Annotated in this window: 55 protein-coding genes, 1 tRNA gene and 2 pseudogenes (1 of these 58 running past the window's edge); 16 read left to right on the forward strand and 42 right to left on the reverse strand. The window is 57.8% G+C overall.

What is annotated here, in order from left to right:
* Positions 1-41 precede the first annotated feature (41 nt).
* A tRNA-Pro gene (locus QRN50_RS19835) sits at positions 42-118 on the forward strand.
* Between the two features lie 307 nt (positions 119-425).
* On the opposite strand, the pseudogene QRN50_RS19840 reads toward QRN50_RS19835, so the two are convergent.
* Positions 426-803, reverse strand: a pseudogene (locus QRN50_RS19840) (hypothetical protein); the annotation flags it as partial.
* Positions 804-1,316: 513 nt separating this feature from the next.
* Between QRN50_RS19840 and QRN50_RS19845 the strand changes: the two are divergent.
* The gene (locus QRN50_RS19845) at positions 1,317-1,769 is read left to right on the forward strand and encodes a hypothetical protein (protein ID WP_003348905.1); all 453 of its coding nucleotides are present in this window, start codon (positions 1,317-1,319) and stop codon (positions 1,767-1,769) included.
* 215 nt (positions 1,770-1,984) lie between these two features.
* Here the strand turns inward: QRN50_RS19845 and QRN50_RS19850 are convergent, their stop codons facing one another.
* From QRN50_RS19850 to QRN50_RS19865, 4 genes are all read right to left on the reverse strand, one after another.
* Positions 1,985-3,166 (reverse strand): glycoside hydrolase family 10-like protein, encoded by a 1,182-nt coding sequence (locus tag QRN50_RS19850; RefSeq protein ID WP_096127342.1) that lies wholly within the window; start codon positions 3,164-3,166, stop codon positions 1,985-1,987.
* A gap of 219 nt (positions 3,167-3,385) precedes the next feature.
* Complete coding sequence (locus QRN50_RS19855) at positions 3,386-4,681, reverse strand: glycoside hydrolase family 68 protein (RefSeq protein ID WP_096127344.1); 1,296 nt, start codon at positions 4,679-4,681, stop codon at positions 3,386-3,388.
* 11 nt (positions 4,682-4,692) lie between these two features.
* The gene (locus QRN50_RS19860; protein ID WP_003403367.1) at positions 4,693-4,878 is read right to left on the reverse strand and encodes a Com family DNA-binding transcriptional regulator; all 186 of its coding nucleotides are present in this window, start codon (positions 4,876-4,878) and stop codon (positions 4,693-4,695) included.
* A gap of 510 nt (positions 4,879-5,388) precedes the next feature.
* On the reverse strand, positions 5,389-5,829 hold the full coding sequence (locus QRN50_RS19865; RefSeq protein ID WP_024641376.1) for an MEKHLA domain-containing protein: 441 nt from the start codon (positions 5,827-5,829) through the stop codon (positions 5,389-5,391).
* Between the two features lie 377 nt (positions 5,830-6,206).
* Here QRN50_RS19865 and trpC point away from each other — a divergent pair, with 377 nt between their 5' ends.
* Positions 6,207-7,007 carry an indole-3-glycerol phosphate synthase TrpC gene (gene trpC / locus QRN50_RS19870; protein WP_003423144.1) on the forward strand — a complete coding sequence of 267 codons (801 nt, stop codon included), beginning with the start codon at positions 6,207-6,209 and terminating at the stop codon, positions 7,005-7,007.
* Between the two features lie 292 nt (positions 7,008-7,299).
* Here trpC and QRN50_RS19875 read toward each other — a convergent pair whose 3' ends face one another.
* The 6 genes from QRN50_RS19875 to QRN50_RS19900 form a co-directional block, all read right to left on the reverse strand.
* A complete protein-coding gene (locus QRN50_RS19875) occupies positions 7,300-8,292 on the reverse strand; it encodes a LacI family DNA-binding transcriptional regulator (RefSeq protein WP_096127345.1) in 993 nt (330 codons plus the stop codon).
* An 80-nt stretch (positions 8,293-8,372) separates the two neighbouring features.
* Positions 8,373-9,875: a glycoside hydrolase family 32 protein gene (locus tag QRN50_RS19880; RefSeq protein WP_024651682.1), complete on the reverse strand. Its 1,503-nt coding sequence runs from the start codon at positions 9,873-9,875 to the stop codon at positions 8,373-8,375.
* On the reverse strand, positions 9,872-11,017 hold the full coding sequence (locus QRN50_RS19885; RefSeq protein ID WP_275086861.1) for an ABC transporter ATP-binding protein: 1,146 nt from the start codon (positions 11,015-11,017) through the stop codon (positions 9,872-9,874). Before QRN50_RS19885 ends, QRN50_RS19880 begins: the two co-directional genes overlap by 4 nt.
* 27 nt (positions 11,018-11,044) lie before the next feature.
* A complete protein-coding gene (locus QRN50_RS19890) occupies positions 11,045-11,887 on the reverse strand; it encodes a carbohydrate ABC transporter permease (RefSeq protein WP_058398838.1) in 843 nt (280 codons plus the stop codon).
* Complete coding sequence (locus QRN50_RS19895; protein ID WP_024659753.1) at positions 11,884-12,846, reverse strand: carbohydrate ABC transporter permease; 963 nt, start codon at positions 12,844-12,846, stop codon at positions 11,884-11,886. The genes QRN50_RS19890 and QRN50_RS19895 overlap by 4 nt, the downstream gene beginning before the upstream one ends.
* 21 nt (positions 12,847-12,867) lie before the next feature.
* Positions 12,868-14,142: an ABC transporter substrate-binding protein gene (locus QRN50_RS19900; protein ID WP_024641371.1), complete on the reverse strand. Its 1,275-nt coding sequence runs from the start codon at positions 14,140-14,142 to the stop codon at positions 12,868-12,870.
* A 167-nt stretch (positions 14,143-14,309) separates the two neighbouring features.
* On the opposite strand from QRN50_RS19900, the gene QRN50_RS19905 reads away from it, so the two are divergent.
* Positions 14,310-15,887 carry a carbohydrate porin gene (locus tag QRN50_RS19905; protein ID WP_032610889.1) on the forward strand — a complete coding sequence of 526 codons (1,578 nt, stop codon included), beginning with the start codon at positions 14,310-14,312 and terminating at the stop codon, positions 15,885-15,887.
* Positions 15,888-16,127: 240 nt separating this feature from the next.
* Here the strand turns inward: QRN50_RS19905 and QRN50_RS19910 are convergent, their stop codons facing one another.
* From QRN50_RS19910 to QRN50_RS19920, 3 genes are read right to left on the reverse strand one after another with little or no spacing between them, the layout of a single operon-like run.
* Positions 16,128-17,144 carry an SMP-30/gluconolactonase/LRE family protein gene (locus tag QRN50_RS19910; protein WP_096127216.1) on the reverse strand — a complete coding sequence of 339 codons (1,017 nt, stop codon included), beginning with the start codon at positions 17,142-17,144 and terminating at the stop codon, positions 16,128-16,130.
* A 20-nt stretch (positions 17,145-17,164) separates the two neighbouring features.
* Complete coding sequence (locus QRN50_RS19915; protein WP_003403348.1) at positions 17,165-17,734, reverse strand: cupin domain-containing protein; 570 nt, start codon at positions 17,732-17,734, stop codon at positions 17,165-17,167.
* Positions 17,735-17,790: 56 nt separating this feature from the next.
* Entirely contained in the window at positions 17,791-18,285 is a 495-nt protein-coding gene (locus QRN50_RS19920) for a YagU family protein (RefSeq protein ID WP_003403346.1), read from the reverse strand.
* 131 nt (positions 18,286-18,416) lie between these two features.
* Here QRN50_RS19920 and QRN50_RS19925 point away from each other — a divergent pair, with 131 nt between their 5' ends.
* Together QRN50_RS19925 and QRN50_RS19930 are read left to right on the forward strand one after the other, a co-directional pair.
* The gene (locus QRN50_RS19925; RefSeq protein WP_003403345.1) at positions 18,417-19,337 is read left to right on the forward strand and encodes a LysR family transcriptional regulator; all 921 of its coding nucleotides are present in this window, start codon (positions 18,417-18,419) and stop codon (positions 19,335-19,337) included.
* Between the two features lie 169 nt (positions 19,338-19,506).
* Positions 19,507-19,662, forward strand: a complete 156-nt coding sequence (locus tag QRN50_RS19930; RefSeq protein ID WP_003317799.1) for a hypothetical protein — start codon at positions 19,507-19,509, stop codon at positions 19,660-19,662.
* Between the two features lie 162 nt (positions 19,663-19,824).
* Here the strand turns inward: QRN50_RS19930 and QRN50_RS19935 are convergent, their stop codons facing one another.
* The 9 genes from QRN50_RS19935 to QRN50_RS19975 all read right to left on the reverse strand — a co-directional run bounded on the left by QRN50_RS19935 (position 19,825) and on the right by QRN50_RS19975 (position 28,061).
* Positions 19,825-20,268, reverse strand: coding sequence for a DUF421 domain-containing protein (locus QRN50_RS19935; RefSeq protein ID WP_003317797.1), 444 nt, complete (start codon positions 20,266-20,268; stop codon positions 19,825-19,827).
* Between the two features lie 14 nt (positions 20,269-20,282).
* Positions 20,283-20,810: a hypothetical protein gene (locus tag QRN50_RS19940; RefSeq protein ID WP_057457060.1), complete on the reverse strand. Its 528-nt coding sequence runs from the start codon at positions 20,808-20,810 to the stop codon at positions 20,283-20,285.
* Between the two features lie 195 nt (positions 20,811-21,005).
* Entirely contained in the window at positions 21,006-22,148 is a 1,143-nt protein-coding gene (locus tag QRN50_RS19945; protein ID WP_096127215.1) for a M20 family metallopeptidase, read from the reverse strand.
* Positions 22,149-22,160: 12 nt separating this feature from the next.
* Positions 22,161-22,916, reverse strand: coding sequence for a glutamine amidotransferase (locus QRN50_RS19950; protein ID WP_096127214.1), 756 nt, complete (start codon positions 22,914-22,916; stop codon positions 22,161-22,163).
* On the reverse strand, positions 22,913-24,028 hold the full coding sequence (locus QRN50_RS19955; protein WP_053275767.1) for a phosphotriesterase family protein: 1,116 nt from the start codon (positions 24,026-24,028) through the stop codon (positions 22,913-22,915). Before QRN50_RS19955 ends, QRN50_RS19950 begins: the two co-directional genes overlap by 4 nt.
* Positions 24,025-25,044: an ABC transporter permease gene (locus tag QRN50_RS19960; protein ID WP_003371220.1), complete on the reverse strand. Its 1,020-nt coding sequence runs from the start codon at positions 25,042-25,044 to the stop codon at positions 24,025-24,027. The genes QRN50_RS19955 and QRN50_RS19960 overlap by 4 nt, the downstream gene beginning before the upstream one ends.
* 14 nt (positions 25,045-25,058) lie before the next feature.
* Positions 25,059-25,835, reverse strand: coding sequence for an ATP-binding cassette domain-containing protein (locus QRN50_RS19965; protein WP_024638556.1), 777 nt, complete (start codon positions 25,833-25,835; stop codon positions 25,059-25,061).
* Between the two features lie 10 nt (positions 25,836-25,845).
* Positions 25,846-26,790: a substrate-binding domain-containing protein gene (locus tag QRN50_RS19970; protein WP_032654600.1), complete on the reverse strand. Its 945-nt coding sequence runs from the start codon at positions 26,788-26,790 to the stop codon at positions 25,846-25,848.
* Between the two features lie 257 nt (positions 26,791-27,047).
* Entirely contained in the window at positions 27,048-28,061 is a 1,014-nt protein-coding gene (locus QRN50_RS19975) for a LacI family DNA-binding transcriptional regulator (RefSeq protein ID WP_096127213.1), read from the reverse strand.
* A 709-nt stretch (positions 28,062-28,770) separates the two neighbouring features.
* Here QRN50_RS19975 and QRN50_RS19980 point away from each other — a divergent pair.
* From QRN50_RS19980 to ospF, 3 genes and pseudogenes are all read left to right on the forward strand, one after another.
* Positions 28,771-30,879, forward strand: a complete 2,109-nt coding sequence (locus tag QRN50_RS19980; protein WP_186828282.1) for an NUDIX hydrolase — start codon at positions 28,771-28,773, stop codon at positions 30,877-30,879.
* Between the two features lie 111 nt (positions 30,880-30,990).
* Entirely contained in the window at positions 30,991-32,268 is a 1,278-nt protein-coding gene (locus QRN50_RS25755; protein WP_410003786.1) for a cellulase family glycosylhydrolase, read from the forward strand.
* Between the two features lie 164 nt (positions 32,269-32,432).
* A pseudogene (gene ospF, locus QRN50_RS19990) lies at positions 32,433-33,235 on the forward strand (type III secretion system effector phosphothreonine lyase).
* Between the two features lie 94 nt (positions 33,236-33,329).
* Here the strand turns inward: ospF and QRN50_RS19995 are convergent.
* The 12 genes from QRN50_RS19995 to QRN50_RS20050 all read right to left on the reverse strand — a co-directional run bounded on the left by QRN50_RS19995 (position 33,330) and on the right by QRN50_RS20050 (position 45,272).
* Positions 33,330-34,406 (reverse strand): protein-glutamate methylesterase/protein-glutamine glutaminase, encoded by a 1,077-nt coding sequence (locus tag QRN50_RS19995; protein ID WP_032654594.1) that lies wholly within the window; start codon positions 34,404-34,406, stop codon positions 33,330-33,332.
* Positions 34,369-34,902, reverse strand: coding sequence for a chemoreceptor glutamine deamidase CheD (gene cheD, locus QRN50_RS20000; protein ID WP_003403301.1), 534 nt, complete (start codon positions 34,900-34,902; stop codon positions 34,369-34,371). The genes QRN50_RS19995 and cheD overlap by 38 nt, the downstream gene beginning before the upstream one ends.
* Positions 34,899-35,708, reverse strand: coding sequence for a CheR family methyltransferase (locus tag QRN50_RS20005; protein WP_003403300.1), 810 nt, complete (start codon positions 35,706-35,708; stop codon positions 34,899-34,901). The genes cheD and QRN50_RS20005 overlap by 4 nt, the downstream gene beginning before the upstream one ends.
* 9 nt (positions 35,709-35,717) lie before the next feature.
* Positions 35,718-36,257, reverse strand: a complete 540-nt coding sequence (locus tag QRN50_RS20010; protein ID WP_003403299.1) for a chemotaxis protein CheW — start codon at positions 36,255-36,257, stop codon at positions 35,718-35,720.
* 36 nt (positions 36,258-36,293) lie between these two features.
* The gene (locus QRN50_RS20015; protein WP_032654591.1) at positions 36,294-37,949 is read right to left on the reverse strand and encodes a methyl-accepting chemotaxis protein; all 1,656 of its coding nucleotides are present in this window, start codon (positions 37,947-37,949) and stop codon (positions 36,294-36,296) included.
* Between the two features lie 30 nt (positions 37,950-37,979).
* On the reverse strand, positions 37,980-40,091 hold the full coding sequence (locus QRN50_RS20020) for a chemotaxis protein CheA (protein ID WP_024651669.1): 2,112 nt from the start codon (positions 40,089-40,091) through the stop codon (positions 37,980-37,982).
* Positions 40,092-40,137: 46 nt separating this feature from the next.
* Entirely contained in the window at positions 40,138-40,428 is a 291-nt protein-coding gene (locus QRN50_RS20025) for an STAS domain-containing protein (RefSeq protein WP_003403294.1), read from the reverse strand.
* A 23-nt stretch (positions 40,429-40,451) separates the two neighbouring features.
* Positions 40,452-40,820 carry a response regulator gene (locus QRN50_RS20030; RefSeq protein WP_002553206.1) on the reverse strand — a complete coding sequence of 123 codons (369 nt, stop codon included), beginning with the start codon at positions 40,818-40,820 and terminating at the stop codon, positions 40,452-40,454.
* Between the two features lie 9 nt (positions 40,821-40,829).
* A complete protein-coding gene (locus tag QRN50_RS20035) occupies positions 40,830-42,047 on the reverse strand; it encodes a methyl-accepting chemotaxis protein (protein WP_080269144.1) in 1,218 nt (405 codons plus the stop codon).
* Between the two features lie 550 nt (positions 42,048-42,597).
* On the reverse strand, positions 42,598-43,896 hold the full coding sequence (locus QRN50_RS20040) for an NAD(P)/FAD-dependent oxidoreductase (RefSeq protein WP_003392712.1): 1,299 nt from the start codon (positions 43,894-43,896) through the stop codon (positions 42,598-42,600).
* Between the two features lie 216 nt (positions 43,897-44,112).
* Entirely contained in the window at positions 44,113-44,646 is a 534-nt protein-coding gene (locus QRN50_RS20045) for an MOSC domain-containing protein (RefSeq protein WP_003406554.1), read from the reverse strand.
* The gene (locus QRN50_RS20050) at positions 44,643-45,272 is read right to left on the reverse strand and encodes a DUF1780 domain-containing protein (RefSeq protein ID WP_024660291.1); all 630 of its coding nucleotides are present in this window, start codon (positions 45,270-45,272) and stop codon (positions 44,643-44,645) included. The genes QRN50_RS20045 and QRN50_RS20050 overlap by 4 nt, the downstream gene beginning before the upstream one ends.
* Positions 45,273-45,398: 126 nt before the next feature.
* Here QRN50_RS20050 and QRN50_RS20055 point away from each other — a divergent pair, with 126 nt between their 5' ends.
* Positions 45,399-45,860 carry a hypothetical protein gene (locus QRN50_RS20055; RefSeq protein ID WP_024652509.1) on the forward strand — a complete coding sequence of 154 codons (462 nt, stop codon included), beginning with the start codon at positions 45,399-45,401 and terminating at the stop codon, positions 45,858-45,860.
* 126 nt (positions 45,861-45,986) lie between these two features.
* On the opposite strand, the gene yacG is transcribed toward QRN50_RS20055, so the two are convergent.
* From yacG to pilB, 5 genes are read right to left on the reverse strand one after another with little or no spacing between them, the layout of a single operon-like run.
* Entirely contained in the window at positions 45,987-46,196 is a 210-nt protein-coding gene (yacG, locus tag QRN50_RS20060; protein WP_002552020.1) for a DNA gyrase inhibitor YacG, read from the reverse strand.
* On the reverse strand, positions 46,193-46,816 hold the full coding sequence (gene coaE, locus QRN50_RS20065; protein ID WP_011266633.1) for a dephospho-CoA kinase: 624 nt from the start codon (positions 46,814-46,816) through the stop codon (positions 46,193-46,195). Before coaE ends, yacG begins: the two co-directional genes overlap by 4 nt.
* Positions 46,813-47,685, reverse strand: a complete 873-nt coding sequence (locus QRN50_RS20070) for a prepilin peptidase (protein ID WP_096127209.1) — start codon at positions 47,683-47,685, stop codon at positions 46,813-46,815. The genes coaE and QRN50_RS20070 overlap by 4 nt, the downstream gene beginning before the upstream one ends.
* A 1-nt stretch (position 47,686) precedes the next feature.
* Positions 47,687-48,904: a type II secretion system F family protein gene (locus tag QRN50_RS20075; protein WP_096127208.1), complete on the reverse strand. Its 1,218-nt coding sequence runs from the start codon at positions 48,902-48,904 to the stop codon at positions 47,687-47,689.
* 2 nt (positions 48,905-48,906) lie between these two features.
* A complete protein-coding gene (gene pilB / locus QRN50_RS20080) occupies positions 48,907-50,601 on the reverse strand; it encodes a type IV-A pilus assembly ATPase PilB (RefSeq protein WP_096127207.1) in 1,695 nt (564 codons plus the stop codon).
* A 225-nt stretch (positions 50,602-50,826) separates the two neighbouring features.
* Between pilB and QRN50_RS20085 the strand changes: the two genes are divergently transcribed.
* Positions 50,827-51,231: a pilin gene (locus QRN50_RS20085; protein WP_096127206.1), complete on the forward strand. Its 405-nt coding sequence runs from the start codon at positions 50,827-50,829 to the stop codon at positions 51,229-51,231.
* Between the two features lie 196 nt (positions 51,232-51,427).
* On the opposite strand, the gene QRN50_RS20090 is transcribed toward QRN50_RS20085, so the two are convergent.
* Complete coding sequence (locus tag QRN50_RS20090; RefSeq protein ID WP_096127205.1) at positions 51,428-51,820, reverse strand: winged helix-turn-helix transcriptional regulator; 393 nt, start codon at positions 51,818-51,820, stop codon at positions 51,428-51,430.
* Between the two features lie 154 nt (positions 51,821-51,974).
* On the opposite strand from QRN50_RS20090, the gene gstA reads away from it, so the two are divergent.
* The 3 genes from gstA (at position 51,975) to QRN50_RS20105 (ending at position 53,933) form a co-directional block, all read left to right on the forward strand.
* The gene (gstA, locus tag QRN50_RS20095; protein ID WP_096127204.1) at positions 51,975-52,595 is read left to right on the forward strand and encodes a glutathione transferase GstA; all 621 of its coding nucleotides are present in this window, start codon (positions 51,975-51,977) and stop codon (positions 52,593-52,595) included.
* Positions 52,596-52,836: 241 nt separating this feature from the next.
* The gene (locus QRN50_RS20100; protein WP_096127203.1) at positions 52,837-53,529 is read left to right on the forward strand and encodes a DUF433 domain-containing protein; all 693 of its coding nucleotides are present in this window, start codon (positions 52,837-52,839) and stop codon (positions 53,527-53,529) included.
* Positions 53,526-53,933 carry a PIN-like domain-containing protein gene (locus QRN50_RS20105; RefSeq protein ID WP_024652517.1) on the forward strand — a complete coding sequence of 136 codons (408 nt, stop codon included), beginning with the start codon at positions 53,526-53,528 and terminating at the stop codon, positions 53,931-53,933. The genes QRN50_RS20100 and QRN50_RS20105 overlap by 4 nt, the downstream gene beginning before the upstream one ends.
* 44 nt (positions 53,934-53,977) lie before the next feature.
* Here QRN50_RS20105 and QRN50_RS20110 read toward each other — a convergent pair whose 3' ends face one another.
* A complete protein-coding gene (locus QRN50_RS20110; protein ID WP_003317774.1) occupies positions 53,978-54,523 on the reverse strand; it encodes a DUF1523 family protein in 546 nt (181 codons plus the stop codon).
* 119 nt (positions 54,524-54,642) lie between these two features.
* Here QRN50_RS20110 and QRN50_RS20115 point away from each other — a divergent pair, with 119 nt between their 5' ends.
* Both QRN50_RS20115 and QRN50_RS20120 read left to right on the forward strand, forming a co-directional pair.
* Positions 54,643-55,641 carry an ATP-grasp domain-containing protein gene (locus tag QRN50_RS20115; protein WP_096127202.1) on the forward strand — a complete coding sequence of 333 codons (999 nt, stop codon included), beginning with the start codon at positions 54,643-54,645 and terminating at the stop codon, positions 55,639-55,641.
* A 54-nt stretch (positions 55,642-55,695) separates the two neighbouring features.
* Positions 55,696-56,386: the 5' portion of a trypsin-like peptidase domain-containing protein gene (locus QRN50_RS20120; protein ID WP_096127201.1), read on the forward strand. The gene runs 449 nt beyond the window's last position; the window shows 691 of its 1,140 coding nt (coding positions 1-691); it begins with the start codon at positions 55,696-55,698; its stop codon lies beyond the right edge, outside the window.

Consider the following 56,386-nt stretch of genomic DNA (forward strand, 5'->3'; position numbering starts at 1 on the left):
CAAATAGAAAACGCCTCCTCGGAGGTGTTTTTTAGCATCATCGGGGTATAGCGCAGTCCGGTAGCGCGCCTGCTTTGGGAGCAGGATGTCAGGAGTTCGAATCCCCTTACCCCGACCATTTTCGCCCAGCTGTATCAGGGTTGAAGATCAGGACTCAAGAACAGTGGTTTTGAGTCCAACAGAAAAGGCGTCCTTCGGGACGCCTTTTTTGTTGCGTGCATTTTCAGGTGAGACCACGCTCAGCCGCCGCCTGATGCGAAATATGGGTAAGCGCTCCATAAACCCCATCTTTAGCCAAGTGGGGTCTATGGAGCGCTTACGATTGATTCAGGTTATTCGCTGAGGCATTGGGAAGCAGGGAGTGGGAGGAGTGCCGTCGCGACAACCCTCCTGATCAAGGCTCCACGCCGGCTAATAGGTGATCGCTAAACCGGATGACGATGAAGGCTGGCAAAGTCAGCCTCCTTGGTTGTTATAAAGAACGACAGTCTTTTTTTGAGGTTCCGCGGCCAGGCACCTATTTTTGTCGCTTTGTTCAATTTTGTTAACACGTAGATAGTTTCGGCAAGAGCCTTTTTGCTCGACGCCTCCGCCTCTGGATCAATGGGATCGCTGGCCAAAGCGCGATTGTCCATGAGCATCTGCCACAGCTGCTGGTCGACGGTGTCTTCAGCCAAGGGTTGACGCCGTGCGCCCGGTCTTGCGAATCGGTGCTGGTCGCTGCGCGTGATTTGATTGCTCTCCTCTTGTTCTGCCTGGCTGAATATCACCGGCACAGTCTGCCGCTGTTTACCCTTCAGGTTACCCCGACCATTTTCGCCCAGCTGTATCAGGGTTGAAGATCAGGACTCAAGAGCAGTCGCTTTGAGTCCAATAGAAAAGGTGTCCTTCGGCAGCGCTATACATCGGCCGATAATGGCAGATTGAGTATGTCTACAAAGCTCTAACGCAGTTGATTAGCCTCACCTGCCGACCCATCCGGCCAGTTCCAGCATTTCGGGGCGTATATGTCGCATACATTCATTCTCAGCGAAGTGAGCAATGAGGATAGGTGGGCTTTATGATGTATTGCAGTCGTCATATTAAAGCGCAGCTCTATGGTAGCTCTGATGGACCACGCGGTTTCCTGATGCTACGCGATGGGCAATTGGCAGCCGCAGGCTGACTAGTTCATAAATGGTATGCAGTACATACCCGAAAATTGTAACATTGCCAACGTAGGTAACAGTCTCAGTACGTTGACGCAACGTCATCCATAGAACCAGACGAGGAAAAGTGAAGTGAAATTAATCACAACGGTAACCACAAGTCTGCTAATGCTCATGAACGGTGCTCACGCCGAGGGACTGACCACCTCGGTGGATGGTAAAGAACTGACGGTTAGCTTCGGTCAGCCCACCATTAAGCAAGTGCTGCATTACCGTAAAATGTACGATAAAAAACCGTTCCCCGATGCCGAAATTTATTACTACGATAACGGCACCTACAAACTGATTTCGCAGGGTGAAAACCACTATGGCGTTTACTCCATAGAGGGCAATGTAGATGAGGAAACGTTCACTGTGCGTTTCATTTCTCTGCCTTCTAGCGACTGGGGGAATAAAACGGCCTTTCATCAGTTAACGTTCGTTCGTGGAGACAAGCAAAACATATTCATCCAGAACGCTATTGTTGATACCGGCGAGGCCCTTGCCCAGCAGAACGGCACCTATACCCAGGAAAAAAATACCGTCACGAATCCGGTGTCTACCACGTGGAAAAATAAATAATCTTCATGGAGCGTCTAGTCGTGGAGCTACGTCTATATCCAGCCGCCCGGAAAATTCACCATGACATCCGTTGCGCATCTCTCAGAAACGGAAACTTGAGCATGATTTCAACGAACGGTTGAGCCAATATTGCCTGTATTGAGCGGGCGAAATCCATTTTAAAAAAGCCCGCTTATTACAGGGGCTTCCCCATTGCGCAGAAGCCCAACAAAAAATTAGACGTCGGCCCAGCGACGCTTCAGGTAATCAACCACCTGCTGTGTCTGCGAAGCCCGCAGAAATATATGTCGAAAAAACATACACCCGAACACTTCAGCCAGAGAATCATTCAGGTCAAGCTGACGAGTCATTTCAGGCACGCCCCCCTCAACAGTCCAGTCGGGCTCGGCTGCTGATGCCGTTCCCACTTTATACAGAGCCATACCAATATATAGCGCTGTGCCGGTACCCCTGACGGTATCCGCCCACCACTGGGTGATGACGTCATAGCGGGCAACCTCCCGGGCAAACGGCCAGTAGACCTGCGGGGCGATATAATCAATGATGCCGTCAATGACCCATTTCCGGGTGTCTGCGTACGCGAAATCGTAATTAGGTGCACCGGCCTGCGTATCAGACCCCAGCGGGTCGTCAGATTTATTCCGCCAGACGCCTGCCGGGCTGATACCAAGCAAGACATCCGTGTTAACGGCGGCTATTTTTTTATGGCATGCATCAACCAGCGAATAAGTGTTATTCCGTCGCCAGTCGGCCTTTGTAGTAAAGGTCGTATTGTAGGTCTGGTAGGTCGCATCATCATTGAGCAGGGAATCGGCGGATTCATAATAAAAATAATCGTCGAACTGAATCGCATCCACATCGTATTGAGTGACAATCTCTTCAACGATACTACTCACCCACGCCTGAACTTCAGGTATGCCGGGATCGAGAACAAAGCGTTTCGCTGAAGTGCCTGTCCATTCAGGATGCAGTTTAAACACACTGGCCGGCGAGTCAGAGGATGAGTTATTCAGCTCTTCTATTGTGGCATCACTGGTGTTCATTGATACGCGGTACGGGTTCACCCATGCGTGCAGCTCGATATGACGAGCGTGCGCCTGCTCAACAGCATAAGCCAGTGGGTCGAAGCCGGGATTTTTCCCGAGCGTCCCCGTCAGGTATTTCGACCATGGAAGCAGGTCTGATGCGTAGAATGCATCTGCGCAGGGAACAACCTGGAATATAACCGCAGTCATTTTCATGGCCACAATGTCATCAAGAATGCGGGTCAACTCTTCTTTCTGTGTACTGACACGTGCCGCCTCATCAGTGATGGCCAGAGATGAGACTGACGGCCAGTCAAGATTCGTAACGGTTGCGACCCAGGTCGCCTTGAGATTTTTGTTCGCGGTCGCCATTGCGGTTTCTCCTTTGTGCAGGGTTCTGAGGAAACGAAATACGCTGTCCATGCATGGGCATTTTGAAATGCCTGTTCATTAACGGGTACGACACCTTCCAGGACGCTGGTAGGTAGCCATGGCCGAGCAGATCATCGCGATGAGCGAGTTGCCGGGCTGAACGCCTGAAGAGCGCCTGCTTGCACAGGCGTTCTTCAGGCATCGTACGTGGACGGCGTGTCAGCTCAGTTGCACGTCTTTCATCGCAGGAATGTAACCGTAGTCATATTCTTCCTGCACGAACGAGCGATCCCCCTTCAACAGGATTCTCACCGTCGGCGCCTCGGTGCCGCCGATACGATAATCCTCACCTTCGGTGGGCACGCTGTCGATGAATGAAGTCACCAGGCCATTCGGCATGACGCAGTGGGAATACGTCTGGAAAGGCTGCTCCGGCGGATTGCCGAGCACCAGGCCGGAAGCGTTCATTGGCCGGTACGGACCGAACAAATGTTCGCCGACAAAACCGTAGACACCGTCTGGCCCTGTAACGCCATCGGCATACGTAAACTTGTGACTGATGGTGAACAAGTAATACTTGCCGTCCTGAAAGACATAGTGCGGACGCTCGGTCTGATCGTTCACGCCGACGGCTGTCACCAAGGGCGGAAGTATTTCCCACTCTTCACCAGTGAGATCTTTTGCGACCGCCAGGCCGATACAACCTACCTGGAATCTGGCCCCGCCCACGTCTTCATGACCTGGTGGCACAGGACCCAGCTCGACACTCCCTACTGTGTGCGAGCCGCGTTCACCGGCGACGTTGCCTTCAAACACCATGTACAACTTGCCGTCACGGGGGTCAATGAACGGGCTGGGGTCGCGAAAGTTCCAGCTCGAGTTCTGCGCTTCGGTTTGATAATAGGTGCCGTCGGCCTCGAACAGCTTTTTGACCTGGGTAAAGTCTTTCAACTCCACGCCCTGATCGGACGTCACAATACGACCACGTACTTTGGCGATCGCTGCGCCGGGCGTGACGCAGGTGTAATAAAGATCGATATCGCCTTTGTCATTCAACAGTATGGGTGTGCCCGCCCACTCTCGTGTGGTGGGCGATACCCCCTCGGCCATTACACGACCACCAAAGATCCAGTCCTTGCCGGTACGCGAGTACCAGTAGCACATGCGTGCGCGGCCATGACGATCTTCCCAGTCACGCTTGATGTCATAACGGCCATTGGCGTCGAGGTATTGCGGATCATTGGGGTGGCGGTCAGCCGTCAGGGTCAGGATGACCGACCAGCCGTTGACCGAAACCACCGTGCCATCCAGCTCGCGCAGCGGCATGGTGTCCCAGATGAATACCGTATCACTCATGACCGGGAAGTCCGCACTGACCAGTGGCTGCCTGGTGGTCGGGTCATTTTCATTGACCTTCAGCGCATCGGCCCGGGACCAGACAGTGGGTGCGTAGTTGATGTGACCTGCTAGAGGACTATTTTTGAGCTGGCTTACAGCAGAGCTGCTAGTGGACATAATTGATACCTTTAAATAGCTTTGGGAGGCAGCAGCGACGCTGCTGTACCTCTTTCGCTCAAAGGCGATAACTCAAGGCTCGCGGCCTTCACATGATTCAGCGTCCCGCAGCGGGAGCACTTGATTTGGAGTTCGGTGTAGTCACCCATGCGAGCCAGCAGCTTCTTGCACTGTCCGCATCGGTAGTCTTTCAACATTTGCACGGGTCTCCTTGTATTTCGCCCAATGAAAAACCCCGCCGAGGCGGGGTTTGGGGTGGATCGCAATGTATCGGTTGGCGCTGTTAGAAAGCCCGTATCCGATGGCTGCCCTGAGGCGCAAATCGCATATCGTGGTGTCTTTTTACCCGCATCCGGAAAGTCTGGAAAGAAGCCATTTCGGAGTGGGTCGAGTCTGGCCGGAGTTCAACAAGAGTTCGACCACAGCTGCGCAATCGACCCGGATAAACGGTGCGAGACAGCGCTTTGATTGGAGGCGCGGTGCTTCAGGCGTGTACAAAGTCAGTTGATTCCAGAGCACGGACGCAGCCATGAATGAAGCGACCAGCTTGAGGTGATTGGACGTTTGACGGGGGATAGATTTGCACTGGGAGGCGGGGACTTCTGCATCATCGAATCGGCAGTATGGCGCGTGGGGTGATGCTTCTGGACAAGGTGGGTGGTCAGGTTGTCTGCTCGAGCAGGAGCAGACAACCATTCCGGAAAACCTTAATCCACAACGCCGATACGCTGTTCATCCGGCCAGAATAACGCGGCTTGCCCGCACGCCTGGCCCTGCGAATTCAATAAGGTCCACACCACACCTGCGTAGATCATGAACGGTTGATCATTCGCATCCACTCGCCAGCCGCTGTAGCCCTCAGCGATGCCATTGGCGGTGACTTGCTCCAGCAATACCTGACGCTGAGCACGATCGAGCTCCGAGGCGCTGAAACGTGAGGGCATGCCGATGAAACTGTCGTGCGGGTACTTGAAGCATTGCAGCGCGCATTCGTTCACGTAGGTAAAGCGCGGATCCGCGGCGCCATCGTGGGCCAACAGGCTATAGGGAGCTTGTGTATGCAGCCAGGTGAGGCGTTGTTGCGAGTCCAGTTGCCGAGGGGACGGCAGTCCGTGACCGGTCCAATGTCGGTAGCTTTCATCGAGCATTTGTATGAACTGTTCTTGAGACACCTGTCACCTCGCAACGAGCACGCAAAGATGCTTTTATCAGAGACTTTATTTCTGAAATAGCACGCTATATCCAGGCGGCAATGGCAAGTTGATGCTGTTTTGCCATCTTGGTCGCCTTGCTTACATAAAAGGGTGCGTTACCGAAGAGCATATGCTCTGGGTTTACATCATAAGCTATTATGATATATTTAACGCGCATGATATTTAAAGATTGATAAATTAAATTTAATTATTATTTGTCGGTCAGTGAAGGTAGTCTGGTTTGACTTTTGCTAGAGGGCAAGAATCAGCGTTCTTGCGTCAAGCACACAGGAATTAATGTAATAAACTGCCCGCTAATATGAGTGACTGTCATGAGTGATATTCTAAACAAAATAAAACATTACAAACTTCAGGAAATAGAGGCGGCGAAAGCTGACTTGCCATTCAGCCGCCTCGAACAGCGTGCCCTCGAACAGTCCAGCCCACGCGGTTTTTATAAAGCACTGAAAGCAAAAGAGCAGCAGGGTCTGATAGGCTTGATTGCAGAAATAAAAAAAGCCAGTCCATCAAAAGGTCTGATTCGCGAAGACTTCAACCCGCCAGAGCTGGCGAAGGCTTATGAAACCGGTGGCGCTGCCTGTTTATCCGTTCTGACCGACACGCCAAGCTTCCAGGGCTCGCCGCAGTTTCTTATCGATGCGCGAAACGCTTGCGCCCTTCCTGTGTTACGAAAAGACTTCATGTTTGATACGTATCAGGTGTATGAGGCACGTGCCTGGGGCGCGGACTGCATATTGCTGATCATGGCCTCATTGAGTGATGACCTGGCTGCCGAACTTGAAAGTGCCGCCATGACGCTGGGGATGGACGTCCTTGTGGAAGTGCATGACGAACATGAAATGGAGCGTGCGCTTAAACTGTCTTCCCCGCTGCTTGGCGTCAATAATCGCAACCTGCATACCTTCGAAGTAGACCTCGGCACAAGCGAGCGACTGGCATCCATGGTGCCCGCAGGCAAACTGCTGGTCGGCGAAAGTGGTATCGGCAACCATAACGATTGCCTGCGACTCAAGAAGTCCGGCATCACTACCTTTCTGGTCGGCGAAAGCCTGATGCGCAAAGAAGATGTTGTGGCGGCGACAAGAACACTGCTGACCGGCAGTGCTGACTGACACGTATCAAGCTCCCGGGTCAGAGGGGCGGTTGTGCGCTCCTCTGATGCAGCCTGCGGATATTCCGGACGTAAGCAGTTGTTTGCTCTGAATGCTGTGGAATCACTATCCATAGCATCCCCAACGGTCCGACATGAAGCAATAGGCAACCTTTAAAGCGACAACGTCGCCACCAGCTTGCTCATCCCTATGGCCAGCGTTTCGAAGTTGAAAATCAGAACTCAAGAGCCGACGCTTTTATTGGGCTCGTCCCGCGTGACGACTCGATGCGTGGGCTATCTCGCGCAAGGCTTCATAACGATTCTCTGACCACCAGCGGGCAGTCCACAGGCTGGGAGCCCGATACCTCAACGCTGTCGATCAAGTGCCGGGCGGCGTTGCGACCGATCTCGTAATACGGCAGTTGCACCGTGGTCAGCGCAGGGATGAACAGCTCGGCGATGCCGATCATGTTGTCATAACCCAACACGGCGACATCGCCGGGGATTTTCAGGCCCTGGCCCAGCAGCAGCTGGTAGGCACAAAAGGCAATGCGGTCATTGCCGCAGATCAGAATGTCGAACTGCGGACGGCCATCCAGCATATGCCGGGCGAGGATGGCGGCGGTTTCCCAATAGGCGTCGTGTTCGGACAGGTTGTATTGCAAGAGTTCGTCGCGAGCCAGACCGAATGCCTCGCAGGCACGCTGCATACCCGCCTGGCGGATTTCCCAGGCCAGGCTCTGTTTTGGCAGGTTGATGAACAGCGGGCGTCGATAGCCCTTGCTGAACGCGTGGTGCAAGGCACGGTACTGACCCATTTCGTCGTCCGGCACATAACTGACAAGGCTGCTGTCATCGGCTACGCAGTTGGCGAGCACCAGCGGTTTGCTCTTCAAGCGCTGCGGGATACTCACTTTGCGCAAGCCCATGGCGCTGAAGATCAACCCGTCTGGGCGATGTGAGAGCATCAGGTCAATGTTCTGGTCGGTGGGCGGGTTACTCAGCAGGTTGAGGATAAATACGTTCCAGCCTGCCTGCTGCGCGGTCTGTTCGATGGACAGCAGCAGCTCGACCGCAAAAGGCGTCGTTGCGGTGTCCAGGGCGAATACGCCGATGGTCCGGGTCTGCAGGTTGTCGCCGCGTATCCGGCGAGCCGACAGGCTGGGTACGAATTGAAGCTCATCGATCGCGTTGCGCACTCGCTGATAAGTCTCCGGGCTCAGCTTTCCCGGATCATTGAGCGCCCGAGACACCGTCATCAGAGACACACCGGCCAGTTTTGCAACGTCTTTAACTGAGGTCATGCGGGTCGGGGCCTGTCGGGTTGACTGATGATTATCATGCTACAGAGAGCTGATTTTTTTCGCGACTTCAATGATTTACCTTACAGGTATCCGGAGGAGAGCTGCCATGCGTTGGCAATGCAGACTCGGCCTCCTGTGCCGTTGGCAACAAGCTTGACCCCCAGGCTGTCGGTCTGTGGATAAAGGCGGCTGCTGAAGCTGAAACTGCCGTTTTGCTCGAACACCTCAATGGACGAGCGATCAAGGAAGATCCGCAGTTCAAGCTGATTCTGTTGTGGATCTATCGCTACGCTGCGCTGACCGCTGACGTGGGTGCCCGACTGAGTACGGTCGAGGATCAAACGTTTTAGCGACGCATCGTAGCAAAGCAGAGTCTGCTCCTGGCCATCCTGACTGCAACGCAATGCCACGCCCAAGTGCCCTTCGATGCAGTCGAGCAGGTCCAGCTGCACGTGGATTTCCAGCATGTCGCCGTGTATGTCGGTCAGCCACTGGCTACCCGCGTCGCTCCACCAGGCAGTGCCTGGCAAGGCTGCGTTGCGCAGCGCTGTCAGTTCGCGTGCGGGCTGCACGCAAAGGCGATCGGCGCGCACTTCAAGTTCTCGCGGCAGGCCGAGCATGCCGCGCCAGTGATGCGCCTCGGTGGGTGTCGGGCTTTCCCACATGTCGATCCACGCCCACAGCAGACGTCTGCCATCTGCCGCCACCAGCGTCTGCGCCGCATAGAAGTCGTGGCCGCTGTCCAGCTCGATAAAAGGCCCGCCGGTGAACTGCCATTGACTGTCGACCTGGCCCACTCGATAGCCGGTGTGGAACCTGTTCAGTCGCTCGTAGCGCTGTGCCGGCATGCCCTGGGGGGAGTAAAGCAGTACGTCGCGTTCATTCAGGCCGAACAGGTCCGGGCATTCCCACATATAGCCGTCGCCTTCCTCGCCTGAGGACACATAGCTGACGAATTCCCACGCGTGCAGGTCCTTGGATCGATAGAGCGGCAGCAGCGGTTTGTCGCCCAGGCGTGCGCCGGCAATCAGGTACCAGTGGCCGTCCTGTCGCCAGACCTTCGGGTCACGGAAATGAATCATCCCGTCTTGCGGCGGGGTGTCGATAACGGCCCCGTGTTTGACGAAACTGATGCCATCGGTGCTGGTGGCCAGGCACTGCACCTGACGGATAAAACGCTCGTCGCCCACGTCACCCAGCCATGTGTGCCCGGTGTAGATCAGCGCCAGGGTGTCGCCACACACCACTGCACTGCCGGAAAAACAACCGTCCCGATCGAAGTCATCACCGGGTGCCAGGGCAATGGGCAGGTGTTGCCAATGGACCAGATCGGCACTCTTTGCATGGCCCCAGTACATCGGGCCCCATTTCGCGTCGAACGGGTGGTGTTGATAGAACACATGATATTCGCCACGAAAGAACACCACCCCGTTGGGGTCATTCATCCAGCCTGCCGGCGGGGCCAGGTGGTAACCGGGCCGATAATCGTGGATGAGCTGCGACAGGCCCTCTTCCAGCGCATGGTGCGCGCGTTCGAGGGCGGGGGACATCGGGTTGCTCATGGCATTCACGGAAAAACTCATAGGGTGCCTGCTTGTACGAGGTGCGGTGTGGTGCCGGGTGTCAGGTGTTGACTGGCGTCTGTGTGGCGCTTCAGGGCCAGGCCATCGGCGTCGAACAGGTGCAGGTTGCTGTCGTCGAATTGCAGCGCGACCTGGTCACCCACCTGCCAGCCAGCCTTGGCATCGCAGCGACAAATCAAGGGCTCGCTCGCCCCGGTAGCCAGGTGCACATAGACCTCGCTGCCCAGGTATTCGACACCGGATACCGTGACGCCAACGCCGTTGTTCGCAGCATTGAGGGTGATGTGCTCCGGGCGCACACCCAAGGCCAGTTGCGCATCCTCGGTCAGATTCGAGCTGTCGAAGGGCAGGGATTTCATGCCCAGTGCCGGGATATCGATCAGGCTGCTGCGACCCGGTGCCTGCAAGCTCACGGGCAGAAAATTCATTCTTGGCGAGCCCAGAAAACCGGCGACGAAGAGGCTGGCAGGACGCTCGTAGAGTTCGCGTGGTGAGCCGACCTGTTCGACCTGACCGCCGTTGAGTACGACAATCTTGTCCGCCAGGGTCATCGCCTCTACCTGATCGTGGGTGACGTAGATCATCGTCGAGCCCAGACGCTTGTGGAGGCGGGCGATTTCGTTGCGCATCTGAACCCGCAACGAGGCATCCAGGTTGGAAAGCGGTTCATCGAACAACAGGATGTCCGGTTCCCGCGCCATGGCTCGGCCCATGGCCACACGCTGGCGCTGCCCGCCGGACAGTTCCCTGGGCTTGCGCTGCAGCAGTTTGTCCAGTTGCAGGATCTGCGCGGTTTTCAGCACGCGTTCGCGCAGGCTGCTTTTTTCCGTCTTGGCCAGCTTGAGGCCGAAACTGATGTTGTCGTAGACGCTCATGTGCGGGTACAGGGCGTAGGACTGAAAGACCATACCGACACCACGCTCGCGTGGTTCCAGGTCATTGACCCGTCGTCCGTCGATCAGCAGGTCGCCAGCACAGATCGAATCCAGTCCGGCGATCAAGCGCAGCAGCGTCGACTTTCCGCAGCCCGACGGGCCGACGAACACAACGAACTCACCGGCAGCGATCTCCAGGCTGACGTCGCGCAGAATACGCGTGCCGCCCAATTGCTTGTTGATGTTGGCTAGCTTCAATTTCATCACGATGCTGTTCCTTGTCAGTTGTGTGCATCAACCTTTCAACGCGCCGGCGGTGAGGCCGGAAACGATGCGGCGCTGGAAGATCAGCACCAGAATCACCAGTGGCACGGTCACCAGCACCGACGCCGCCATCAACAGGCCCCAGGGCAATTCGTGGGAGCTGCCACCCGAAATCAGGGCGATGGCGACCGGGACCGTTCGCTGGGCGTCTGTCAGGGTGAAGGTCAGGGCAAACAGGAACTCGTTCCACGCGGCAATAAATGCCAGCAGGCCGGTCGTGACCAGGGCGGGCCACAGCAGCGGCAACAGCACGCGGGTCAGCGTGACCCAGGGCGATGCGCCATCCATGATTGCCGCTTCTTCCAGTTCATGCGGCAGTTGCCCCATGAACGTGGTCAGCACCCAGACGGTGAAGGGCAGGGTGAAAATCGTGTAGCTCAGGATCAGCGCCCATGAGGTGTTGTACAGACCCAGTGCGCGGATCACTTCAAACAGCCCCGACAGCACCGCGACCTGAGGAAACATGGAGACCCCGAGCACCATCATCAGTACCGTGCCGCGCCCTCGGAACTTGACTCTGCCCAAGGCATAGGACGCCGTCAGGCCGAGGAACAGCGCCAGCATCACCACACTCAGCGCAACCACCAGCGAGTTGGCGATGGCCTGCAGGAATGAAGCCTGGCTGAGGACCGCTGCGTAATTGGAGAAGTCGGCTTCGGTGATCCAGTAGCTCACTTCAAACAAGGCGCTGGACGGTTTCAGCGAGGTCAGGACGGCGTAATAGAAAGGGAAGATCGCGTACAGCAGCACGACCCCGACCAGGCCCCAGAAGGACAGGCGCAGCAGCGCTTTCTTCAGCGGGCGCAGGTTCATGAGCGCACCTCCAGCTGGCGACGTCCGAGGTACAGATAAAGCATGGCAATCACGGCCACGACCAGAAACAGCAGGGTGGAGGCGGCGCTGCCGTACCCGACGTCCTGGAACTCCACCAGGTGCTGGCGGGCATAGACCGACATGCTCATGGTGCTCGAAGAGTTGGAGGTCAGGACGTAGATGACGTCGAAGACCCGCAACGAGTCGAGGATGCGAAAGATTGCGGCGACCAACAACGCGGGCATCAGCAACGGCAAGGTGACACGCCAGAACACCCGCACCGGATGAATGCCGTCGACCCTGGCGGCTTCGTAGCAATCGCTTGGCAGCATCTGCAGTGCCGCGAGCATCAGCAGGGTGACAAAGGGCACGGTCTTCCAGACATCGACGATGATCACTGCCCACATCGACAGATCCGCATCTGCCGTCCAGGCCAGTGGCGCGTCAATCAGGCCCAGGCTCAGCATCATGTGGTTGATGATGCCGAACTGGTCATTGAGCATCCACGACCAGATCTTCGCCGAGACGATGGTCGGAATCGCCCAAGGGATCAGAATCAACGCACGGACCAGCGCGCGGCCGGTGAACTTGACGTTCAACAGCAACGCCACCATCAGTCCCAGGACCATTTCCAGCCCGACCGACACCACGGTGAAATGCAGGGTGTTGCGCACCGCGTTCCACCATTGCGGATCGACCAGAACGCCGGACCAGATGACGCCGTCGTAGAGCAGATAATTGCTCAGGCCCACGAATGAGCCACTGCCGGTATCCGACAGATCGGCGTCGGTCAGGCTGAACCAGAATGTGCGCAGCAATGGCCAGGCCGCCACCAGCACCAGGCACACCAGCATCGGCGTCAGAAACAGCCAGGCGGCGCGTAGCCTGCGACGTTGTACAGGCGTTTCCCGGGTGACGAGTTCGTCGTCTCCGGGGTAGTCGGTAGAAGAGACAGGCATGTTGATTTCCTTACGTGTGGCTTACCAGTTCCGGCGTTTGATGCGGGTCAGTTCGCGTTCCAGTTCGACCAGTGCCTGATCGACCGGAATATCGCCCGCCAGCACGCTATGCACCCGATCGAAGAAGGCGTTGGAGACGCGTGGGTAGCCGTTGGCCGTGATGGCGGCGGGGCGCATGACCCCATTGCTGAGGATGCTGTGCAACTGGGGGTAGTAAGGCATCGCCGCGAGCAACTCGGGGTCGGCATACAGCGACTCGATGACCGGGTTGTAGGCACCTGCCAGGGCACGCTGTTTTTGCTGTTGGGCGCTGGTCAGGTAGGCAACCAGTTCTGCCGCCAGCTTGGGGTTGCGGCTGTAGCGCGAAACCGCCAGCCCCCAGCCTCCGAGCGTTGAAGCATGGGTGCCGTTCGCGCCGCCGCTGGGGAGGGGCGCTACGCCAACCTTGTCTTTTATCGCGCTGTCCTTGCTTTGCACCAAGGCCCACACGTAAGGCCAGTTGCGCATGAACAGCGCATTTCCCGACTGGAACACGCCACGGCCTTCTTCCTCGGTGTAATTGAGGACGCCGGGCGGGGAGATGTCGCCGACCCAGCTTTTGGCCAGGGTCAGCGCGACTCGTGAGGCCTGGCTGTTGACCACGATGTCTCCGCGCGGGTTGACCAGTCCGCCGTCCGGCTGGCTGCTGATCCATTCCAGGGCGTTGCATGTCAGGCCTTCATAAGCGCGCCCCTGGAACACATAGCCCCACATCGTGGCGTTCCCGGCATCGCGCTCGGCTTTTTGCACTTTTTTGGCGGTAGCGGTCATGTCCTCCCAGGTCTGGGGGACCGGCTGTTGGTACTTGTCGAGCAGATCCTTGCGGTAGTACAGCAGCCCCGAGTCGGTAAACCAGGGCATCGACACCAGCCGGCCGTCGACGGTGGCGTTGTCCACCTGGGCCTGGAAATAGCCTTGTGTTGCATTTGCCGGAAGCAGTTCGCGCAGGTCCGTCAGGTGTTTGGCGAGCATCCCCGGCCACACCATGTCGATTTGAATGATATCGATGTCGGTGGACTGGGCACTGAGGATCTGCTGGTAGAACGACAGGCGCTCGGTCGCAGAGTTAGGCGTGGAAACCACCTGAACGTTGTTGCCGGTCTGTTTTGACCAGCTATCGACTGCTTCCTTGCACAGTTGCAATTCAGCACCGACGGCCCCGCACGAGATCGTCAGATCGGCTGCGTTCGACAGCGCAGGAAACCCTGCAGACAGGGTGAGCAGCGCGGCGGGAAGAAGAGATTTCAGCTGTTTCATAGAGCCCTCTTTATTTTTGTTTTTATAAAAGTTAACGTTAACATCGTCAATGTAGCAGCGTATTTTCGATGTGGCACCCTTTTTTCTTCGATTTGCACAATTTTGTGTTGAGGGAAAAAGGCCCGGCCAACGTCACGAAAACAATAAAAACAAAACAGGAAGTCCACATGCAGAACGCATCAAGATGGCTACTCGCAGGGGTACTCGGCACCTCGACAACCGTCTCTCAGGCCGCGACGCTGGAAGAACGGATGGCCGCTTTTGAAGCCCGTGCCAGCGCTGCGGAAAAACGTGCAGCCGCAGCCGAACAGCAAACCCAGGCGCTCGCCAGGGAACTGCAGCAACTCAAACTCGCCACCCCCGCTGCGCAGCCTGCCGCGCCCACTTCCGCGCCGACTGTGGCAGCCAGTCCACAGCCCGCTCTGGATGATCGCGTAGCAAAACTCGAAGCCCGCCAGCAAAGCATGGAGAAGCCAGGCGGTGTCGGACACCTCACCGACGGGTTCAGCTTCAAGGGCTATGCTCGCTCCGGCCTGTTGATCAACGACGGATTGGGCGGCGGTCGCGGCGGGCCTTATACAACCCCCGCGGGTTCAGTCGGTGGGGCGGTCGGGCGCCTGGGTAACGAAGACGACACCTACATGCGCTTCGATCTGTCGAAAGAGATCTACGCGCAGAACGGCACGCGCTCCAAGTTCACGGTCTCCATCGCCGATGGCGTTGAAAGCTATAACGACTGGACACCCACCGAAAGCAGCCTGAACGTGCGTCAGGTATTTACCGAACTCGACCACATCGCCGCCTTCAAGGGTAATTCAGTGTTCGAGAACTCCACCCTGTGGGCCGGTAAGCGCTTCGACAGGGATAATTTCGATATCCACTGGCTGGACTCGGACGTGGTCTTTCTGGCCGGGACCGGTGGCGGTATTTACGATGTGCAGATGACCAGGGACTGGCGCTCGAACTACTCCCTGATCGGACGTAACTACGGAGATTTCAGTGAGGGCGGCGTCGATGCCGATGTGGAAAGCTACATCCTGACCTCCAACCAATTCTTCGACAATGGTCAGTGGCAGTGGATGTTCAACGCCATTGGCGCAAAGAAAAACGACGTCGGTACGCGCACCAATCAAGCCGGTTTTGCGCCCGCAGACTCAGGCCTGCACACCATGTTGGCCAATCACCAGAAGGACTTTTTCGGCCGCGAAGGCTTCTTCAAGACGGCGTTGCTCTATGGGCAGGGCCTGGGTGCACAGGTCAAGGACATCGGCGCGGATGGCGAACTGCTCGACGACGCCCGCGCGGTGCGTCTGGCCATGTATGGCGAGACGCCTATCGCGCCGGGATGGCGCATCGGCCCGAGCCTGCTGGCCGAGCAGAGCAAAGACCGCTATGTCAAAGGCGACGATTACCGCTGGCTCACGCTGAACATGCGCCTGGCCAACGAGATCAACAGCAACTTCGAGATGGCCTACGAGCTGAGTTGGCAAACCATGGACCTCGACCCCAAAGGCTACCTGCAACGCAATGCCGTCGATGGTAACTTCTGGAAGTTTACGGTGGCGCCGACCTTCAAGCCGGACATGGGTGACCTGCTCACGCGTCCCGAACTGCGAGTGTTTGCAAGCCTCATGAACTGGTCTTCGGACCTGGACCGCTACAGCACGACCGGCAACTTCGGCAAAAGCGACTTCAATTCCGGTGGTGTTTGGCAGTTCGGTATCCAGATGGAGACCTGGTTCTAGACTCTGTACGAAAAGTGGCTGCGCTCGGTGATGCTTCGTTAAAAACAGGCTCGGATGCGAGTCCAATCGGAATGCTCATTTACAACACGTAGACTCCGCTTCCTCGCCTGTTTTTGCCTCGCCTGACCTTCGCTCGCCGACTTTTCGTACAGAGCCTAGGCATCGTATTCAAAGCCCGGCGCCGTGTGCCGGGCTTTGAATCGGTTTACTGCTACCCGATGAGCATCGGGACAGTCCGTCCTACTGACCAGCTACGCCCTTCATCACCTGCACCCTGAGCACCTTGTTGGCAGCGGTAATGTACGCCCAGCTTGCCTGCTCGCTGGAGCAGAATGTCAGGTTGCTGGTATCGGCCGCCGCGACCAGCAGTTTGCCCAGTGGCTTGCCTGCTGCGGAAAACACCTGAATACCTTCCTTGCTGCTGCTCCACAGGTTGCCAAGCGCGTCGACTTTGATCCCGTCCGGGATGCCGGGCTCGATGTCAGCGAACACTTTGCCGTTGATCAAGCGACCGTCGCGCACCTGATAGACCATGATGCGATGTGCCAGCTTCTTGTTGGTGAAGTCGTGGGCCATTTGTGAGTCGGCCACATAAAGCAGCTGTTGATCCGGCGAGAAGGCCAGGCCATTGGGCGCGTGGACTTCGGGTGTGTCGAGACGGGTGATCTGCCCGGTGTCGGGTACGTAACGATAGATGAACTCACCGCCTTGCTCCGGCTTGCCGCCATAGCCTTCGCTTTTGCTCAGCACACCGAAAGTGGGATCGGAAAACCAGAGAGCGCCGCTTTTATCTGCCACGACATCGTTCGGGCTGTTCAGCCGTTTGCCCTGGTAGGTGTCGACCACTGTACGCCACTCACCATTGGACTCCTGCCGCACGATGCCACGCTTGCCATGCGAGGCCGCCACCACACGGCCCTGGCCGTCGAGCGTATGCCCGTTTTGAAAGTCGGCCTTTTCCAGCCAGGTGGACACGCCACCCTTTGCCTGCCAGCTGCTGACCTTGTTGGCCTTGATGTCACTCCAGATCAAACGGCCATCGGCCAGGCACAGCGGGCCCTCTGCCCACTTCGCCTGATCGGTGAGCAGCTCGACGTGGGCCTGGGGGGCAACCAGTTGACTGAAGGCCGGATCGATAACGACTTGCCGGACAGGGGCGACGGCGTCGGTTGCGCCTGCGGAACCTGCAGCCAGGAGCGCACCGCCCAATAACCATGAGGAGGGGCGCAGAAAGTGTTTTTTACGGGTCGGTTTCATGTGTTCAGGTCCGTATGCGATCAGTAGGCACAACTGCCATTGGTACGTTTGTCAGCCGCACCTGGTTTAAGTTTGATGATCAGTTGAACATTGGGTTGATCACCCACGGTGCGTGTCAGGTGGCCTACACGCTCGTCATCCGGACGCGGCCGGGACCGGGTATCGGCATTGAACTGCATCTCTCCCGGTCCTTGCACCAGCACACTGCCATCGGTGGTTTCCACCGACCATTGCCCCTGCAGGGTGATCACCCATTGTGGCCCCGGCGCGTGGTGCCAGTTGCCGACGTATCCCACTGGCAGCACCGCGTAGGCGATGCTTTCAATATCGTCAGGGGAGACGCCGACCCATTGCGGCGCGGCTGGCGGGGCATAGCTTTTGAACTCCAGGCCTTCCAGGCGGCAGTGGCCCACATGCGTGGCACCTTTTTCGTCAGCCCACAGCGTGGCATATGAAACAGGCGGTTGCAGTTGACCGTTGCTGTGAGTCATTTGCGTAGACTCTTTCGGCACCGATTGCACGTCGGCATTGGCACTCGCCATGCCCGCGCAGGCGGCGCAGGCCAGAGCCAGGGTGTATAGAGATTTCATCGGGTCACTCCGTTTACAGGGAAATTCCAGGTGCCGGTCGCAAGGCAGCGCGCTACTCAGACCGATTGGCTGTGAGGCAGCCAGCGCTGTTGCAAATCCCGCCGTATGACTTCGATCACCCACATCCACAGCAAGTGCCCGAACGTTTCCGATAACAACTCCGAGGCAGGCAACTCCCACAGCGGCGGTGCCCAATGGAACGCCGGCAGGATGACGCCGTGAAAACCCAGGGTCACTAACAGGCCGAAACCCAGACCCTGCCACAGGGCGGCGCGCGGATACCGGAGTACAAGCAGGCAATAGAACATGGCGAAGAAGATGGAAAAGCCATGGTGGACCAGGGCACTGCCGTAATTCACCACATGCTCTGAATACACATACGTCAGTTGCTGAGCGTTGATGCCCAGCGAATCAAGCATCTCCACAGGCGGGACCGGGCGGTCCGGCGTGCGAGGCGGGAAGGGGATCTCTGTACCCCATTTGATGAAACTGGAAACATTGCCTCCAACAAAGCCGGCCAGTGCGGCGACACCATACGCTCGCGTGTTCAAATCAGCGCCCCTTCTTCATAGACCAGGCTGTGAGCGATCTCGCCCTAGCCGTTGAACCATGAAGTATGTGCAACGCTCATTTATTTGTAACATACTAATTTGATAGCTCATTGATACTAAAAAAATATCAGATGATTGATTTGAAATTGATGCGTCAGTACGTGGTGGTCGCTGAAACCCTGAATTTTCGCAAGGCCGCGCAACGCTTGAACATGTCACAGCCGCCCCTGAGCGTTGCGATTCGTCGTCTGGAAGAATGTCTGGGCGTGCAGTTGTTGCAGCGCAGTACGCGCTCCACGCAATTGACCGCTGCGGGCGTCGTGTTTCTGGCCGAGGCTCGGCAGACGTTATTGCAGGCCGAACGGGCCTGCGAAATGGCACGTCGCTCAGCGGCAGGCATGCTCGGTACGATTCGCCTGGGCTTTGTCGACAGCGTGGTCGATGGTTTACTGCCGGCGCTACTGCGTCGCTATCAGGCAGCGAACCCGAACGTCGATATTCAACTGCAGGAGGCCACCCCACCCGAGCAGCTTGAAGGCCTGCGCAATGACCGGCTGGACGTCGGCATTCTGGTGTTGCCGGTCATAGACCCCGGCAACATCCAGATCGAGCCGTTGTTCGAGGACCGCATGGTTGCGGTGCTGCCGCAGGATCATCCCTTGGCCGAGCAGACATCCATCGGTCTTGCGGCGTTGGCAGACCAACCGTGGATTCTGTTCGCCCCGCATCATGGCCCGGGCATGCACTCGCATATTCTGCTGGCCTGCGCCAGTGCAGGCTTTACCCCTCGGGTCGTGCAACAGCCTCGCCAGATGCAGACCACGGCTGCGCTGGTGGCTGGTGGAATGGGCGTGGCGCTCATGCCGCAGCGTTATGCCCGACGTCAGCCTGGACGGCTGGCGTGTCGGGAGATAACTGGGCCAGGCACACCTGTTGCCTATGTGCTGGCGCTGGCGTATCGCGAGTTGTCTCCGTGTGCGCAGTCATTGCGCGAAGTGGTCATGGAGCTGGTTCAGTCGCCGGCGTTCAGGCTGTCGTCCGCCGAGTCATGACGCCGTCGCCTCAACTCGGGCCGGAACCCGCAACTCGCCCCTCCCGGCAGGTGCCGGTTCAAATGCACTGAACGCCTTGCAACGGCCTGACTCCAAATCTTGCCCCGGCGCTCAAACCCATGCATCACGTCGATGGGTGTTCGAATCCTCTGCCAATCAAGGAATTCCCATGACCGATCCACGTAACGTCGCCCACGACAAAAAAGTCCAGCAAGAGAAAAAGAACCACGGCGAAGAAATCGCGCCGAATGCCGAGCACGCGCCTCAGCCAGGTATGAAGCCGGCACTCAAGCATGATGATGACGAGCAGGAAGAGCAGGCGTAAGCCAGTGATCTGATCGTGACCTTTGGCGGTGCTGGCTGATGTCAGCACCGCCAGGTGGCGCATTCGATGCCATCACTTCAGGCACCCAGCCCGATGTGATCGGTAAAGATGTTCAGGATGTCGCCATGAAACTCTGCGCAGGTAAGTTTTAGCGCTGATTCCTCACTTGAACGGTATGACCGATATCTCGCCGTTCCTTTCAATGATCGCGTACCTGATGTCCTTCATCTCCACGATCCCTTGCGTGGTTCGTGCGGCCTCCATCACATCGGATTCACTGATGCGCGCCTCTCTCATTCGTTTGGTCAGTGGCTTGCCGTCTTCGACGATAACCGTGGGGCCGCCATCCAGAAATTTGGCCAGCCGCTTCGATCGGCGTTTGGCCAGGGAAAAGCCGACGTCTATGGCGATAAGGGTGGAGATGATCAGTATCGCGTTGGTCACCGAAAAATCATCGCCCAGCAGCGCTTGCTGAGTGGCCTCGCCAATGATCAGCAACAAGACGAAATCGAAGGTGGTGAGGTCGGTAAGGGAGCGGCGTCCGGCAACACGAAACAAGACCATCAAGACAAAATAAATCGCTGCTGCTCTGAGCACTGCATCCATAAATCGCTTTCTCTCTACGGGTAGATAAACCTGGGCATCGGCAGCGTTTCGCCACCCAGCATATGCATTTGCCCTCGGTACAGTCCCACCCCGTTACTGCGAACAGTCAGGTACAAAGTGGCTAAACCGTCCTTGTCAGCCTGCATCGGAATGACCAGATCACGGCCTTCGCTGTGAAGGGGCGCGGGCTGGGGGTTGAGGTTCTCGATCGATACGCCTTCGAGCAGTCCACTGCCGACGACCAGATAACGCATTTCGGAGGGGGCGCCTCTGGACGTGACAATCATATCGTCCTGACTGCCGTTGCGGCTGAAACGCTCGTAGCTCACCTGCAGTTTGCCATCTGCCGTTTGAGGCTCGACCTGGCTCAACGGCCCTTTGGAAAACAAACCGGCAAGGGTCAGCACTATCAGTACAATCAGGCCTGCCCAGCCGATGCGCTCAAAGCGCCAGACTCGACGCTGCTGCGCCATATCTTCCTGGACGGGATATGACCGGCTGCGGAACTCATGGTCGTCCGCTTCATCACCGCGTAGTGCCATTAACGTGCTGTCCATTAGGGAAATTTTGTAGGCACCTTATTACGCGTTCAACCCGTCCGCTGTCCAGAACGGTTTACATCCTTGTCATGGCTATGCACGTTCCAGGTGAGTGGCTGCCTTGCGCAGCCGGTTTGAATGTGAGCCAAACGAGTGCCGACGAGGAGGGCTATGAAGGGCTGGTGAGAGTATCTTGCGTCAGTCGTTCATCGGCGCGTGCATGACTGTCCAGTCTTCGATCAATCCGGCATACAGTTCGACGCATTGCTGAAGTTTGTCGACTTCACAATACTCATCGACCTTGTGCGCCATGCCGGGCTCTCCCGGGCCGAGAATAAGGGTGGGCGGATAGCCGATGGCGGGGAGCAGCACGGCAGCATCGGTAAAGTAGGGCACCGCCTTTTCCTCCAGGGGGGCGTCATGCAAGGCCTGACAGCGTGCAAAAACCTGTTGCACCCACGGCTCGTCGGGGCTGGCACAAATACCAGGCAGATCAATCAGGGTGCTCAGTTCCGCGCCGCTGCCCAGATGGGCCGCCAGTCGTCCGCGAATCTCGTCGTGGTCCAGATTCGGTGCAGTGCGCAGGTCCAGGGTGAACGCTGCGTAGTCCGGTACCGAGTTGATGTTCAGGCCGCCGCTGATAGTGCCGACGTTCAGCGTCGGCTTGCGCATGAGCGGATGCGCAGGGCCTACTTCAAAGGTCTGCGCGCGGCCAATGTGTTCGGCGGCCAGATAGATAGCGTTCACGCCTTCTTCCGGCATGGCGCCGTGGGCCGTCAGGCCATGGCTGGCGCAGCGCAGCCATAGCGCGCCTTTGTGTCCGAGTATCGGGTAGTTGGCCGTCGGCTCTCCGATCAGCAGTGCGCCCAGTTCGCCCAGCAAATGGGGCGCGTCACTGCACAGGGCCTTGGCGCCGTCACAGCCGGTTTCCTCTCCGCCGGTGAGTATCAGCCGAACGCCGGGCCCGCGCCGAATGGAATCACGGCTGCGCTGGCAGGCCACGATGAAGGCGGCAATGCCCGCTTTCATGTCGCTGGACCCTCGCCCGTACAGCCGGCCATCAACGATCTCACCGGCAAACGGCGAGTGACTCCAGGTGGCATTGCCGAGCGGCACGGTATCCAGGTGGCCGGTGAACCCCAGCGGTTTGCCGGGGCCGTCGCCCTCAAGCCAGGCGACCAGATTGAAACGGCGCTCACCGAAACGCTGCAGCTCGCAGACAAATCCGTGGCGGGTCAGCTGCTCGGCAAGAAAAGCCGCACACGCTTCTTCATCGCCCGGCGGGTTGAGGGTCTGGAACGCCAGCAGGGCTCGGGTCAGGGCTATCGGGTCATCGAGCATCGGAGCCTCCGGTCAGGTACGGCGGGTCAGCCAGCCGAGGCTGTTGATCCAGAAGCGGCGATAGCCTTCCCAGTCGAGAAAAACTTCTGGCAGCCAGTGTTCGGAAAGGTCGCTGGTCCACGCCAGCGTGCGTCCGGCACCGACCTCGCGCGCGGCAAGCAACGGGTGTTGAGAGCCTTCGACGGTGGCCAGCAATTGAGCTTCGGGATGCAATTCAACTTCGTTGTAGCCAAGCAGGTAAGGCCATTCGCCGCCCAGGCCTTGCAGTATCGGGTGATCGCTGTGGATCTGCGGCAGAAAGCCTTCCGGCACTTCGACACGGTCGTCGTAAGGCAGGCAGCGTACGGGCAAGACTTCCTCGACAGGCGTTCCGCGGTAGCGCGCGCCGCCGTTGATGCCTTGAAAGCTGAAGTAGCCGCCGACCATCATCAATGCACCGCCCTGCAAGACGTATTCGCGAAGGGCTTTGAGGCGGTTGGGCGTACGCTTGCCACGCAGCCAGGTGTCCGGGTGCAGCAGCAGGGTATTGGCACCGATGTCGGAAAGGATCACCGCCTGATACTGACTGAGTGCCTCGACCGTGGCCGGAAAGTCGGTCTGGGCCTGATCGGCGCACATCTGCGTGATCTGATAGTCGCTGTCTGCCATCGCCGCGAGCAAGCGCCGCGCGCCATTGTGCGCAGTGACGCTGTCGAACTGATCGAAGCCTTTGATGTGGGTTGACGTGCTGACCCATGATTCGCCAGCCAGCAATACGGACTGTTTCATGACGTTGCATTCCTCTGCGATGAAAAAGGAGCCTGGAAGCCGCGCTGGAAGACCCGGCGCGGGTTATCGATCAAAAGGTTTTCGAGTTGTTCGCCGGTAACGCCATGACGGCGCAGGCGCGGGACAAAGTGTTTCAGCAGGTAGCCATAACCATGACCGCCATAGCGAGTCAGCATGGTTTTCAGAAAAACGTCCTGAGACAACAGCACCTGCGAGCCGAAGCCGCGCTCGATCAGGGCGACGATGGCCCGTGCGTTTTCCTCATCGCTGGGCGACTGCGCGTGCTCGTCGGCGAAGTAGTAACCCATGCCGATCATGTCGTATTCCAGAAACGCGCCGCGTGCCGCCAGCGCATGCTGATACGCCGGGTCGCTGTGGCTCGGGTTCATGTGGCACAGCACCGTGTGGCGCAGGTCGGCGCCTTCTGCCTCAACGATGTCCAGTACCCGGTGGCCGAGGCGCTCCCAGCCTGGCAAGTGCACTGAAAGCGGCACGCCGGTCGCGGCACTTGCACGGGCTGCGGCGCGCAGTGATTTCTCTTCGTCATCCGTGAACGCGGCGGAAACACCAATCTCGCCGATCAGGCCGGCAATCACCTCGGGCTTCTCTTCACCACCACCCACGTCATGAATGATCTGCTCCGCCAGCTGTTCCACCGAGCGTTCATGCACGTAATGCGGGTGCGAGGGTTCCAGATAGAAACCGGCACCCATGATGATATTCAGGCCGGTCAGACGGGAAATTCGCTGCAAGGCCTGCGGGTCGCGGCCGATGCCCAGATTGGTCGGATCGACCACCGTTTCCCCGCCCAGCGCCCGGTACTTCAGCAGCTCCTCACAGGCCAGATCGACATCGAACAACTGACAATTGTCGCGGCTGACCAGCGGGTTCATGTGCAGTTCGCCAAGCAGTTCGATGCTCACCGGGCGCTCGGCCAGGTGTCGCTCGCCGCAGCAACTGGGTGCGACCCATTTGCCTGAAGCGTCGAGCAGAATGTGTTCGTGCATCAGGGTGACGCCAAGGCGCTCGACCGGCACCGGCCCCAGCACCGTCATGGCATGGCCGCTGTCGACCCCGAGGGGCAGGGGTGAAGGATGACGAAACAGGCTCATGCTCCAGCCCTCCCGAGTGGACGGCCGGTACGTAGAATGCGTGTGTTCAGCCAGATCGCCAGCAGTACGATCAGGCCCGTGGCGATTTGCGTGTAAAACGGTGAGACGTGGGCCAGAATCAGCCCGTTCTTGATTGCAGCCATGGTAAGCACCCCTAACAGTGTGCCGACAATCGTGCCGAAGCCACCGAACAGGCTGGTGCTGCCGAGGACCACGGCAGCAATCACTTCCAGTTCGAAACCTTCGCCCTGATTCGAGGAACCACTGCCCAGCCTGGCCGTGACGATCATGCCGGCCAGGGCGGCCGCCATGCCGCTGAGCATGTAGACCCGCAGCAGCACACCGCGATGATTCACCCCGGCGCGGCGCACGCTTTCAGCGTTGGCACCGATACCCGTGAGGTAGCGGCCAAAGCGCATTTTGCCGAGCACCAGCACCCCGCCCAGCGTGACCAGCAAGGCCAGCCAGGCGGTCAGCGGCACGCCGAGAAACCAGCCGCGACCGAGGGCCAGAAACGCCGCTTCTTCGCGTGGGACGGGGATCGAATAGCCTTGCGTCAGCAGCATCGCCAGGCCACGAATAATGGTCAGGGTGGCCAGGGTGACGATAAAGGCCGGGATGCCCGCGTAGGCGATGAAGTAGCCGTTCAGCGCCCCGATCATCGCGCCGACCGCAAGCCCGCCGAGCAGAACCAGCGGCCAGGGCAGGTGCCAGGCATTGAGCGCCATGGCCGCCAGCGCACCGACCAGCGCCAGGGTCGAGCCGACCGACAGGTCGATGCCGCCGGTGGTGACCACCAGCGTCATCGCCACCGCGACAATCAATAACGGCGCGTTTTGCCGGATAACGTTGAGCAGATTGGCACCGCTTAAAAAGTTATCGGTCACCAGTGCGAACAGCACAAAGCACAGGGCGAAAAACAGGCCGATGCTGACCACGCCGGGAAAATCATGCAGCAGGCGCTTGAACAGCGACTGCGGCAGAATGCGTTGGCGCGTGAGATCGAGCGTTTTCATGGCGTCATATCCTTTCAGGCGCTAGCGGAGCGGGCAGTGAATTTATGCCCGACAATGAGTTCGACGACCTCGTTGAGGTCGGTGTCGGCAATCCTTCGCTCGGCCAGATTGGCGCCGTCATACATCACCATGAGGCGGTCGCAGACCAGAAACAGGTCCTGCAACCTGTGGGTGATCAGAATCACGCTGACGCCCTGGCGGCTGATGGTACGAATCAACTCCAGCACCGCTTCGACTTCGGCTACCGCGAGGGCCGCGGTGGGCTCGTCCATGATCAGAACCTTAGGCCCGAAGGCGGCCGCGCGGGCAATCGCAACGGCCTGGCGCTGGCCGCCTGAAAGGTGTCGTACCTGCGCGCGGGTATCCGGAATGGTGATGCCCAATGCTTCGAGAATCTGCCGTGCTTCGCGGTGCATGCGCGTCTCATCGAGCAACGGCACGCCGAGCACGCGGCGCATCGGTTCGCGGCCCATGAAGAGGTTTCCGGCCACATCGACGGTGTCACACAGCGACAGGTCCTGATACACCATCTGGATATGGCAGCGCTGCGCATCTGCCGGGCCGTTGAAACTGACTTCCTCGCCATCGATGGCGATTCGTCCGCTGGTCGGTATCACGGCACCTGACAGAATCTTGGTCAGCGTGGATTTGCCCGCGCCGTTGTCGCCCACCAGCCCCAGCACTTCACCGGGCTGCAACAGCAGATCGACACCGCGTAACGAGGCTATCGAGCCGTAGTGTTTAGTGATGGCACTCATCTGTACCCGAGGCACTTCGCCAGGCGTCTGCATGCTGAGCCCCTTATTTGAATTCGGCGCGATAGGCTGCCAGGTTGGCTTTGGTCACCAGCGTGACGGGAATGCTCTGTTCGCGAGCCACAGTCTTTCCGGACAACAGCGCCAGCGCCGACTCCACCGCCGTCTTGCCCATGGCCTGCGTGTTCTGTTGCACCACCACCGCGACAGAGCCGTCATCCAGACCCTGCACTGCCTGAGAGGACAGGTCCCACCCGAAAATCCTGACCCGCTCGCCCGCACTTTGCGACACGCTCGCGGCAACCGAGCCAATCAGGGCGGGTTCGCCAGTGGCATAAATGATCTGCAGATCAGGGTTGGCGGTCAGCAGGTTTTCCGCCGCAGCCTGGGCGGTGTCCTGCACATTGTTACCGTCGACGGTATTGACGATCTTCGCCTGGCTGGCGGCCTTCGCCAGGCCTTCGCGGAAGCCGTCCAGACGCAGATTCTGCACATAAGAGCCGAGGGCTCCGACCACGCCGATGCTGGCTTTGCCCGCCAGTTCGCGGTTGATGTATTCGCCGGTGTACTGGCCGATCTGTCGGGCTGCCTCGCGGTTATCCACGCCGACCTGCACGGCATTGTCGCCATTGATCACAGCATCGATTGCCACCACCGGGATCCCGGCCTGCGCGGCTGCGGTGACTGCCGGCTTGATACCGTTGACGTCGATGGCGCAGACCAGAATGGCGTCGACCTTGTCCTGAATATAGGCCTCGATGGCGTCGTTCTGGGCTGACGGATTGTCGTTGGCGTTGAACACCACCAGCTCTGCTCCGGCAGCTTTCGCCGCCGCCTGTGCGCCTTGGGTAATCTGGGTGAAATACAGCGCCTGTTGGTTGACCTGTACCAGAGCCAGACGTTTGCCGGTCTGGGCCTGAATGATGGGTGACAACGCCAAGGCCAAAACAACGCCGAGGGTCAGGGTGAAACGCTTGCTCAAACGCAGCATTGCCATCCTCCTAGCCTGATCGCCGATGTGGCAAATCAGATCGGTAAACCGGTTTACCAGTTATCTCAAAAAAAAGACAAATGAGCTTTGTCTTCAGGTTTGAGAACTGGAGAAAGCAGATTGTGTGCCATTTTTTCACGATGCCTGCCTGTGACCGTACAGCCTTGATGCGCCACAGTTTTCCGCAATCATCGGCTTTTCAGGAGGCAAACGGCAGTGCACCGATTTAAGGCCGGGTGTTACTTGTTGCCCCGCAATCAGTCACTGCGCGTTGCTACCGTGCCCCGGCAGACCAGCTCTACGGGTACGCGCACGACGTCCTGTGTACAGTCGCCGCCCGTCATTCGCTGCAGCAGTTGCGCCACGCCGAGACGGCCAAGCTCTCTGGAGGATTGGCGGATGGTACACAGCGGCGGGGTCAGCAGGCTGGCGTACACGGCGTCGTCGAACCCCACCAGCGACATGGCGCCGGGCACGCTGATAGTGCGCTCACGCAGGACATCGAGCACGCCCAGGGCGATGAAGTCACTGGCGGCGAAAATCGCCCCCGGAGGGTCGGGCAGGGTGAGTAGCTGTGCGGTCGCGATACGCCCGAACTCACGGCTGTAATCCCCAAAGCACAGGTATTCCGGCACCTCTGCGATGCCCGCCAGCGCGAGCGCTTCCCGGTAGCCGGCATAGCGCTCGCGAGCACTCATCAAGGCCGACGGCCCTGAAACGTGAGCGATGCGTCGATGCCCATGGCGGATCAGATAGTCAGTCGCCAGGCGACCGCCCTGATGGTTGTCAGCGAAGACTTTGGGCTGCGAGGTGCCGGGAACGTCTTCGTCGAGCAGAATGATATTGCGGTAGCTCATCAGCTGACTGGCCAGCGTGCCGTCGTCCGGATGGTTGCTGACCAGTAGCAAGCCATCGACGTTACGTGAATCCAGCCAGCGCACAAACGTGCTTTCGCGCTCAAGCAGGTTGCGGGTGACACACAGCACCAGGTTATAACCGTGTGCGGACGCCTCTTCCTCGGCCGCGTCTGCCAGCTCGGCGAAAAACGGGTTGGCGATGTCCGGCAGCACCAGGCCGATGGTCTCACTGCCGCCTTTGCTCAGGCGCCGGGCCAGACTGTTGCCCCGGTAGTCCAGCGCCTTGATCGCCAGGTCGATACGTTGCGCGGTTTCCGGCGGCAGGCTGATGCTTCGGTTCAGATAGCGCGACACCGCAGCCTTGGAAAGACCTGCATGGTTGGCAACATCCTTGAGCGTTACGGGTCTGGTCATGGCGGTCGGCTTTGTGGCCTGAAAAACGAAGTATTGAAGTGAGGTGCCGGTATCTTCTCATGCGTGCCCGAACAGCCCGACGATTTTCTCTGCGGGTGACGTCGAAAAAATCCAGGCCGGGCATTGGCCGGCCAGCTATCGTTGACCTTCTGCACGTTTGCGACACGCTCTGCTTGAGCGAATGTGTGCCGTCTTGAGCTGTTGGTACGTAACTAAATATGGTGCATTATTTATATGTTGTCGTATGACTTATGTCTGATCACTTCATCACACACCACGATCATGCAAGTAGCTCAGGTATTCCTTGCATTGGCTCTAAGACATTCGCCACGAATGTCGATCACTTACAGTGATAATTCTCCATTAAAGAAGCCTCTCTTGTTTGCTTAATGGAACCGCACAGCACACTGCGACACTCATTTACTCCATTTTCCAGTAAATGCAGGCGATGAGTGTTTGCGATGAATGCCATTCAGCCAATTATAAGCTCGGCTTATTTTCAATACTCTCTCGGTGATAGCAATTGGCTGCTTTCTTGGGGCTCTTCATTATCAACAGGCGTTATCCATGATTGGATCAATCCGAAAAGTGGCTATTTGCCTTGCGAGTATCGGCTGATCGCGTTCGAGTCTGATAAAGGTCCTGATGCCTGTAATTCCAGGGACGAATGTTCATCGCGAGCCCCAAGACGAACGTTCAGGAGTGCTTAATGATAAATCCCGTAAAACACAATTTTAGTCACCTTGGGTTTTCAAACGCTCAAAGTACCTCGGCACTGGGGCCTGCCAGTAATAAAGTGCCCAACTTTGTTTCGCGAGGGCGAGGCAAGGGAGTTCCAGTGGAGCAATTCAATACTGCCGAAGAGTGTCGTTTGGCGGGTCGGCAGGACAGCGTACTGGATTCGATAGACGGCAAAGAGTTCATGCGACTGCTGCAGAAGTACACGGCCTCTGAAACAACCGAAGAAGAATTTGCGGACCTGAGAGCCTCCATACCGCGCTACTCCATTGAGTTGGCCAAGTCGGATCAGCCTAAAGTGCTTTATCGGGGGATATCTCTGGATGATGAGGCGGCGTCGCTGTTACTGAATACCTCCAGGGGTTACCGCAGTCGCGAAATAGCCCATGGTCTTATTCACGGCCTGCGCGTGGTTAAAGGCGTTTACACCGCGACCGGGGTGGCCAGTGCCTCGACAGTGTCAGCCGTTTCGCAAGGCTTTGCGCTGGTGAACGCGAAGAGGAAAAAAGAAACACCGGTTCTTTTTGTACTGAAAGCGATGCCTGCCGTTCCCGCGCTCAACCACAGTGGTGCAAAGGGTGTGACACTCAGTGAGAGCCGGTTGCCGTTATCGGCGGCCAGCAAGAGTGAACACGAAGTCATTCTGGATATCACCAACCGGTACGAAATTACGCAGGCTCGCCGGAGCGGTGAGTTTATTGTCGTCGACATGACTGTTTTAGGGCGGTCCAAGAGGGGAGGTGAATTCGCCCTCGTCGAGACTGACAAATGGAAACAACTCTCTGGCGCCAAGGGCTCTAATCCAGGTGGATTGTTTCAAGCGCCCAATGGCGTTAAGTGGTATGTGAAAACCAACCCGTCTGCCAATAGACTTCGAAACGAGGTGCTTGCCTCCAGACTGTACCGTGCCGCAGGAATCGATGTTCCTGACATAGAACTGGCGTCCCGCAAAGGCAAGCCCGCACTGATTTCAAAACTGATAGTAGGGAACCCCAAAGACCTCGATACGCTGGCAAAAAATAGTCAGTTGAAGTGCGGCTTTGCTGTGGATGCCTGGCTGGCGAACTGGGATGTCATCGGTCTGACGGGGGACAATGTCATCTTCAATCACCGTAACAAACCCGTGCGCATCGACCTTGGCGGTGCGCTGGTCTTCCGCGCCCAAGGGGAGCACAAGGGTAATCAGTTCGGTACCACGCCCATGGAGCTGGTCACGATGCTGTCTCGTGAAGACAATTCGTCCAGTCGTGCCTTCCGGAAAATCGAGCGTAATGACATCCGCGAGGGTATTGCAGCGATAGAAAAAATACCGGATGCGCGTATTGCCGCACTTTGCGCAGAACACGGCCCTGGCAATCACAGCGAACGCATTGAGCTCGGCAAGAGACTGATCAGTCGGAAGAAGTGGCTTGTCGATATGAAGCAGACGCTTCCTTATATTCATCGCCGAAAGAACGAGCGCGGCGATGTTGTGACTGTTAAAAACCCCACGTCACCCAGCGCGGCGGATACGTGGCGTGATCGATACGCAACCGCCGTTTTTGTACCTCACAGCGTTGTCCGTGGCAGCATGAACAACCTGCCGTTCAGATCATTTACACCCCCAGACACGATGGATGGCTGGCGCCGATTTACAACCCGGGCGGTCAACTTCACAGAGCCGGAATTCAAGCGTTCTCAGCACCTTGCTCCCGCCAGTGGAGCGATCATTTTTGAGCCCGACGGCAGGGTATGGATCACCGAGCCGACCAATCACCCGTTCGGCGCAACGCACGCTTTTCCCAAGGGAAAGCAGGAAGCCGGTCTGAACTTGAGGACCAATGCACTCAAGGAAGTCTACGAAGAGACGGGGCTTCTGGTGGAATTCCACAGCTTTATCGGTGACTACGACCGAACAACATCCCGTACTCGTTATTACCTTGCCAAACGCATAGATGGCACACCGTCCGATATGGGTTTTGAATCTCAAAGCGTCAAGCTGGCAAACATTACCGAGGCCAAAAGACTGCTACCCAACGCCGTGGATATTGCCATCTTGCGAGACGCAGAACGGGCTTATCTAAAGGGCCCTTTCAAATGAGTTTCATCTGCTTGAACGCGAAAAGACGATAAAGAGGATTTCTGAAACCCTGTACAAAAAACCGTTCACCCAAACGCGTTACCTCCACAAAAAAGGAGTAATGAAATGAGTATGAATACCTCTGTAAGCAACAACAGCCCGGGGTGGTCGCCTGTCTCGTCGGGCAACCTGGCTCCGAGTCCGGACTATTCAGGTAAATCGTCGAGCAATGCCGTGCACTTTCTTCCTCCGGAAAGTACCCAGCGCTCGCCGAACACGGTGAGTTGGGGGAATGGCGCGCCGACAACCGCCACCGCCGGGAATGGACAAGCAGGAGGGGGCGATCAAAGTGACTTGATCGAGGCGTTGACGACGCTGATTCAGGCGCTGCTGAAACGCTTGCTCGGTGATTCTTCCGCAAGTAACTCTTCTGCAAATAAACCTTCCGAGAACCCGTCCCCTGCTTCGTCCGGGCCAGGTCGGGCTTCTGCTTCTCCCGGCGGTGCTGCCAGTTCGACGCCAGACTCAGGATTGTCTGAGCAGTCAAATCAAGCCCAACCGTTCAATAACACTGGCTTGGGTTCTCATGGCGGCGCGAATACGGTTCCTGACCGGATTGCGTCTCCTGAGGCGGCGCAAAAAATGGTCGAAGACGTGAAAAATGCCGGAGGGGGAACACTTCGCATCCAGATGACCCATGACCAGATCAATGACCCGGCGCAAATGGCCAAACTCAAGGCGATGGTCGATGCCGGCGACAAACAAGGGGTCAAGATTCAGTTTACGTTTCGTGACAACGCCAATGGCGGCGGTGGCAATGTCTTGTCCGGCGACAAGCTCCAACAAGCCGCCGACGATGTCAAAAACGTGGTTTCTGCCCTTGGAAACCATCCGAGTTTTGTACTCGATACGTTCAATGAGGGCGGCAAGAGTGCCACTCAGGGTTGGGCCGATATGCAGAGCACGTTGATCAAGTCAGCCCGCGACGCTGGTTACAAAGGCGACATCGTGGTGGAGGACAGCAATTGGGGTGGTGGTCTGACGGCCGGCGGGGAAAGCGGGCTGGTCAAATACGCTGATCAGCTGAAAGCCGCCAATGGCAGCAACAACCCTGGCCTGATCGGCAGCATCCATGAGTACGCCAGCGGCGCCGATGCCTCTTCGCGTTTGTCATCGGAGATCAAGGCGCTTACGAGCGCGGGCTTCAAGCCGCAAATCGGTGAAGTCGGTAACGCCAACTGGACCGGGGGCGGTAACTTCGAGCAGCGCGACGGCGCCAACCAGGCCGTGAAAGACAACATGGGCGCCCTGAAAGCGGCCGGGGCCGATGTGCTGCCATGGATGGACCAGTTCGAGAACGGCAAGATCAAACACGATGTCGGGTTCTCGAAAGGCGATCAGTTTTCCTGATCCTGCTTCATGGAACCTGTTTTACCTGTCGACCGCTCAGCGGGCAGCTATCTGCGAGGTCGTCAACGACCAGTGCAGAGCGGCGAGTTGAAGAGGTTGCGCAGATGCCGCGCTATCTGCGCAACCCCCTTTTTCATGACCGATAAGTAGCAGGTATAAAAGCTATGCCTATCAACAGACCCGCCTTCAATTTAAAACTCAATACGGCAATTGCCCAGCGGACTTGAAGAAGGATGCAGGTGCGCAATTGCGCCGTTTGAATCAGAGCGAAGTGCGTGCCAATACACCGACACGTTTCGCCGTTAACCATCGTGCCCCCACTTATGACGTCGCACAAAGCGCGTTGGGTGAAAATCACGGTGGCTGGACTGCCGCCAATCATTTCAAGATGACGGAGTCTGAGGTCTTCATCCATATGGATCGCCTGGAGCCGAACTGCAAGGGGGAGTTTGCCGGAGACAAGATCCACCTCAGCGTTGCACCTGAGGATGTACCGCATGCATTCAATGCGATAGGCAAAATACTGCAGGCGAGCGACAGTCCGGTTGACTCGTGGAAAGTGACTGACATGAAATGCCTGCAAGCAGAGATGCTGGCGGCAAAGCAGCGCGTGGCGCTGGGCGCTCAGTTCACGATCTACGCCAAGCCCGACCGTGCAGACAACACCTACAGCCCAGAGTACATGGGCAAAATGAGGGGGATGATCAGCAGTATCGAACAGGAGTTGAGCTCCGCCGGTGTAAGGCAGAGCAGCCATCGCCCGGACTCCGATGTCTCCCCGGGGCACTGGAGCTATGCGTCTTATCGCAATGAGCATAAAAGCAACAGATCAGGGACTTCCAATCAGCACAGGAACCTGGAGGCCGAGCCTTTTTTCCAGTTGGTCTCATTCTCTGATGGGGCTTCAGGGTCATCGAGGTCCAGCGCTGACCATCAGGCCTTGCTGCCGCCGCCGTGGGCCCGGTAAGGCTGTTTTTCTGAGCATTGCCGTGCGACCGGGGTTTGTGTCGTGAAACGTGGGTGTCGAAAGAAACGCTGGCTGCACGGCGACAGCTTCGGGTTCACCGGTGCAGGATCACCTGATGAATCTCCTGCAGCGGAATGATCCGCTGCGCCGCGTTCAGTTTGATCGCTTCCTTGGGCATGCCGAACACCACGCAGCTGGCCTCGTCCTGAGCCACTGTCGCGCTGCCGGCGTCGAGCATTTCCTTGAGCCCGCGTGCGCCGTCGTCGCCCATGCCGGTCATGATGATGCCGGTGGCGTTCTTGCCGGCGAATTTGGCCACCGAACGGAACAGCACGTCCACCGAAGGACGATGGCGGTTGACCAGCGGCCCGTCGATGACCTGGACGTGATAATAGGCGCCGCTGCGCGTGACCATCATGTGTTTACCGCCGGGGGCGATCAGCGCGAGGCCGGGAAGGATGCGGTCGTTGTTTCTGGCCTCGCGCACCTCGATCTGACTCAGGCTGTTCAGGCGTTCGGCGAACGATGCGGTGAATTTCTCCGGCATGTGCTGGACGATGACCATGCCGGGACAGACGCGGGGCAGGGCCGTCAGCACCGCTTCGAGTGCCTGTGTACCGCCTGTCGAGGTGCCGATGGCGACGATGCGTTCAGTGGTCTGCGCCATGGCATGGCCGCTGGCAGCCGGCAAAATGGCATCGGCGGTCAGTTTGCTGGCCGGGTTCAGCACCGGTGCTGCAGTGCGCTTGCCGAGGTTTCTGACGTTGGAGTTGGCTGCTGCGCGTACTGCTGCAACCAGCTCGGCAGCCGAATCGATGAGGAAGTTCTTCAGCCCGGTGGTGGGCTTGGTGATGATTTCCACCGCCCCGGCAGACAGCGCCTGCAATGAGGTTTCGGCGCCTTTCTGGGTCAGCGACGAGCAGATCACCACCGGCGTCGGCCGCTCGCTCATGATCTTCTTGAGAAAGGTGATGCCGTCCATGCGCGGCATCTCCACGTCCAGCACAATGACGTCCGGCCATTCCTGAGCGAGCTTGCTCATGGCAAATATCGGGTCTGACGCCGCGCCCATCACATGAATATCGGGGGTGTCGTTGAGAATGGCCACCAGTACCTGACGAACTACAGCCGAATCATCGACCAGCAGTACGCTGATTTTTTTGTTTGGCATCTTTTTCCATTGCTTCCATTGGTTGGTGCCTGACCCATACGTTTCCGTCCCACAGGTCGAAGATGATGCTGCGATGGCCGGTGCTGCCCAGGTCCTGAGCCATCAGTTTCAGGCGGTTCTGTTCGGCCAGCGCAAGCGCCGCATGAACGTTGCTGTCAGCGACGTTGCGCATGTGCGGGTCATGGCGATGAGCAGGAAACATTTCGCCGCCGCCAAACAGCTTGACCTGATATTCCTCCGGCAGCGTGCCATTGGCCAGTGCATGACGAATGAGTATTTCCATCGCTTCGTCAGCGTACCTGCCGTCCAGTGGCTGATGCCGGCGTATGCGCCCGGGCAGCATGAAGTGGCACATGCCGCCAATACGCCGCCACGGGTGCCAGAAGGTAATCGCCACGCATGAACCCAGCAACGTGCGCAGGCGAGTCGGCCGGGTCTGAAAGACCACTTCGCCAGGCCCCAGCACTATTTCGGCTACACCGACAGGCGTGTTCATGGTTTGCGGTAAATCGAAGGGGAGACCATTTTCAACATGTCATTCACACCGTTCAGGCTTTCCGAGTGGCTGATGATGAAATAGCCTCCTGGCTTGAGACGGGGGATCAACCGCGCCACCACTTTGCTTTTGGTTTCCTGATCGAAATAAATCATCACGTTGCGCAGGAAAATGACGTCGAACTCGCCCAGATCCGGCAGGGTGTCATTGAGATTGACCTGCACGAAACTGACCCGGCTGCGCAACGACTTGTCGATCAGGAAGGTCCCTTCTTGGCGACCTGTGCCTTTCAGACAATATTTGAACAGCAAAGGTTGCGGCAACGTCTCGGTGCGTTCCATAGGGTAGTGACCGCTGCGCGCCTTGCTCAGCACGCGGGTGCTGATGTCCGAGCCGACCACTTCCCAAGGCGTGGTGCCCAGTTGCTCGGCCAGAGTCATGGCCAGGCTATAGGGCTCTTCGCCAGACGAACTGGCGGCGCTCCAGATCCGGAATACCTTACCGGGTGTGACCTTGGTCAGCACCTGCTGACGCAGAAAATCGAAGTGCTTGGGTTCGCGGAAGAAATACGTTTCATTGGTGGTCAGCAGGTCCAGCGCCACTTGCAGCTCGCCGTTGCGCTGATCGTTCATGATTAGCTTGAAATACTCGCCATAGCTGTCCAGCTCGTAATGCTTGAGACGCTTGAACAGGCGGCCGGCAACCAGCGCTTTCTTGGCCAGCGTCAGTTTGATGCCCGCAGCGTTGTACAGCCAGTTCTGGAACTGGCCGAATTCGCGATCGGTGAGCGACGCTGTATCAGGCATGTGCAGACCTCACGTCGCGTCGACGTCGGGCGGCAGCGACTGGCCTGCTTCGGCAAGGCTGGACATTTCATCGATGGACAACACGCGGTCGACCTCGAGAACGATCACGAACTTGCCGTCGACCTTGGCCATGCCGCTGATGAAGTCGGCGCGAATTCGCGCACCGAAGTTCGGCGGCGGCTCGATCTGCGACGCCGGAATCTCCAGCACCGCCGAGACATTGTCGACCAGCAGGCCGATGTCCTGCGGCTGGCCGTCCTCACTGTTGGCCTCGATGATGATCACGCACGAGCGCCGGGTGATGGCCGAGTTCTGTCGCCCGAAGCGCGCCGACAGATCAACCACAGGCACCACAGCGCCGCGCAGATTGATCACCCCGCGCACGAAGGCGGGCATCATCGGCACCACCGTCAGGCTGCCGTACTCGATGATTTCCTTGATGCCCAGAATGCCGATGGCGAACATCTCGCCACCGAGCATGAAAGTCAGGTACTGCGCCTCTTCTTCGACCGTCGCTGCGGTCTGCCGAGTCGTGACCAATGAGCCCATGTCGTTCTCCCCTGGAGTCTCTATCGAAGCCGGCAATCAGAAACGGGTAAATTCCGATTCGTCCGGGGCGCCCGCCATGCTTTGCGCAAATGCCTTGCGCGGAGCCTGTTGCGGTGGCCGCGGAGGCTGACGGTTCGGGCTGTTGCGGCTGTCGAAAGTAGCGCTCTGTGCGACGGCCCTTGGCGATGCGTCGAGGGTGAAGAAACTCATGGCCTGTTGCAGTTGTTCGGCCTGGCTGCTCATTTCTTCAGCCGTAGCTGCCAGTTCTTCGCTGCTCGATGCGTTTTGCTGGGTGACCTGGTTGAGCTGGGTCATGGCGGTGTTGATCTGCGCTACACCGGCTGCCTGCTCTTCCGACGCTGCACTGATTTCCTGCACAAGGTCGGAGGTTTTGTTGATCGAGGGCACCATTTCGTCCAGCAGCTTGCCGGCCTTCTCGGCCATTTCCACGCTGCTCGACGACAGCTCGCCGATTTCCTGCGCGGCCACCTGGCTGCGCTCGGCCAGCTTGCGCACCTCGGCGGCCACTACCGCGAAACCCTTGCCATGTTCGCCGGCGCGCGCGGCTTCGATGGCGGCGTTGAGGGCGAGCAGGTTGGTCTGGTAAGCGATGTCGTCGATGATGCTGATGCGCTGGGCGATTTTCTTCATCGCCACGACGGTCTGCTGCACCGATTCGCCGCCATCGGTGGCTTCCTTGGCGGCCTTGCTGGCCATGCCATCGGTGACTTTGGCGTTCTCGGTGTTCTGGTTGATGCTGGCGCTCATCTGCTCGACCGATGCGCTGGTCTCTTCGACGCTGGCGGCCTGCTCGCTGGTGGCCTGGCTCATCGACTGTGCAGTGGCGCTGACTTCTTCCGAAGCGCTGGCCAGGTTGTCGGCGGCATTACGCACATCGCCGATGATGTGCGACAGCTTGCCGACCATGTTGCGCATGGCGTTGAGCACCATGCCAGTCTCGTCCCTGGAACCGTGGCCGATGTGGGCGTTGAGATTGCCCTCTGCCAGTTGCTCGGCGGCCGTTGCGGCCTCCTTCAGCGGGCGGGAAATGATCCGGGCGATGAACAGCGCCAGACCCAGGCCGATCATCAAGGCTGCAATCAGTACCACGATGATCGAGATACGGGAGGTTTCGTACAGGCTGGTGCCTTTGTTGCCAGCGATAGTCGCGCCAGCTTCATTCAGCTCGACCATTTTTTGCAGCTGAGTGGTCACTTCATCGAAATGCGTCTTGGATTCGCCCTTGAGCAATGCCCGCGCCTGAGCCTCCAGGTTTTGGCGTGACTGATCGAACAGGTCGTTGCTGACCTTCAGGTAGGCGGCCCATGACGCGCTCACGCTATTGAACAACTGACGATCGTCATCACTGGAAATCAACTTGTCGTAAATGGCCAGGCGGGTTTCGAACTGTTTGCGAGAGTCCGCTGCTTCCAGCTCCATCTGCGCCTTTTCCTGGGCGGTGTCGGCTGCAATATGGCGGTTTTCCTTCAGGCGGTAATTGGCGGCGAAGAAGCGCATGCCCGCGGCCGCACGCATTGACGGCATCCAGTTTTCCTTGATGTCCTGAGCGGCCTGGTTGACCTGGCCGAGCTGGATGATGGCAAAGACTCCCATGGCCGCGGTCAACGCCAGAACCACCAGAAACGAGGTAATCAGCTTGGTGGAAATCTTCAGATCGTAGAACCATTTCATTGAAGTAACTCCTTGGGAATTGCGAATCCGTCAGCGAGAAGTGGGCAGCAGGAATTGAGGCGCCTGGGTCGAGCGGGCCTCCATGTGTACGATCTGGTTGAGCAGGGCGGGGATGTCGAGAATCAACGCCACCGCGCCACTGCCCAGGATCGTCGAGCCGCTGATGCCGCGCAGCGCGCCGAACAGCTTGCCCAGAGGTTTGATAACGGTTTGGAACTCGCCCAGCAGGTCATCGACCACCAGCCCGGCCTTGTGCTCGGCGTAACGCACCACCACCACGTTCTGGCGCCTGGCGGCCGGGCCTTCATGATTGAAGTGGTCGCGCAGGTAGACCAGCGGCAGCACTTCGCCACGCAGGTCAAGGTAGCCGCTGTCGCGGGTCAACTGCCGGTTGTGTTCGTCCAGCTCGATGCATTCCTGCACCATGTCCAGCGGGATCACGTAAGTCGACTGATCGATACCAACCAGAAAACCGTTGATGATCGCCAGCGTCAGCGGCAAGCGGATGCGCACGATGGTGCCCTGACCGGGCTGACTGTCCAGATCCACCGTGCCGCGCAGCAAGGTAATGTTGCGCTTGACCACGTCCATGCCGACACCACGCCCCGAAAGGTTGGTGACGGCCTCGGCAGTGGAAAAGCCGGGCTCGAAAATCAGGTTGTAGATTTCCTGATCGGTGAGGCTTGCGCCGGCCGCCACCAGTCCGCGTTGCTGGGCCTTGTCGAGGATGCGCTCGCGGTTGAGTCCGGCCCCGTCGTCGGCGATTTCAATGACGATGCTGCCCGAGTCGTGGTACGCATTGAGGCTCAAATGACCTTTGGCCGGCTTGCCCGCCGCGCGACGTGCTTCGGCGCTCTCGATGCCGTGGTCCATGGAGTTACGCAGCAGGTGCATGAGCGGGTCGCCGATCTTCTCGACGACGGTCTTGTCCAGTTCGGTCTCCGCGCCATTGATAATCAGGTCGATGTCCTTGCCCAGTTCCTGACTGACATCGCGCACCACTCGGCGGAAGCGATTGAAGGTGTCGCCGATCGGGATCATGCGCAGGTGCAGCGCGCCATCCAGAATCTGCTCGACCAGCCCCGATACGGTGGAACTGGCTTCCTGAAGCGGGTCGTTGTCGCACGACTTGGCCAGCAGGCTGGCGCCGGCGCTGGCAATGACCAGCTCGCCGACCAGATTGATCAGCTCGTCGAGCTTGTCGGCGTTGACGCGTACATAGCGGCCATCCTTGTTTTTCTGCTCGCTGCCCGAAGAAGGGCGCTCTACAGCGGTTGCCGTTGCCGTTGCGGGCGTACGTGGCACTGCGCGCTGATCGCCCAGCAGTTCGCCGCTGGCCACCACAGGGCTGTGCTCGGGCTGCGAGACCAGCTCGGTACCGGTAGGCCCGACGTGGTCTGGCGTCTCGTTCACCGGGGTGATTTCCACGGCGCAGTCTTCACGCACGAAATCGAAGACTTCGTTGATCGCGGCGTGACCGGCAGCCGAGCGGAAATCTATTTCGAAACCCAGGTGGCAGGATTCCGGGTCCCACGCCTCAACTGTTGGAATACTGTCAGTCAGCGTCGTGACCTGGACCATCTGCCCCAAGGTATTGAGGTAGCGCAGGAACGACAGCGGGTCCATGCCGTTGCGAAACACATCCACGCCAAACCGCAGCGAGATATGCCAGAGCACGTCGGCTGACTGTTCATCATCGCTGACGACCGACGCGCTCGCGCTGTCAGCGGCCCCGGCGCTGGCCGGTGCCTGGAAGACCTGCAACGCCTGACGCAGCGCTGCCTCGCGCTCCAGTGCAGGTTGCTGCAGCTGCTCGCCACGGCTGGCGACCACGTCGATCAATTCGAGCATGTGATCGCCGGATTTGAGCAGCACGGCGATCAGCTCGGCGTTCACCGAAACACTGCCTTCACGCAGGCGATCCAGTACGTCCTCGACGATGTGAGTAAAACTGACGATAGGCGTCAGCCCGAACAGTCCGGCCGAGCCTTTGATGGTGTGCGCTGCGCGGAAAACCGCGCCGATCGCGTCCAGGTCGCCGGGCTCGCTTTCGAGTTGCAGGAGGGATTCCTCCATGGCCTGCAAAAGCTCTCGCGCTTCAACGATGAACGTCTGCTGTGCCTGATCGAGATTAATACTCACGATGACTTCCTTGATCGATCACTGGGCAGTACTGCAAATGGACGCGCTACAGCACCACACCCGGATTACATAACTCGAAGGTTTCGCTGACTGCCTTGCTTTGCCCGGTCAGGTGCAGCGAAGTCCCGGTCTTGCCGGCTTCACGCTGGATCACTGCCAGCAGTTGCAGGCCGGCGCCGTCCATCTCGGTGACCTGTGAAAGGTCAACTTCCAGGCGTGCCGCAGCGCCGATCTGTGGCAATAGCCTGGCGGCCAGTTCGGTCACGGTGTAGATCGTCAACTCGCCGTCTATCTGCACGCGTGCAGTGTCGTTGGCGCTCTCGTCTGGCGTGGGCATGCTGGCCTCCAGGGGCCTGGGTCTCAGGGCAGGATGAGCTTGGAAACCGCTGCGAGCATTTGTGCCGGCTGAAACGGTTTGACGACCCACGCCTTGGCGCCTGCGGCCTGACCTTCGGCCTTTTTCGATTCTTGGGATTCGGTGGTCAGCATGATGATGGGCGTGAACTTGTAGCTGGCCAGCTTCTTCACTTCCTTGACGAAAGTGATGCCGTCCATGTTCGGCATGTTCACGTCGCTGATGATCAGGTGCACTTTCTGCCCGGTGAGCTTGCCCAGTGCATCCTTCCCGTCACAGGCTTCGATAACGTCGTATCCGGCACTCTTCAGCGCGATACCGACGACTTGCCGGACGCTGCTTGAATCGTCGACCACCAATACACTCTTAGCCATGATTTACTCCTAGAAAAACGTGATTTCCTGCGAATCCTGCTGTGCTGCCGATTCACCTCGGTGAGTGCGACGTTGCTCGTCGGTCGCGTAGGTAGACTCCATGCGCGCCAGCCATTGCCGGGCGTCGATGGCGACGGCCTCGTCGGGGGACTGGCTAGCCTGCAGAAGGTGCGCGTGCAGCGAGTCGATGTTGTCGCGTACGTGGGCGAGAATCTGGCTGACCCGGTCCTGAAACTGCAGGTTCACCAGGACCTCGGTCATTTCGTCGCGAATCCCGTAGCTCTCCTGCTTGAGCAGGTCGGCGGACTCGGCCAGGCGTCCGGTGATGCTCTGAAAGCGCTCCAGTACGTTCTGAATGCTTTGTTCGGAAGCGGCCACCGAATGGCTGTCCTGATCGGCACCGCTCGATGCGGCCTGCACCAGCTGGGTGATGGCGTTGTTGATGATGTCGACCTTGGCGGACATCTGCTGACCGGTCTCGCTGGACTTGCTCGACAGGCTGCGCACCGCATCGGCCACCACGGCAAAGCCGCGGCCCGCCTCACCGGCACGCGCCGCCTCGATGGCCGCGTTGAGGGCCAGCAGGTTGGTCTGTGCGGCAATCGCTGCAACGTCGGCGGCCATGGTGCGCAATTCGCCGGTATAGGCGGTCAGGCTGCGCACCTGGGAGAGCGTCTGGTCGCGGCTGGCCTGAGTGGATTTGAGCGAGTCGATTACCCGGCTTAGTTCGCTGTCGCTTTGCGACAACACTTTCAGCGCACCATCGGCATTCTGGCCGTCCAGCTCACCGGCGGCGTGTTGCGACGCTTGTACGGTTTCCTGCAGGCGCTCGGAAATGCCCATGAAACGCGTGCTCAATTCGACAATCGCGGTTTCGGTCTGCTGGCGCGAGCTTTCGACCTGCTTGGCCCAGATCGGCATGGCACCGAGGAGGATTTCATTGAACTGGGCGTTGGACGCCATGGCGCTGCTTTGAGCGCTATGCGCCTGGTGGTGATCCAGCGCCTGAGCCACGGCGCGGCGCACTTGGGTCTGTTGGGAGCGGGCGGCCAAGGCACAGGCGCCGAGACCAATCGCCAGCAGTGCAGCACACGCCACCAGATTGGCCGTACCCGTGCCGAACTGCGTGAGAATCCAGGCAATGGCGGGTATGACGGGAATGAGTGAGAACCAGATGAAACGCGGATGATTTTCTGCAGGAGCACTACTGTATTGATTCGACATCATGGGTTCGATCCCTGAACAGTGCAGCGTTGTACACGACTCAATGGTTATCTGCGCGCCGCAGACAAACTTGATACCAGTACGAGAGCCTTCCGTCCGGTCGCTTGGCGCACAACCCGATCCTGTTAAAAATAGCGGGTATTCGGGGCATCGCAAGTCGGCGCAGCGAACGCGTTGGCAGAACAGCCGGATTCACTAGGGAGAGGACGCAGAGCGTCCGGAAAGGCATGCGACGCAGAGCGCCGCACGATAGTGAGATGATCGTTCCGCACGCTCCAGCGTGGGAATACGGTTCACGACGCTCCGCGTCGCAAGAGGACGCAGAGCGTCCGGAATGGCATACGACGCAGAGCGCCGCACGATAGTGGGGTGATCGTTCCTCACGCTCCAGCGTGGGAATGCAGTTCACGACGCTCTGCGTCGTCAAGAGGAGGCGGAGCGTCCGGAATGGCATGCGACGCAGAGCGCCGCACGATAGTCGAGATGATCGTTCCTCACGCTACGGAGCATGGGCACGATAGTGTTTTCCCGTACGCCTCTCGTCTGGTGTGGCTTAGTGCAGCTTCATCCGCGGCTCGGTGCCTTTACCGATCTTGCTGCCCAGCATCAGCATCAGGGTACGGAAGGTGCCGTACAGCGCCATCTGGTGCATGCGGTACAGCGACACGTAGAACATCCGCGCCAGCCAGCCTTCAAGCATCACGCTGCCCATCAGGTTACCCATCAGATTGCCGACGGCCGAGAAGCTCGACAGCGAGATCAGCGAGCCGTAGTCCTTGTAGGTGTACTCCGGCAATGTCTTGCCTTCAATCCGCAAGCGTAGCGATTTGACCAGCAAGGATGCCTGCTGGTGGGCGGCCTGAGCGCGCGGCGGGACGTTGCGGTCGGTGCCTTTTTGCGGGCAGGCCGCGCAGTCACCGAAGGCGAAGATATTTTCGTCACGAGTGGTTTGCAGCGTCGGCAGCACTTGCAACTGATTGATCCGGTTGCTTTCCAGACCATCCAGTTCATGCAGGAAGGCCGGGGCACGAATACCTGCCGCCCAGACCTTCAGGCTGGCCGGGATGACCTGCCCGGTAGCGGTGATCAAGCCATCAGCCGTCACTTCACTGACTGCCGCATTGGTCAGCACCGTCACACCGAGTTTTTCCAGCGTCTTGTGCACCGGCGCGCCGATGCGCTCGGGCAGCGCTGGCAACACTCGTGGCCCGGCTTCGATCACCGTGATGCGCAGGTTTTCCGGCTTGATCTGACCCAGCCCGTAAGCCGCCAGCTCATGCGCCGCGTTGTGCAGCTCTGCCGCCAGCTCGACACCGGTTGCACCGGCACCCACGATGGCCACGGTAATTTCCTGCGCGCTGTCGGCCTGACCGGCGTGGGCGCGCAGGTAGTGGTTGAGCAGTTGCTGGTGAAAGCGCTCGGCCTGCTTGCGGCTGTCGAGAAACAGGCAATGTTCTGCCGCGCCCTTGGTGCCGAAGTCGTTGGTGGTGCTGCCCACGGCGATGACCAGTGAGTCGTAACCCAGGCTGCGTGCCGGAACCAGTTCTGCGCCGTTTTCATCCAGCGTCTCGGCCAGATGAATCTGGCGGCTGGCGCGGTCCAGGCCGGTCATGCGCCCGAGCTGAAACTGAAAGTTGTTCCACTTGGCCTGAGCCACGTAGTTCAGCTCGTCCTCATACGAGTTGAGCGAACCGGCAGCCACTTCGTGCAACAGCGGTTTCCAGATATGCGTCAGGTTGGCATCAACCAGCGTGACACTGGCCGTGCCTTTCTTGCCCAGGGTCTTGCCCAGACTGGTAGCCAGCTCCAGACCGCCAGCGCCTCCGCCAACGATAACAATACGATGCGTCATAAGGATTACTCGGAAGGTTTAAGGAATTCGGGGGGAGCTCGATCTTCGCGAGCGCAAGGCAGCTCATAGCGTCAGAAGGCTCAATAAAGGGTTCATCACCACACTGCCCGGGTCAGGAGCGGCCTGCGCTCGACTGGATACCGGTGTGCCTGAAGGTACTCTTCGACACACCTTTGCGGTTCCGGGTTCAGGTGTCTGCTCAATTTATCCGTTGTCTCAGGCGTGCTGTCGGGCGGGGGGCCAGGGATCGGTGATTTCCAGCGGCTCGACCTGCAGCGTATCGTCCAGGCGGATGATTCCGCTTTGTAACACTCGCGCAGTGATTCCACCATGCCCGCGCACCGCCTGGAACGTCCCGTGACCAAGGCGCTGCTCAAGTCGCGCACAAGGCTGACACCAGCCGGTGGTTTCGAAAATCGCCTGACCGATCCGGAAACGTCGATTCTTCAGGCTGAACAGGTTGATGCCGCTGATCACCAGATTGCGCCGCAAATCCTGCGGCACGATAGGGTTATCCGCCGCGCGGTTCAGCAACGAGCCAACCACCGCCAGATGCTCCCACTGAATCAACGTCACCTGCCGTGCATTGCGCGGGCCGGGCCGCGAGTGATCGCCGGTCAGACCTGCTTCACGACGTGCTTCCACGGCATCCAGCTCGATCATTTCGACCCGCGATTGCGGACGCACGCCGATCCAGCGCACGCGACCTCGTTGCGGCACATCGGCCAGCAGTTCCTGCAAGGGGCTCATAAACTGATTCCAACATCGAAAACGACACTGCGTCCCAGATTGGTACGCAGAAAATCCGGAGCGCCGGGATGCGCGAACAATACCCGAGCGAAGGTCGGCCCCACCAGCGACAACGAGCGCCAGCCTTGGCGCAGGTACTCGGTCGGTGGTGGAAAGTGACTGTTGAGGTCCAGCACCTCACGCTTGAGGCTAGCGAAGGCGATGATATCCAGCCCGCCCAGATCAATGCCGCGTTCGCGATAGTTGGTGGATTTCTTGCGCAGGGTAGGAGCGAGTCGGTGCAGCAGTTCAGAGGCCGGAATCCGCTTGGGCTTGGCCTCCCGACGTACCAGTTGGCTCAACGAGAACGCGCTTCGTCGTCGCGCCAACTCCTCGCGCCACTCGTCATTAAGACGCCGCCCCTCATCCAGCACGAAAAACACCTCGAAGCGCCCGTCACGAAACAGCACATCCGGCGGCTCCTGACTGGCAGGCATGAAGTCCTCATTACGATGCGCAATGTTCAGCCCCTGCAACAGGCGCTGACAAACCCAGCGCTCACGCTCCCACTTCCGCGCATTGGACAGAAAGGCGTTGGCTTGTTCGGCCTGGATCGTCAACAGGCGCAGGTAGTCTGAGTCATCCATAGGGCCAAGCTTAGCGTTCAAGTTGCCATGACTGGAAGAGTGAATGCAGGGGTGTAGACTGGCAATTCATTTTTTGATCGCGTGCGATAAATGTCCGCAGGCGCTGCTTTTATCGAGGATCGACCTGTGAAGCTCCTGCCCATCCTGCTGCTGGCCTTGCTGCCCCTCACCGCCAATGCGCTGCAAGTCGGCGAGCGCCTGTCCTCCTGGACACTGCTCGATCAATACGATCAACCCTACACCCTGAACAACCAGACGCAAACCCTGCTGGTCGCACGCAGCATGGACGCCGCCAAGTTGGTGAATGCCGCCCTTCAGGACAAGCCAAAAGGCTTTCTGGAATCACGCCATACGGTGTTTGTCGCTGACATCCAGAAAATGCCAACCATCATCGCCAAGATGTTCGCCATCCCCAAAATGCGTGACTACAGCTATCGCGTGATGCTTGATCGAGAGGCGCGCATCGTGCCGCAGTACGCAGGCGATGACGATAAAGTGCTGTGGTTACAGTTGCGCGACGGGCAGCTGGTCAGCCAGCAGCAGTTTGGCAGTGCTGATGCGTTGAGGGCTGCGTTGGACCGTAAATGATCGCGAGACATGAGCGTCGTGGGAGCGAGCTTGCTCGCGAAAGGGCCATCACAGGCGTCCTGAGATGCGGCTGAAAGATAGCCCTCGTAGTTGCGTATAAGCGAGTTGCTTCACATCGACCTGTTATCAATGCCCCCTGTGCGGAGCCTCCAGATCACCCGAGAACAACTCGTCCTCAGCATCCGGGCTAACCGGAATTGCATGCTCTTCAGAAGCCCAGGCTCCCAGGTCGATCAGTTTGCAGCGCTCGGAGCAGAACGGGCGGCTCGGACTGGCTGCGCTCCATTCCACCGGGGCGTCGCAGGTTGGGCATTGAACGGTCATTGGTTGGCTCATGATTGGCCTCCACGCAAAGTAAGGTAAAAGTGGTGCAGCCGCTCGACTTCGCTGCTGAGCCAAGCGTGATCGCGGTCGTTGACCAGCACATCATTGGCATGACGCAGGCGGTCTTCACGCTGGATCTGCACCTTGAGAATGGCTTCGACCTGCTCCTGGCTGGAGCTGTCGCGCAGCATGGTGCGTTCTATCTGCAGGTGCGCCGGAGCATCGATCACCAGCAGCCGCTGAACCATGCGGTATTGCCCGGACTCGACCAGCAGTGGCGAGACCAAAATGGCATACGGCGATTTGGCCTTGGCCAGATGGCTGACGATTTCCTGATTGATCAGCGGATGCAGCAGCGCTTCCAGCCAGCGTCGCTGCTCGGGGGTTTCGAAAATCAGCTTGCGCAGCGCGCCACGGTCCAGCTCGCCGCTGGTCTGCAGCACGCCTTTACCGAAGTGCGCCGCTATCTGCTCCAGCGCCGGGCGCCCGGGCTCGACTACCCAGCGGGCGGCATGGTCGGCATCCACAGTGTCGATGCCAAGGTCGCTAAAGCACTTCGCCGCTGCACTTTTACCGCTACCGATGCCGCCAGTCAGGCCAAGAATCCAGGGTTTTTCATCAGGGTGAGTCATCTGAAACCGGCAAACTGCATGTAAGAGTCGGTTATTTGACCACCCCAGAGCAAAGCGATCCACCCCGCAATGGCCAGATAAGGACCAAAGGGGATCGGCGTACCGCTTTCGACCCTGCGCACACGCATCATGATCACCCCGAGCACCGCGCCCACCAGCGACGATAACAGGATGGTCAGCGGCAAAATCTGCCAGCCGCCCCACGCGCCCAGCATGGCCAGCAACTTGAAGTCTCCATAACCCATGCCTTCCTTGCCGGTCACCAGTTTGAACAGCCAGAACACCGACCACAGCGCCAGATAGCCGGCCACTGCACCCCACAGCGCATCGTTCAGCGAGGTGAACAGCCCGAAGGCGTTGACGATCAGGCCCAGCCACAGCAGTGGCAGCACCAGAGAATCAGGTAACAACTGGTGATCAGCATCGATCAGACTCATCGCCAGCAGCCCCCAGCTCAGTACCAGCATCGCCGCCGCCTGCCAGCCAAAGCCGAAATGCCAGGCCACATAGGCCGACAACACTGCGCAGGTCAGCTCGACCAGCGGGTAGCGTTTGCTGATCGGCGCTTTGCACTGCGAGCATTTGCCGCGCAGCAGCAGATAACTGATCACCGGCAGGTTCTCCCACGGGCGGATTTTGTGTGCGCATTGCGGGCAGCAGGAACGGGGGCGGTTCAGGTTGAAGACGGGTTGATCGGGTTCGGCGGGCAGGCCGAGCAGTTCACGGGATTGGGCTTTCCAGTCGCGCTCCATCATTATTGGGAGGCGGTAAACGACCACGTTGAGGAAGCTTCCGATGATCAGGCCGAGAATGCAGCAGGTGGTGACGAAGGCCAGGGGGGAGCTGGCCAGGAGGTCGAGGAGGGGCATGTCAGACGACGTTTCCGAGTTGGAAGATAGGTAGATACATCGCAATGACCAGCCCGCCAACTATCACGCCCAAAAAGGCCATGATCATCGGTTCCATAAGGCTGGTCAGATTGTCGACCATGTTATCGACTTCGTCCTCGTAATAGGTAGCTACCTTGTCGAGCATGGTGTCCAGGGCGCCGGATTCTTCGCCAATAGCGGTCATCTGTATCGCCAGGCTCGGAAATACTCCTGTTGAACGCATCGAAAAATTCAGTTGCATGCCTGTGGAGACGTCCTGTTTTACCTTAATAACTGCATTTTTAAATACTACATTGCCAGTCGCTCCGGCGACTGAGTCCAAAGCCTCCACAAGCGGGACGCCAGCGGCAAACGTTGTTGCAAGCGTGCGCGCGTAGCGTGCTACCGAAGATTTGAAAATTAACGGCCCAATGATGGGCACTTTTAGAAGAAAGCGATCGAGGCTATCACGAAAATTTTGAGACTGTTTATACACTCGTTTGAACATAAAGAAACTAACTAATAACAGGCCGACAATAGCTAGCCACCATTTCTGTACGATGTCTGACAGGCCAATCACCATCAGTGTAAATGCAGGTAATTGAGCACCAAAGCTAGCGAAGACTGTCTGAAACTGTGGCACTACCTTAATGAGCAAAATACCAGACACGATAATTGCGACGATCAACACAGCAATAGGGTATGTCATAGCTTTTTTAATTTTGGCTTTTAGCTTTTCGGTCTTTTCCTTGTAGCTAGCGACGCGGTCCAGAAGGCTTTCAAGTGCCCCCGCTTGCTCGCCGGCATCTACCAGATTGCAAAATAAGTCATCGAAATATTCCGGTTTCTGTCGCAATGCCGTCGCGAAGCTGTTACCTGCCGACACTTCCTGCTTGAGCGAGCTTACAAGTGTACGCATGTTCGGGTTTTCAGCGCCCTCGCTGATGATGTCAAACGACTGCAGCAGTGGCACGCCAGCCTTCATCATCGTTGCCATCTGTCGAGAAAAAAAAGCGATGTCCAGTGGCTTGATTTTTTTGCCTTTGCCGAAGATCGATGCAGACTTCTTACGCACCTTGGTAGGATTGATGCCTTGCTTGCGTAACTGGGCCTTTACGAGCGCTAGATTATGGCCGCTCAGTTCGCCACTGGTTTTAGTGCCTTTCTTGTCCACACCTTCCCACGTGTAAACGATGACTTTGACTGCCTTGCTGGCCATGCTTAATCCTTGGTCACGCGGTTGACTTCTTCAAGGCTGGTGATGCCCTGCATGGCTTTTGACAGGCCCGAGGTTCGCAGGTCATTGAAGCCGTCCTTGCGCATCTGCCTGGAAATCTCAAGTGAGTTACCTTCTTCCATGATAATGCGCTCCAGCTCCGCTGTTTTCTTGACCACCTCATAAATGCCGACTCGGCCTCTATAACCACCATTGCAATGCTCGCAGCCCATCGGCCCATAGATCTTGAACGTGCCGATCTTCGCCTCCGGAAAGCCTTCTTTAATCAATGTCTCGCGAGGAATATCGAGTTCTTTCTTGCAGTGGCTACACAGCTTGCGCGCCAGTCGCTGCGCAATAATCAGGTTTATTGCGGTGGCAATGTTGAACGCTGCAACGCCCATATGATGCAGTCGAGTCAATGTTTCTGCTGCGCTGTTGGTGTGCAGCGTTGAGAGCACCATGTGGCCGGTTTGCGACGCCTTAATAGCAATTTCGGCGGTTTCCAGGTCGCGAATCTCGCCGACCATGATTACGTCGGGATCTTGACGCAGGAACGCGCGCAATGCCTGAGAAAAGTCCAGCCCTTGGCGCGGGTTGACGTTGACCTGATTGATACCTTCCAGGTTGATCTCTACCGGGTCTTCGGCTGTGGATATGTTGATGTCCACGGTATTGAGAATATTCAGGCCCGTATACAGCGAAACTGTCTTGCCGGAACCCGTGGGGCCGGTTACAAGAATCATGCCCTGCGGCTGTTTCAACGCCTCCAGATACAAAGCCTTTTGTTCTGGCTCATAGCCCAGCGCATCGATACCCATCTGCGCGCTGGTCGGGTCGAGGATCCGCATCACGATCTTTTCGCCCCACAGTGTGGGCAAGGTATTCATACGAAAATCGATGGCCTTTGTTTTCGACACCCGCAACTTGACCCTTCCGTCCTGCGGTTTGCGTCGTTCCGAAATATCGAGGCTGGCCATGACCTTCAGACGCGCAGCAATACGGTTTGCCAAATGGATCGGCGGTCTGGCGACTTCGTGCAGGATGCCATCGGTACGCAAACGTACGCGGAAGATCTTTTCGTAGGGCTCAAAGTGCAAGTCGGATGATCCTAATCGGATGGCATCCATAAGCATTTTGTTGACGAAACGTACCACTGGAGCGTCATCCGCGTCGTTCTGCGCAGCGAGCGAGGTCTCCTTGCCATCCGCGGGCTCGATATCCAGGCCCAGATCGACATCTTCCAGATTGCCCAGCCCGCTGTCGCTGTCAAAAAACCGGTCTATCGCAACAGTCAGCTTGTCATCTTCAACCAGAATCGCTTCAGTGTTCAGGCCTGTGCTGAACTGGATATCAGTCACCGCCTGATGATTCGTAGGGTCGGAAATCCCGATAAATAGCTTATTACCGCGTCGCCACAGCGGCAGAGCGTGATGCTGTCGAACCAGCTTTTCACTCACCAGGCCTTTAGGCAGGCTTTCCTTGTCCAAGCTGGCGAGGTCCATGAACGGCACGCCGAACTGATCGGAGGCCAATTCTGCCAGCGTCAGGCTTTTGACCAGTTTGTGCTGAACCAGATAGCTCACCAACGAAATTTTGTCGCGGCGCGCCTGTTGATACGCTTGCTGCGCAACAGATTCAGTAAGTAGCTCGGCGAGGACCAGTTGTTTGGCCAAGCCAGTGAGGACAGCATCAGTCATAAAACCACCAGACACGGACAATGGGTGGGTTATAGCGCAGTCGGGCGATGCTGCCAAATGGCAGTGAGGAATGTGACGAAAATTGTCAGTTTCTGCGGATTTCAGGGCGCAAATTGCTGCTGATAGACTGCGTCGGCAATGTTGGGGGCAGAAAATGGATTTTGGCACGACCTATGCTTTCACGCTCCCAAGGCACCACCTAATTGACGCCTCGGAGAAGTAGATATGAACGTACAAAAAGGCTTTACGCTGATCGAATTGATGATCGTTGTTGCGATCGTTGGCATATTGGCTGCGGTAGCTATTCCGCAATATAACTCATACACCCTTAAGGCTAAGTACTCTGAGGTCGTGTCTTTAGCTAATACTTACCAAACTGCTGTGGCATCCTGTGTTCAAGAGCTTGGGACTAGAACAGGATGTGACCTAAAGACAAACAGTATTCCTGACACACAAGCTACTACACATGTTGCTAGTGTTGCAGTTAAGGACGGTGTGGTTACTGTAACTCCTACAGCGACGACTATTGCTACTGCTACTTATGTTGTCACTCCTGTAGTTGGTGCTGGTGCGCTAACTTGGACTCAGAGCGGTGGGTGCCTCACTTCCTCTCCAATCCTTTGTAAATAATCAGAGTCTTGCTGTCATAGCCAATATTTTTGAATATTGGCTATTTTATTTCTAATATTTAAGTGGTGCTTGGCGGGGTTGCTATTTTTATAGGGGTCGAACTAGAATAACGGATGAATGCTGGAAGTGTCGGCATTAAAAAACGCATGTGCGTATACGATTGTGGGTCATCTTGGCTTTTTTTGCGTCTTATAAGTCAATTTTTTAAAGATTTTCCGCTCTCCGTTATATTTATACGATTCGCTCCCCCCTGCACTTTAAGCCTATACCCAATCTCCGCAATCGCCTCAATCGCAGGCAGCAACTCCAGCCCCAACTCCGAAAGGCTGTACTCCGCGGAAGGCGGCGAAGTCGCCAGCACAGTCCGAACAACCACGCCTTTCTCCTCCATCTCCTTAAGCCTTACCGACAGCATCTTTGCCGAAATGCCGGGAATGTCTACGCGCAGTTCGCCGAACCGTCGAGGACCTCCACTTAAACTCCACAGCAGATTTGGAGTCCACACTCCTCCCAGCAGCCACATGCACGCCGCCACCGCGCATTCCGGGACGGGATGGTTGACTTTGCTTTTGCGCATTTTCAGGGGCATGGCGGGGTGTTCCTTTGTCGAGTTGCGAGTTTCCAGCGCGTAACCAGGTTACAGAATGGTAACCGGAGAATAAGAGTAACCTTAAGTTACCAGCTATACAAAAGTTATCTGAGTGCTAGGATCTGGTCATTCTCAACCACCGGAACAATCACCTATGAAGTTCTACTACTCTCCCGGATCCTGCTCGCTCGCCGCTCATATCGTGTTGCACGAAGCGGGTGTCGCTCACGAATTGGTCAAGGTCAATCTGCGGCAGCACACGCTTGAATCCGGCGATGACTATTACGCGATCAACCCCAAAGGTGCTGTTCCTGCGCTGGGGTTGGATGGCGGTGCTGTTCTGACTGAAGGCGCTGCCGTTTTGCAGTATCTCGGTGACCACTTCGTACCAGCGCTGGTGCCAGCCAACGGCACGCTGGAGCGCGCAAGGCTGCAAGAGATACTCAATTATCTGGCTGCCGAATATCATAAGGCCTGGACACCACTTTTCTATCTGCCAAAGGGCGCTGACGCCACTGATGCTCAGCGCCCGGTCATCGCCAAACAAACCTACCTGAATGGCCTGCTGGCGGATGGTCGTGATTACCTGCTGGGTAACGATTTCAGCGTTGCTGACACCTACCTGTTCGCGGTAACACGCTGGTCTGTCAATTTTGGCATTTCGCTGGAAGCGCAACCTGCTTTGCAAGCGTTCATGGCCCGAGTCGAAGCACGTCCATCCGTCAAGGCTGTACTGAAAGCGGAAGGTTTGCCCGAACTGTTCAACAAGGCCTGAGCCTGCTAAAGACTCAGGTTAGACTCACCTGTTGAAACGATAACGCCCCCGGCGGATGTGCTTCGTTGGGGGCGCTTTGATTCGATTGCTTGGTGTTATGCGATGGCATTGTAGGACATTTCAGCTTTTGCATTAGGTCACTTCCTGATTCACTTCGGTTACCAAAACGTTCGTTGATTGATATCCGAATCAAGCCCAGAATTACCCACCTGATTACTCCACACATGAGAAGAGAGGGGCTATGAACACCACCGCATTACCCAGTCGCCTCCTCGGTGTGGGCCTATACACCCCAGCAGAAGCGTCCTCATACACTGGCATTCCAGCAAAGGACATTCGCAGATGGATGTTTGGCTATAGCGTGGCAGGCGTCGATCACCCCGGCCTCTGGACGCCAGAGGTCGCATTTCTGAACGACAAGCTGCTCGGTTTCCACGACCTGCTGGAAATTCGTTTTGTTCACGCATTTCGCCAGCACGGCGTCAGCTTGCAAGCGATCCGCAGCGCCTCGTTACAAGCCAGAGAAATGTTCGGTCAGCTCTACCCGTTTACGTGCAGACGTTTTCAGACTGACGGACGAGATATTTTTGCGACGGTTCTGGATGAGACGGGTGATGAGGCTCTGCTGGATCTGGTGAAGCGGCAATATGCCTTTAAACAGGTCATTACACCTTCCCTATATGAGGGCATTGATTACGCAGGTGAAGAGTCGGCAAAGCGCTGGTATCCGGTCAAGCGAAGCAAGGCAGTCGTTTTGGACCCCGCAAGGAATTTTGGCAAACCGGTGTTGGCAACAACGGGGATCGACACAGCAGCGATCTATCATTCTTATCTGGCTGAAGGTCAGAACGCGAAACGTGTGGCTTTACTCTATGAGATTCCGCCTGCGGCAGTGGAAGCCGCAGTTAATTTTGAGCACAGGATCGCGGCTTGAATTTTTTGATCGATAACAACCTGCCGCCCGCCATCGCCAGAGCGCTCAATGAGCTGACCAAGAGTGAAGGTCACTCAGTGGTATCGCTGCGTGAAAGATTCCCTGCCAACTCCGCTGATATTGAATGGGTGACCCATCTCAAAAAAGAGGGCGGTTGGGCGGTCGTGTCTCAGGACAAGTTTTCCAAGGGAGACGCTGAGCGTCGGGCATTCCGGGAGTGTGGGATGCCCATTTTCTGTCTTGCCAGGCAATGGGGGAAAATGACCTACTGGAACAAGGCAGAAAACCTGGTCAAGTGGTGGCCTTCAATTACCGAGCAGGCTTTGTTAATCGAAGGCGGCGCAGCCTTTCGTGTGCCATGGGCGTTTTCTACCGCCCGCAAGTTCCAGCAGCTCCATCTATAGCCCGATCATAGACCGGGCTTTTCGCAGTATCTAAAGTACGAAAGTTACCTCACAACCCCATCAACCCGCGCCCGCCCTTTAAACCTCCTCCTGACCCCAACCACAACCATCACCACCAGCAACCCCACCACCACAAAAAAGATCGTGTTAAAAATCGGAAATGGCTGATCACGACTCGTCACTGCCTCAACCTCTGTCACATTGGGAAACATCGACAGGATGGTTATCCTCCAGCCGTAGTAACGGATCAAAGCCAGTTGCTGGGAGTCACGCGAGTAGCCCTGGGCTTTGGCCTGGATGTCGGCGGAGTCGAATTTGAAGTACCACGGGAAGCTCCAGCCGGTGTCTTCGTTGCGATAGACCACGACTTTCTTGCTGTCCGGGTCTTCGGTGTTGATGAAGTACACGTCGCGGGTCGGGCCGTCTGCCGGGTTTTCGGCGTTGATGACGCCGTCGGCGTCCATTCTTTTGACTTCCACGCCGGTGATCATCACGACATCATGGCGCGGCAGGACGTAGTAGAGGCTTAATGCGCCGATCCCCAGTGCAACGAATACCACAAGCCAAATCGACCTTCTCAGCCACTTCATACCAGCGTCCTCTGTTAAAAATTGCGTGACTTTGCCCTAATCCGAACATTTCGAAGCAAAACAGTTATTACAAAATTCGACAAGGCCGTTGCTGACGGCGTTGTCTTCCGGAGATTGACATGATTTGGTTCCTTGAAGGGCAATCCAGCCAGCGTGAAGTGATCATAGGCGCGCGCGATGTGCTGCCTGCGTCGGTGCAGATCATCGCTTCGCATCGCCAGCAGCGCTCCGAAATCACCGGGCAGGCCGATGTGGCGCTGCAAGAGCCGGTCGATAACGACGAGCGTATCGACTGGGTGCTGCAGACCGCTCGCTCGCTGGGCGTCAAGATTATTGTCGCCGGGCGGATAGGCAGCTTTTACGAAGCGCAGCGTGCGCGTTTTGTCGCTGAAGGGTTGGACCTCGTTACCGGCGGAACGTCCCAGCAGACCTTCATGGACGTCGATGACAAGAGTCGTTTCACGGCGGCGGCCGAGGCGGCGGGGCTGGCGTGTATTCCGGGGATTGCCGTCAGCAATGCCGAGGAGTTGCAGGCGGCTTACGATGCGTTGGCGGTGTCTGGCGAGGTGTGCATCAAGCCGGTGGTCGGGATTTACGGGCGCGGTTTTTGGCGCTTCAAGACCGACGTTGACGATTTTCGTTGTTTCGCCAACCCGGATGCGCGTGAGACGACCTTTCAGGCGTACCTTAATGCTTATCGTCAGGCTGATGATGTTCCCGCCATGCTGCTCATGCCGTACATGCCGGGCAGTGAGTGTTCGGTGGACATGGTTTGCGAGCACGGCAAGGCGGTTGCATTCGTCGGGCGGCGCAAGGTGGGGCTCAATCAGACTTTCGAGCGTGACAGCGACGCGGTACAGCTCGCGGTACGTGCGGCGGAGCATTTTGCCTGCGACGGGCTTATCAATGTGCAGACCCGCGACGACGCGGATGGCAAGCCGCGCTTGCTGGAGATCAACCCGCGTTATTCAGGCGGCATTGGCTACACCCGTGAAACCGGCGTCAACCTGCCGGGTATTTTCGCGGCACGGCGTCTCGGCTTGAAAGAACCGGAAACACATTGGCTCGAAGATATCCGCGTCAAGGCCATCACGGTCGCTGTACGGGCCTCCGTTTGATCGTGATAATAGATTTTTGCTATCACTAATCGCTCTTATCAGGGAGGATCGGGCATGAAGCTTCTTGCGCCAGGTGCAAACACTGCTTTAGCTGACGCCCACTGCACCTGGAACCTGGAGAGCGGTAAGTCTTCGGTTTTTGGTGAGTACGCAGCGGTCGCCTTGCTGGCGGTCAACGACAAGCGCCAGCCGATGGGCGATCCGGCGCTGCTGCATCAGGAACAAGGCTGGATGGAGTGGAGCGGCGGCCCTCAGGACGTTGGCTGCACGTTAAGGCTGGACAGGTTGCCGACAGGCAGTGATCGCGTGCTGCTGATGGTCTATGTCTATGCGGCCATGGGGCCGATCCGTGATATCGGCAGCCTGCACCTCAAAGTGGATAGCGACATCGAGCACCGCCTGGACCTGCGCGATAACGGCGAAGCGGCGATCATCATCGGCGAGTTTTACCAGCGCAATGAGCAATGGAAATTCCGCGCGCTGAGCGAAGGCTCGGCGTATGGACTGTCGGCATTCGGGCGCAAGATCGGACTGGACGTGGATGATCGCCATCCTCGTCGTCCGTCTGGCGGATCCTCGGGTGGTCCTCGGCATGAGTCGGCGACCGGCACGGCGTTCGTGGTCGGCCCGGCGCACGTCATGACCTGTGCGCATGTCATCGAAGACATGGGCGTGTTCTACATCACTTCACTTGAAGGCCGTTACAAGGCCGAGCCAGTGGTCATCGACCGTCGCAATGACATCG

Origin of the sequence: Pseudomonas sp. MEJ108 (assembly GCF_030208985.1) — a bacterium.
Lineage (GTDB): Bacteria > Pseudomonadota > Gammaproteobacteria > Pseudomonadales > Pseudomonadaceae > Aquipseudomonas > Aquipseudomonas fragariae.

Bases quoted from the DNA above. Each gene is read 5' to 3' on its own strand.
- QRN50_RS19845 (WP_003348905.1), top strand. From the start codon at position 1,317: ATGCTCATGAACGGTGCTCACGCCGAGGGACTGACCACCTCGGTGGAT.
- QRN50_RS19850 (WP_096127342.1), bottom strand. From the start codon at position 3,166: ATGGCGACCGCGAACAAAAATCTCAAGGCGACCTGGGTCGCAACCGTT.
- QRN50_RS19855 (WP_096127344.1), bottom strand. From the start codon at position 4,681: ATGTCCACTAGCAGCTCTGCTGTAAGCCAGCTCAAAAATAGTCCTCTA.
- QRN50_RS19860 (WP_003403367.1), bottom strand. From the start codon at position 4,878: ATGTTGAAAGACTACCGATGCGGACAGTGCAAGAAGCTGCTGGCTCGC.
- QRN50_RS19865 (WP_024641376.1), bottom strand. From the start codon at position 5,829: ATGCTCGATGAAAGCTACCGACATTGGACCGGTCACGGACTGCCGTCC.
- trpC (WP_003423144.1), top strand. From the start codon at position 6,207: ATGAGTGATATTCTAAACAAAATAAAACATTACAAACTTCAGGAAATA.
- QRN50_RS19875 (WP_096127345.1), bottom strand. From the start codon at position 8,292: ATGACCTCAGTTAAAGACGTTGCAAAACTGGCCGGTGTGTCTCTGATG.
- QRN50_RS19880 (WP_024651682.1), bottom strand. From the start codon at position 9,875: ATGAGTTTTTCCGTGAATGCCATGAGCAACCCGATGTCCCCCGCCCTC.
- QRN50_RS19890 (WP_058398838.1), bottom strand. From the start codon at position 11,887: ATGAACCTGCGCCCGCTGAAGAAAGCGCTGCTGCGCCTGTCCTTCTGG.
- QRN50_RS19895 (WP_024659753.1), bottom strand. From the start codon at position 12,846: ATGCCTGTCTCTTCTACCGACTACCCCGGAGACGACGAACTCGTCACC.
- QRN50_RS19900 (WP_024641371.1), bottom strand. From the start codon at position 14,142: ATGAAACAGCTGAAATCTCTTCTTCCCGCCGCGCTGCTCACCCTGTCT.
- QRN50_RS19905 (WP_032610889.1), top strand. From the start codon at position 14,310: ATGCAGAACGCATCAAGATGGCTACTCGCAGGGGTACTCGGCACCTCG.
- QRN50_RS19910 (WP_096127216.1), bottom strand. From the start codon at position 17,144: ATGAAACCGACCCGTAAAAAACACTTTCTGCGCCCCTCCTCATGGTTA.
- QRN50_RS19915 (WP_003403348.1), bottom strand. From the start codon at position 17,734: ATGAAATCTCTATACACCCTGGCTCTGGCCTGCGCCGCCTGCGCGGGC.
- QRN50_RS19925 (WP_003403345.1), top strand. From the start codon at position 18,417: ATGATTGATTTGAAATTGATGCGTCAGTACGTGGTGGTCGCTGAAACC.
- QRN50_RS19930 (WP_003317799.1), top strand. From the start codon at position 19,507: ATGACCGATCCACGTAACGTCGCCCACGACAAAAAAGTCCAGCAAGAG.
- QRN50_RS19935 (WP_003317797.1), bottom strand. From the start codon at position 20,268: ATGGATGCAGTGCTCAGAGCAGCAGCGATTTATTTTGTCTTGATGGTC.
- QRN50_RS19940 (WP_057457060.1), bottom strand. From the start codon at position 20,810: ATGGCACTACGCGGTGATGAAGCGGACGACCATGAGTTCCGCAGCCGG.
- QRN50_RS19945 (WP_096127215.1), bottom strand. From the start codon at position 22,148: ATGCTCGATGACCCGATAGCCCTGACCCGAGCCCTGCTGGCGTTCCAG.
- QRN50_RS19950 (WP_096127214.1), bottom strand. From the start codon at position 22,916: ATGAAACAGTCCGTATTGCTGGCTGGCGAATCATGGGTCAGCACGTCA.
- QRN50_RS19955 (WP_053275767.1), bottom strand. From the start codon at position 24,028: ATGAGCCTGTTTCGTCATCCTTCACCCCTGCCCCTCGGGGTCGACAGC.
- QRN50_RS19960 (WP_003371220.1), bottom strand. From the start codon at position 25,044: ATGAAAACGCTCGATCTCACGCGCCAACGCATTCTGCCGCAGTCGCTG.
- QRN50_RS19965 (WP_024638556.1), bottom strand. From the start codon at position 25,835: ATGCAGACGCCTGGCGAAGTGCCTCGGGTACAGATGAGTGCCATCACT.
- QRN50_RS19970 (WP_032654600.1), bottom strand. From the start codon at position 26,790: ATGCTGCGTTTGAGCAAGCGTTTCACCCTGACCCTCGGCGTTGTTTTG.
- QRN50_RS19975 (WP_096127213.1), bottom strand. From the start codon at position 28,061: ATGACCAGACCCGTAACGCTCAAGGATGTTGCCAACCATGCAGGTCTT.
- QRN50_RS19980 (WP_186828282.1), top strand. From the start codon at position 28,771: ATGATAAATCCCGTAAAACACAATTTTAGTCACCTTGGGTTTTCAAAC.
- QRN50_RS25755 (WP_410003786.1), top strand. From the start codon at position 30,991: ATGAATACCTCTGTAAGCAACAACAGCCCGGGGTGGTCGCCTGTCTCG.
- QRN50_RS19995 (WP_032654594.1), bottom strand. From the start codon at position 34,406: ATGCCAAACAAAAAAATCAGCGTACTGCTGGTCGATGATTCGGCTGTA.
- cheD (WP_003403301.1), bottom strand. From the start codon at position 34,902: ATGAACACGCCTGTCGGTGTAGCCGAAATAGTGCTGGGGCCTGGCGAA.
- QRN50_RS20005 (WP_003403300.1), bottom strand. From the start codon at position 35,708: ATGCCTGATACAGCGTCGCTCACCGATCGCGAATTCGGCCAGTTCCAG.
- QRN50_RS20010 (WP_003403299.1), bottom strand. From the start codon at position 36,257: ATGGGCTCATTGGTCACGACTCGGCAGACCGCAGCGACGGTCGAAGAA.
- QRN50_RS20015 (WP_032654591.1), bottom strand. From the start codon at position 37,949: ATGAAATGGTTCTACGATCTGAAGATTTCCACCAAGCTGATTACCTCG.
- QRN50_RS20025 (WP_003403294.1), bottom strand. From the start codon at position 40,428: ATGCCCACGCCAGACGAGAGCGCCAACGACACTGCACGCGTGCAGATA.
- QRN50_RS20030 (WP_002553206.1), bottom strand. From the start codon at position 40,820: ATGGCTAAGAGTGTATTGGTGGTCGACGATTCAAGCAGCGTCCGGCAA.
- QRN50_RS20035 (WP_080269144.1), bottom strand. From the start codon at position 42,047: ATGATGTCGAATCAATACAGTAGTGCTCCTGCAGAAAATCATCCGCGT.
- QRN50_RS20040 (WP_003392712.1), bottom strand. From the start codon at position 43,896: ATGACGCATCGTATTGTTATCGTTGGCGGAGGCGCTGGCGGTCTGGAG.
- QRN50_RS20045 (WP_003406554.1), bottom strand. From the start codon at position 44,646: ATGAGCCCCTTGCAGGAACTGCTGGCCGATGTGCCGCAACGAGGTCGC.
- QRN50_RS20050 (WP_024660291.1), bottom strand. From the start codon at position 45,272: ATGGATGACTCAGACTACCTGCGCCTGTTGACGATCCAGGCCGAACAA.
- yacG (WP_002552020.1), bottom strand. From the start codon at position 46,196: ATGAGCCAACCAATGACCGTTCAATGCCCAACCTGCGACGCCCCGGTG.
- coaE (WP_011266633.1), bottom strand. From the start codon at position 46,816: ATGACTCACCCTGATGAAAAACCCTGGATTCTTGGCCTGACTGGCGGC.
- QRN50_RS20070 (WP_096127209.1), bottom strand. From the start codon at position 47,685: ATGCCCCTCCTCGACCTCCTGGCCAGCTCCCCCCTGGCCTTCGTCACC.
- QRN50_RS20075 (WP_096127208.1), bottom strand. From the start codon at position 48,904: ATGGCCAGCAAGGCAGTCAAAGTCATCGTTTACACGTGGGAAGGTGTG.
- pilB (WP_096127207.1), bottom strand. From the start codon at position 50,601: ATGACTGATGCTGTCCTCACTGGCTTGGCCAAACAACTGGTCCTCGCC.
- QRN50_RS20085 (WP_096127206.1), top strand. From the start codon at position 50,827: ATGAACGTACAAAAAGGCTTTACGCTGATCGAATTGATGATCGTTGTT.
- QRN50_RS20090 (WP_096127205.1), bottom strand. From the start codon at position 51,820: ATGCCCCTGAAAATGCGCAAAAGCAAAGTCAACCATCCCGTCCCGGAA.
- gstA (WP_096127204.1), top strand. From the start codon at position 51,975: ATGAAGTTCTACTACTCTCCCGGATCCTGCTCGCTCGCCGCTCATATC.
- QRN50_RS20100 (WP_096127203.1), top strand. From the start codon at position 52,837: ATGAACACCACCGCATTACCCAGTCGCCTCCTCGGTGTGGGCCTATAC.
- QRN50_RS20110 (WP_003317774.1), bottom strand. From the start codon at position 54,523: ATGAAGTGGCTGAGAAGGTCGATTTGGCTTGTGGTATTCGTTGCACTG.
- QRN50_RS20115 (WP_096127202.1), top strand. From the start codon at position 54,643: ATGATTTGGTTCCTTGAAGGGCAATCCAGCCAGCGTGAAGTGATCATA.